The 57,671-nt window shown below is 59.1% G+C and carries 40 protein-coding genes and 2 pseudogenes (1 of these 42 running past the window's edge); 20 read left to right on the forward strand and 22 right to left on the reverse strand.

The window, feature by feature from the left end; all coding sequences use genetic code 11:
• Together KGB14_RS04665 and KGB14_RS04670 are read left to right on the forward strand one after the other, a co-directional pair.
• A pseudogene (locus KGB14_RS04665) lies at nt 1-1,204 on the forward strand (hypothetical protein); the annotation flags it as partial.
• A 560-nt stretch (nt 1,205-1,764) separates the two neighbouring features.
• Nucleotides 1,765-2,124 carry a DUF6124 family protein gene (locus KGB14_RS04670; RefSeq protein ID WP_223484317.1) on the forward strand — a complete coding sequence of 120 codons (360 nt, stop codon included), beginning with the start codon at nt 1,765-1,767 and terminating at the stop codon, nt 2,122-2,124.
• 377 nt (nt 2,125-2,501) lie between these two features.
• On the opposite strand, the gene KGB14_RS04675 is transcribed toward KGB14_RS04670, so the two are convergent.
• A complete protein-coding gene (locus tag KGB14_RS04675) occupies nt 2,502-9,647 on the reverse strand; it encodes a retention module-containing protein (protein WP_223484318.1) in 7,146 nt (2,381 codons plus the stop codon).
• Between the two features lie 589 nt (nt 9,648-10,236).
• Here KGB14_RS04675 and KGB14_RS04680 point away from each other — a divergent pair.
• The 3 genes from KGB14_RS04680 (at nt 10,237) to KGB14_RS04690 (ending at nt 15,295) form a co-directional block, all read left to right on the forward strand.
• Nucleotides 10,237-11,595 carry a TolC family outer membrane protein gene (locus tag KGB14_RS04680; protein WP_223484319.1) on the forward strand — a complete coding sequence of 453 codons (1,359 nt, stop codon included), beginning with the start codon at nt 10,237-10,239 and terminating at the stop codon, nt 11,593-11,595.
• A gap of 151 nt (nt 11,596-11,746) precedes the next feature.
• Nucleotides 11,747-13,906 carry a type I secretion system permease/ATPase gene (locus KGB14_RS04685; RefSeq protein WP_223484320.1) on the forward strand — a complete coding sequence of 720 codons (2,160 nt, stop codon included), beginning with the start codon at nt 11,747-11,749 and terminating at the stop codon, nt 13,904-13,906.
• A 9-nt stretch (nt 13,907-13,915) separates the two neighbouring features.
• Nucleotides 13,916-15,295, forward strand: coding sequence for an HlyD family type I secretion periplasmic adaptor subunit (locus KGB14_RS04690; protein WP_223484321.1), 1,380 nt, complete (start codon nt 13,916-13,918; stop codon nt 15,293-15,295).
• Between the two features lie 148 nt (nt 15,296-15,443).
• On the opposite strand, the gene KGB14_RS04695 is transcribed toward KGB14_RS04690, so the two are convergent.
• Together KGB14_RS04695 and KGB14_RS04700 are read right to left on the reverse strand one after the other, a co-directional pair.
• Nucleotides 15,444-16,040, reverse strand: coding sequence for a tRNA-uridine aminocarboxypropyltransferase (locus KGB14_RS04695; RefSeq protein ID WP_223484322.1), 597 nt, complete (start codon nt 16,038-16,040; stop codon nt 15,444-15,446).
• 14 nt (nt 16,041-16,054) lie between these two features.
• Nucleotides 16,055-16,951: a LysR family transcriptional regulator gene (locus KGB14_RS04700; protein ID WP_223484323.1), complete on the reverse strand. Its 897-nt coding sequence runs from the start codon at nt 16,949-16,951 to the stop codon at nt 16,055-16,057.
• Nucleotides 16,952-17,305: 354 nt separating this feature from the next.
• On the opposite strand from KGB14_RS04700, the gene speB reads away from it, so the two are divergent.
• The 5 genes from speB to KGB14_RS04725 all read left to right on the forward strand — a co-directional run bounded on the left by speB (nt 17,306) and on the right by KGB14_RS04725 (nt 22,303).
• The gene (gene speB / locus KGB14_RS04705) at nt 17,306-18,256 is read left to right on the forward strand and encodes an agmatinase (protein WP_030131905.1); all 951 of its coding nucleotides are present in this window, start codon (nt 17,306-17,308) and stop codon (nt 18,254-18,256) included.
• A 9-nt stretch (nt 18,257-18,265) separates the two neighbouring features.
• Nucleotides 18,266-18,688, forward strand: a complete 423-nt coding sequence (locus KGB14_RS04710) for a YybH family protein (RefSeq protein WP_223484324.1) — start codon at nt 18,266-18,268, stop codon at nt 18,686-18,688.
• A gap of 54 nt (nt 18,689-18,742) precedes the next feature.
• Nucleotides 18,743-20,254, forward strand: a complete 1,512-nt coding sequence (locus tag KGB14_RS04715) for a purine-cytosine permease family protein (protein ID WP_223484325.1) — start codon at nt 18,743-18,745, stop codon at nt 20,252-20,254.
• 164 nt (nt 20,255-20,418) lie between these two features.
• Nucleotides 20,419-21,798: a sodium:solute symporter gene (locus KGB14_RS04720; protein ID WP_223484326.1), complete on the forward strand. Its 1,380-nt coding sequence runs from the start codon at nt 20,419-20,421 to the stop codon at nt 21,796-21,798.
• A 253-nt stretch (nt 21,799-22,051) separates the two neighbouring features.
• On the forward strand, nt 22,052-22,303 hold the full coding sequence (locus KGB14_RS04725) for an acyl carrier protein (protein ID WP_223484327.1): 252 nt from the start codon (nt 22,052-22,054) through the stop codon (nt 22,301-22,303).
• Between the two features lie 207 nt (nt 22,304-22,510).
• Here the strand turns inward: KGB14_RS04725 and KGB14_RS28455 are convergent, their stop codons facing one another.
• Nucleotides 22,511-22,642 (reverse strand): PA1414 family protein, encoded by a 132-nt coding sequence (locus tag KGB14_RS28455; RefSeq protein WP_256580670.1) that lies wholly within the window; start codon nt 22,640-22,642, stop codon nt 22,511-22,513.
• Nucleotides 22,643-22,781: 139 nt separating this feature from the next.
• Complete coding sequence (gene ptrR, locus KGB14_RS04730) at nt 22,782-23,675, reverse strand: putrescine utilization regulator PtrR (protein ID WP_223484328.1); 894 nt, start codon at nt 23,673-23,675, stop codon at nt 22,782-22,784.
• A gap of 104 nt (nt 23,676-23,779) precedes the next feature.
• On the opposite strand from ptrR, the gene KGB14_RS04735 reads away from it, so the two are divergent.
• Nucleotides 23,780-24,970 carry an MFS transporter gene (locus KGB14_RS04735; RefSeq protein WP_223484329.1) on the forward strand — a complete coding sequence of 397 codons (1,191 nt, stop codon included), beginning with the start codon at nt 23,780-23,782 and terminating at the stop codon, nt 24,968-24,970.
• On the opposite strand, the gene KGB14_RS04740 is transcribed toward KGB14_RS04735, so the two are convergent.
• From KGB14_RS04740 to KGB14_RS04750, 3 genes are all read right to left on the reverse strand, one after another.
• Entirely contained in the window at nt 24,906-25,838 is a 933-nt protein-coding gene (locus KGB14_RS04740; RefSeq protein WP_223484330.1) for a DMT family transporter, read from the reverse strand. The genes KGB14_RS04735 and KGB14_RS04740 overlap by 65 nt on opposite strands.
• 163 nt (nt 25,839-26,001) lie before the next feature.
• The gene (locus KGB14_RS04745) at nt 26,002-27,447 is read right to left on the reverse strand and encodes an NCS1 family nucleobase:cation symporter-1 (protein WP_223484331.1); all 1,446 of its coding nucleotides are present in this window, start codon (nt 27,445-27,447) and stop codon (nt 26,002-26,004) included.
• A gap of 430 nt (nt 27,448-27,877) precedes the next feature.
• Nucleotides 27,878-28,714 carry a S1 RNA-binding domain-containing protein gene (locus KGB14_RS04750; protein ID WP_223484332.1) on the reverse strand — a complete coding sequence of 279 codons (837 nt, stop codon included), beginning with the start codon at nt 28,712-28,714 and terminating at the stop codon, nt 27,878-27,880.
• A gap of 350 nt (nt 28,715-29,064) precedes the next feature.
• Between KGB14_RS04750 and KGB14_RS04755 the strand changes: the two genes are divergently transcribed.
• From KGB14_RS04755 to KGB14_RS04765, 3 genes are all read left to right on the forward strand, one after another.
• A complete protein-coding gene (locus tag KGB14_RS04755; RefSeq protein ID WP_017337097.1) occupies nt 29,065-29,253 on the forward strand; it encodes a hypothetical protein in 189 nt (62 codons plus the stop codon).
• Nucleotides 29,254-29,462: 209 nt separating this feature from the next.
• On the forward strand, nt 29,463-30,179 hold the full coding sequence (locus KGB14_RS04760) for a TorF family putative porin (RefSeq protein WP_223484333.1): 717 nt from the start codon (nt 29,463-29,465) through the stop codon (nt 30,177-30,179).
• A gap of 76 nt (nt 30,180-30,255) precedes the next feature.
• Nucleotides 30,256-31,125: a DUF6279 family lipoprotein gene (locus KGB14_RS04765; protein WP_223484334.1), complete on the forward strand. Its 870-nt coding sequence runs from the start codon at nt 30,256-30,258 to the stop codon at nt 31,123-31,125.
• A gap of 96 nt (nt 31,126-31,221) precedes the next feature.
• Here the strand turns inward: KGB14_RS04765 and KGB14_RS04770 are convergent, their stop codons facing one another.
• Nucleotides 31,222-31,614, reverse strand: a complete 393-nt coding sequence (locus KGB14_RS04770) for a transcriptional regulator (protein WP_223484335.1) — start codon at nt 31,612-31,614, stop codon at nt 31,222-31,224.
• A 201-nt stretch (nt 31,615-31,815) separates the two neighbouring features.
• On the opposite strand from KGB14_RS04770, the gene KGB14_RS04775 reads away from it, so the two are divergent.
• Nucleotides 31,816-32,550 (forward strand): DUF899 domain-containing protein, encoded by a 735-nt coding sequence (locus KGB14_RS04775; protein WP_223484336.1) that lies wholly within the window; start codon nt 31,816-31,818, stop codon nt 32,548-32,550.
• 261 nt (nt 32,551-32,811) lie between these two features.
• Here KGB14_RS04775 and KGB14_RS04780 read toward each other — a convergent pair whose 3' ends face one another.
• The 6 genes from KGB14_RS04780 to KGB14_RS04805 all read right to left on the reverse strand — a co-directional run bounded on the left by KGB14_RS04780 (nt 32,812) and on the right by KGB14_RS04805 (nt 45,979).
• Nucleotides 32,812-33,051, reverse strand: a complete 240-nt coding sequence (locus tag KGB14_RS04780; RefSeq protein WP_223484337.1) for a hypothetical protein — start codon at nt 33,049-33,051, stop codon at nt 32,812-32,814.
• A 16-nt stretch (nt 33,052-33,067) separates the two neighbouring features.
• Complete coding sequence (locus KGB14_RS04785; RefSeq protein ID WP_223484338.1) at nt 33,068-33,448, reverse strand: TNT domain-containing protein; 381 nt, start codon at nt 33,446-33,448, stop codon at nt 33,068-33,070.
• A 131-nt stretch (nt 33,449-33,579) separates the two neighbouring features.
• A complete protein-coding gene (locus KGB14_RS04790; RefSeq protein ID WP_223484339.1) occupies nt 33,580-34,053 on the reverse strand; it encodes a hypothetical protein in 474 nt (157 codons plus the stop codon).
• Nucleotides 34,053-42,776, reverse strand: coding sequence for a DUF637 domain-containing protein (locus tag KGB14_RS04795; RefSeq protein WP_223484340.1), 8,724 nt, complete (start codon nt 42,774-42,776; stop codon nt 34,053-34,055). The genes KGB14_RS04790 and KGB14_RS04795 overlap by 1 nt, the downstream gene beginning before the upstream one ends.
• A 25-nt stretch (nt 42,777-42,801) precedes the next feature.
• On the reverse strand, nt 42,802-44,508 hold the full coding sequence (locus KGB14_RS04800) for a ShlB/FhaC/HecB family hemolysin secretion/activation protein (RefSeq protein WP_223484341.1): 1,707 nt from the start codon (nt 44,506-44,508) through the stop codon (nt 42,802-42,804).
• Between the two features lie 295 nt (nt 44,509-44,803).
• Nucleotides 44,804-45,979 carry a tetratricopeptide repeat protein gene (locus KGB14_RS04805; RefSeq protein ID WP_223484342.1) on the reverse strand — a complete coding sequence of 392 codons (1,176 nt, stop codon included), beginning with the start codon at nt 45,977-45,979 and terminating at the stop codon, nt 44,804-44,806.
• 583 nt (nt 45,980-46,562) lie between these two features.
• Between KGB14_RS04805 and KGB14_RS04810 the strand changes: the two genes are divergently transcribed.
• The 5 genes and pseudogenes from KGB14_RS04810 (at nt 46,563) to KGB14_RS04830 (ending at nt 50,130) form a co-directional block, all read left to right on the forward strand.
• The gene (locus KGB14_RS04810) at nt 46,563-46,838 is read left to right on the forward strand and encodes a hypothetical protein (protein WP_223484343.1); all 276 of its coding nucleotides are present in this window, start codon (nt 46,563-46,565) and stop codon (nt 46,836-46,838) included.
• 288 nt (nt 46,839-47,126) lie between these two features.
• Nucleotides 47,127-47,225, forward strand: a pseudogene (locus tag KGB14_RS04815) (LysE family translocator); the annotation flags it as partial.
• A gap of 557 nt (nt 47,226-47,782) precedes the next feature.
• Nucleotides 47,783-49,006 carry a type II and III secretion system protein family protein gene (locus KGB14_RS04820; protein WP_223484344.1) on the forward strand — a complete coding sequence of 408 codons (1,224 nt, stop codon included), beginning with the start codon at nt 47,783-47,785 and terminating at the stop codon, nt 49,004-49,006.
• A gap of 125 nt (nt 49,007-49,131) precedes the next feature.
• Nucleotides 49,132-49,842 carry a tetratricopeptide repeat protein gene (locus tag KGB14_RS04825; RefSeq protein ID WP_223484345.1) on the forward strand — a complete coding sequence of 237 codons (711 nt, stop codon included), beginning with the start codon at nt 49,132-49,134 and terminating at the stop codon, nt 49,840-49,842.
• An 18-nt stretch (nt 49,843-49,860) separates the two neighbouring features.
• Nucleotides 49,861-50,130 (forward strand): DUF3613 domain-containing protein, encoded by a 270-nt coding sequence (locus tag KGB14_RS04830; protein ID WP_223484346.1) that lies wholly within the window; start codon nt 49,861-49,863, stop codon nt 50,128-50,130.
• Between the two features lie 954 nt (nt 50,131-51,084).
• Here KGB14_RS04830 and KGB14_RS04835 read toward each other — a convergent pair.
• The 7 genes in view from KGB14_RS04835 to KGB14_RS04865 are tightly spaced (at most 30 nt apart) and all read right to left on the reverse strand, a layout consistent with a single transcriptional unit that may run on beyond the window.
• A complete protein-coding gene (locus KGB14_RS04835; protein WP_223484347.1) occupies nt 51,085-52,047 on the reverse strand; it encodes a type II secretion system F family protein in 963 nt (320 codons plus the stop codon).
• 30 nt (nt 52,048-52,077) lie between these two features.
• A complete protein-coding gene (locus KGB14_RS04840) occupies nt 52,078-53,064 on the reverse strand; it encodes a type II secretion system F family protein (protein ID WP_223484348.1) in 987 nt (328 codons plus the stop codon).
• Nucleotides 53,061-54,494, reverse strand: a complete 1,434-nt coding sequence (locus KGB14_RS04845) for a CpaF family protein (RefSeq protein WP_223484349.1) — start codon at nt 54,492-54,494, stop codon at nt 53,061-53,063. Before KGB14_RS04845 ends, KGB14_RS04840 begins: the two co-directional genes overlap by 4 nt.
• A 3-nt stretch (nt 54,495-54,497) precedes the next feature.
• The gene (locus tag KGB14_RS04850; protein ID WP_223484350.1) at nt 54,498-55,718 is read right to left on the reverse strand and encodes an AAA family ATPase; all 1,221 of its coding nucleotides are present in this window, start codon (nt 55,716-55,718) and stop codon (nt 54,498-54,500) included.
• Nucleotides 55,712-56,206 (reverse strand): TadE/TadG family type IV pilus assembly protein, encoded by a 495-nt coding sequence (locus tag KGB14_RS04855; protein WP_223484351.1) that lies wholly within the window; start codon nt 56,204-56,206, stop codon nt 55,712-55,714. The genes KGB14_RS04850 and KGB14_RS04855 overlap by 7 nt, the downstream gene beginning before the upstream one ends.
• On the reverse strand, nt 56,206-56,700 hold the full coding sequence (locus KGB14_RS04860; RefSeq protein ID WP_223484352.1) for a TadE/TadG family type IV pilus assembly protein: 495 nt from the start codon (nt 56,698-56,700) through the stop codon (nt 56,206-56,208). The genes KGB14_RS04855 and KGB14_RS04860 overlap by 1 nt, the downstream gene beginning before the upstream one ends.
• An 8-nt stretch (nt 56,701-56,708) precedes the next feature.
• Nucleotides 56,709-57,671, reverse strand: the 3' portion of a protein-coding gene (locus KGB14_RS04865) for a TadE/TadG family type IV pilus assembly protein (RefSeq protein ID WP_223484438.1). The gene runs 375 nt beyond the window's last position; the window shows 963 of its 1,338 coding nt (coding positions 376-1,338); its start codon lies beyond the right edge, outside the window; it ends in the stop codon at nt 56,709-56,711.

A 57,671-nucleotide genomic window follows, 5' to 3' on the forward strand; every position in this document is an offset into this window, starting at 1 on the left:
GGTATCGAAGGCGCGAACCTTGACCGTGACAGCGGCCACCGCACCGACCCTCACGTCGGTAAAAGGCTCGCCGAGCAACGTTGAAATCCCTGATGGCGGCATGACCGTCGAGACCAGCGTGAAACTGACCGGCGCTGCCGCCAAGGGCCAGAAAGTCGAGGTGCTTGACGGTGCCGTGTCCAAAGGCCAGTCCACCGCTGACCCGGCGACGGGGATCTGGGAACTTCAGGTGTCGGGGCTGTCGGTGGCGGCTCACAGTTTCACCGCCAAAGCCTTGTATGGCAGTGGGGAGGTATCGAAGGCGCGAACCTTGACCGTGACAGCGGCCACCGCACCGACCCTCACGTCGGTAAAAGGCTCGCCGAGCAACGTTGAAATCCCTGATGGCGGCATGACCGTCGAGACCAGCGTGAAACTGACCGGCGCTGCCGCCAAGGGCCAGAAAGTCGAGGTGCTTGACGGTGCCGTGTCCAAAGGCCAGCCCACCGCTGACCCGGCGACGGGGATCTGGGAACTTCAGGTGTCGGGGCTGTCGGTGGCGGCTCACAGCTTCACCGCCAAAGCCTTGTATGGCAGCGGGGAGGTATCGAAGGCGCAAACCTTGACCGTGGTCACTGAACTGATCGTGGACACTTCACCGCTCACCTTGTCCGGACGTAATTTCACAATAAACCACGCAGCGGTTAATTGGACCAGAACCGGTAATGATCCAGCTGGAACAGCTGCGACACGCGAGGCGTCTGGCGGGGCACTACCCTACACTTACACGTCATCCAACCCTGCGGTGGTTTCTGTAGACGACAAAGGGCGGATCCGCAGCGAGGATAATGGGACAGCTATTATCACCGTCCAAGATAGTGCCAACCAACAGAAAACAATCACCGTTACAGCGTCGAATGTCAGAACGATTCTATATAATATGAACCCGCTGAATAATGCTCTAGCAAAAGCATGGGTTCAATCAGTTAATGGAACCTTTCTTACAAGTAAGTCTGAGGACCCCGACTTCTATGCTCGTCTTGCCGTAAAGTATGACCATAAACAACCGGTAGGCAGGATGTACCATTGGCATGCAGGGAGAATTGACCCGGGGACGATTAGTTCCCTCCTTTATCTAACTGAGAACAACCAGTTCTCACATATCCCAAGGTTCAGCTCGAGTAGCTCATCAGATTTTACTTCTCACGCGCTATGCTTAAAATAATCAGGTGATAATGTTCTATCTAAATTCTCTTGGGGCCAAAAAATCAAGATAGTTTGTTTTGCCTAAAACCCCCTCCAGTGTTGGAGGGGGTTTTAGGCTTTTTCTTTAAGCTGACTCCGAAGATTCGGTAGCTGGCCAATCAAACGCAGAACGGGGGACCTATTTATTTACCCGTCCGAGCTTTCATCCGCGGTACCTGAGTGAGAAATAAACGGCGATGTTTAAAATACATCTCCAGACACTCACTCAGGCTACACATCCTTGCGTCGTTGCCTACGACTGCGCCAGAATCCGCCGGCTTGTGCGCCTGAGGGCCGGGCTCTATTGTTTTCCGGTCGCTGCAAAACAGCGATCGGGTTTGGTAGCCCGCCGTCCACATGTCGCATAGCGTCACCTTATGCAGGTGCTTTTTTGGCATTGTTTTTATGGTGGCCATGCGCAGGGCGCCCTCGGGCGCGCCGGTTTTTCCATGTGGGCCGGTCTACCAACCTTCGTATGGCCGCCACCTTCGTTTGGTAGCGAGGGTGATGGCTCCTTTAATCACATATGGAGTTCCATCTATGTTCAAAATCACACCCAACCCACCCGAAGCCGACGACGTTTCCCCCTACGAAACCCCCGACTCCAAAAAACTCAACGAAGCCGCCGACCGCGCCCTCGATTACTACCTTAAACCGGTCATTCCCAAAGACACCCCGCGCAAACCCAGCACCATTTACCATGTCGGCACCGAGGTCGATAACGAAACCTTGCTGGTCAGCGCCTGTGAGTCATTGGCGTCAGCGAGTGTGATGTTGAGCGATTTCGCGGGGCTGTTGAACGGCCCGCAGCGCCACACCCTGCTCGGCATTCAACAGTCCGTCATGTTGGGTGAACTGGCGGTGAACCGGATGCTGGATAATTTTGATCCGCAAGGCTAGCGCGGATCTACGGCGAGGCGCTTGCCTGTGGCGAGGGGGCTTGCCCCCGTTCGGCTGCGCAGCAGTCGCAATCCAGGTAGATGCGGTCTAACTGACAGACTGCAGTGAATGGTTTTGGGGCCGCTTCGCAACCCAGCGGGAGCAAGCTCCCTCGCCACATGAGGTGTGTCAGATGTGCCGGGCACAGGGTTGGTGGATCAAAAGATCGCAGCCTGCGGCAGCTCCTACGGGATCGCGTTTATCCGTTAGTTGCGATGTACTCGGTCGGTGTAGGAGCTGCCGCAGGCTGCGATCTTTTGACTTTCAAAATCCCGAACAACAAAAACCCGCTCTCCCCTTTAACCGGGAGAGCGGGTTTTGTCATTTCAACCTTCAGCTCACACCGTATCCACCTTCAACGAATGGTCATTCAACATGCCATTGATGATGGTCGCCGTGTCATGGCCACCCGCAACCAACCCACCCGCCCCCGGCGTTACGCCGTAGTGGCTGGCCAGGTTCACGCCGGCCAGGTCGATGGTCTGGTTCGGCGTGGCGCCGGCCATGGCGCTGACGTCGATGCTGGTGATCACCGACGCGCCACTGTCGCTGACGGTGAAGTGCAGGTAGTCATCCAGCGACGCCGCGGTGCCGTTTTCCCCTTGCAGCAGTTGCGACAGGTCGAGTTTGTCGGTGCCTGGGGTGAAGTCGGTGACGAGGTCGTGGCCGCTGTTGCCTTTGAGCCACTGGAAGGTGTCGGCGCCGCTGCCGCCGGTGAGGGTGTTGTTGCCCAGGCCGCCGATGAGGAAGTCATCGCCGCCCCCGCCGTTGAGTGCATCGTTACCCAAACCGCCGTTGAGGATGTTGCTGTTGTTGTCCCCCGTCAGGCTGTCGTTGAAGTTTGAGCCGGTGAGGTTTTCGATGCCGGTCAGGGTGTCGGTGCCGGCACCGAGGGTGTTTTGCGCGGTGAGCAGGCTCAAGTCGACAGTGACCCCGGCGGTGGCATGGGCGTAGCTCGCCGTGTCGTTGCCGGTGCCGCCGTCGAGCAGGTCGTTGCCCGCGCCGCTGAGCAGCAAGTCATTGCCGGCGCCGCCGTGCATTTCGTTGTTGCCGGAGTCGGCGGTGAGCACGTCGTTGCCGTCGCCGGCATTGATGACGTTGTTGCCGGTGCCGGCCACCAGTACATCATCGCCCGAGGTGCCGGTCAGCGTATGGCCGTCCTGGTAGGTGATGTTCACAGCCGCACTGTCGCTGCCGCCGTGGTTGTCGCTGGCGGTGTAGGTGCCGTGGAAATCCGGCGTGGTGTCGTGTGCTCCGGCGTAGTTGACGGTCATGGTCAGCTGGTAGTTTTCCGCCCCTTTCCCGCTGTTGCCCGGACCACCGTCGTCGATGTTGGTGATGTGGATCTGGTACGTGCCGTCCGCCGTGGCGGTGATGGTCTGGCCGTCAGCGATGGCAATGAAAGCGCCGCCGTTGACCGAGTACTCCAGAGTGACGTGGCCGGCCGCCAGGTTGTGATCCAGGTTGAGGGTTTCACCCTGTTTGAGGTTGACGGTGATGCTGTCCTCATCGTTGGTGTTGTTGGCGCTGACCGACCCCAGCGCCCCGCTGACCACCAGCACCGCCGTCATGGCTGCGGCGTTGGCGACGAATGCGCTGCGGGCGATGGTCACTGCCTGGACGTTGTTGCCGGTGAAGCTGAAGCTCGAGTTGGTGCCGGTGAAGTCCGCGCCCTTGGCCCCCCATCCGGTATTGAAAGTGGTCGGCGATGCCGTGAGCCCATCGCCATTGACGTCGGTGTCATTGGCCAGCAGCAGTTCGCCCGGCACCACAATACTGCCCGACAGCACGTTGGTGATGATGTGGTCATCGACCGCTACCGGTGGCGTGTTTGGAATCACGTTGACCACCAGCGTGGAGCTGGCCAGATCGCCGTCGTTGTCGCTGGCGGTAAAGCCGATGTTTTCGCTGATCGCCACGGCCGTGGTTGTCTGCGAGGTGTAGGTGTACTCGCCGGTGTCAAGGTTCACCACCAGGGTGCCGCTGTTGTCGGTGGCGATGCTCAGGGTGTTGTTGGCGGTGTTGAAGGTGCCGTGGTTGGCGCCGCCGCTGAAGTTCAGCGAACCCTGATTGCTGTTGGCTTTTGGATCATAGGTATAGGTGGTGCCATCGACGGTGATGGTTTTGATGAAGCCACCATCGGCGCCGAACGTACCGCCCTCGCCCTTGCCCAGCAGCGAGCCGGTGACCGGCGCGCCTTGCACGGTGCCCGAGAGTACCGAGTTGAGTTGATTGAGGTCGGTCACCGCCACGGCATTGGTGTCGGTGTGCGTGCTGCCGTCATAGGCCACTGGATCGAGGCTGTCATTACTGACGCCGCTGCCCAGGCCGATGGCGTAGTTTTTGATGCCATTGGCGTCGAGGAAGGCTTTGAGCGCGGTCTCGTCCGCGGTGCCGATGTCGCCTTCGTTGGGTTTGCCATCGGAGAAGAAGTAGCCGACGTTCTGCGCTCCGGTGAGTTTGCCCGAGGTGTCGAACGCGGTTTGCATGGTCGCCACGGCCACGTCGTAGTTGGTCCCGCCACCCGCCGTCAACGTCGCGATGATCGACTTGGCCGTCGCCACATCGACCCAGATCGACGTCTGGTCCGTGGCGCTGCTGCTGAAGGTGACGATCTGCACCTTCACGTCGCCCAGATTGTCGTACTTGTCGAGCAGTGCGCTGATCGCCTGCTTGGCCAGTTCCAGCCGCGACAGGCCCGATACGCCGGAGGGGTCGTCCATGCTCCCGGACACGTCGATCACCAGCAGCAGGTTGGAGTCGATCTGCACCGCGGGCACCGAACGCTCCGAGGCGACGACGTTAGACGGCACGTCATCGACGATGCTGACCACAAGGGTGCCGGTGGTGCTGTTGCCCACGACATCGGTGGCGGTGTAGGTGAAGCTTTCGTTCAGGGTGTTCGCGCCGTCGTTGGCGTTCGGCGAAGTTTTCGGCGCCGAGGTCAGCGTGTAGGTGTAGCTGCCGTCCGGGTTGAGCAGGATCTGCCCGTAGGTGCCGGTGGCGCTGCCGACCAGGGTGTAGGTGATTGCGCCAGTGGCACCGGTGACCGAGCCGACCAGCGTACCGGAGCCGGTTTCGCCCGTGTTGCCAGGCTCACTGCCGGTGACGGTGCCCGCTACCAGGTCCTGGCCGTTCTGGGTCAAGTCCAGGGCTTTTTCGTAGACGGTCACGTCGGTATCGGTGACCGTTACGAGGCAATTGTTGGACACGTCGATGGTGATCGTGGTGGTGCTTTCATCACCATCGGCATCACGCACGGTATAGGTGAATACATCCGTGGCGCCCGGTTCGCCGACCGAGTTCGGGTTGCTGTGGTACACGGCATTACCGTTGGCATCCAGTGTGAGATAGCCGTAGGTGCCGTTGATTTGGCTGTTCAAACCGCCGATGGCCGAGGTCGAGGTGTCGCTGCCGGCGCGCACACCGACCACCGCGCCACCCACGGCCGGGCCGTCAGCGCCGAGCACATCGTTGGCCAGCACATTACCGCTGACTGTCCCGCCTTCTACCACCGAGATTGAATCGCAATGAGCGGTCGGCACGTCATCGACGATGTTGATCACGATGGTGCTGGTGACGCTGTTGCCCACCGCATCGGTGGCGGTGTAGGTGAAACTTTCGCTCAGCGTGTTCGGCCCGTCGTTGGCATGGGGCGTGGTCGCGGGTGCGGACGTCAGGGTGTAGGTGTAGCTGCCATCCGGGTTGAGCAGGATTTGTCCATAAGTCCCGGTAGCGCTGCCGACCAGGGTGTAAGTGATCGCGCCAGTGGCACCGGTGACCGATCCGACCAACGTCCCGGAGGCGGTTTCGCCGGTGTTGCCAGGCTCGCTGCCGGTAACCGTGCCCGCTGCCAGGTCCTGGCCGTCCTTGGTCAAATCCAGGGCTTTTTCCTGAACCGTCACGTCGGTATCGGGCGCCACGACGAGGGAGCAGTTGGCCACGTCGATGGTAATGGTCGTGGTGCTTTCATCGCCGTCGGCATCGCGCACGGTGTAGGTGAATACATCCGTGGCACCCGGCGCGCTGACCGAGTTCGGATTGCTGTGGTACACAGCGTTGCCGTTGGCATCCAGCGTGAGATAACCATAGGTGCCATTGATCTGAGTGTTCAAACCACCGACGGCCGAGGTCGAGGTGTCGCTGCCGGCGCGCACGCCAACCACTGCCCCCCCCACGGCCGGGCCGTCGGCGCCGAGCACATCGTTGTCCAACACATTCCCGCTGACCGTCCCGCCCTCCGCCACCGAAACGGCATCGGCGTGGGCGGTTGGCACGTCATCGACGATGTTGATCACGATGGTACTGGTGGTGCTGTTGCCCAGGGAATCGGTGGCCTGATAGGTGAAACTTTCGCTCAGGGTGTTTGGCCCGTCGTTGGCATGGGGCGTGGTTGTGGGTGCGGAGGTCAGGGTGTAGGTGTAACTGCCGTCCGGGTTGAGCAGGATTTGTCCATAAGTCCCGGTAGTGCTGCCGACCAGGGTGTAAGTGATCGCGCCGGTGGCACCGGTGACCGATCCGACCAACGTGCCGGAGGCGGTTTCGCCGGTGTTGCCAGGCTCACTGCCGGTCACCGTGCCCGCTGCCAGGTCCTGGCCGTCCTTGGTCAAATCCAGGGCTTTCTCCTGAACCGTCACGTCGGTATCGGTGGTCGCTACGAGGGTGCAGTCGGCCACGTTGATGGTGATGGTGGTGGTGCTTTCGTCGCCGTCGGCATCGCGCACGGTGTAGGTGAACACATCCGTGGCGCCCGGTGCGCTGACCGAGTTCGGGTTGCTGTGGTACACGGCGTTGCCGTTGGCATCCAGAGTCAGGTAGCCATAGGTGCCGTTGATTTGCGTATTCAGGCCGCCGATGGCTGAAGTCGACGTGTCACTGCCGGCACGCACGCCGACCACCGCGCCGCTGAGTGCCGGACCGTCGGCGCCGCCGATGTCGTTGTCCAGCACGTTGCCCGAGGCCGTTGCGCCTTCGGTCACCGTGGCGTGATCAGGGTTGGCGGTGGGCAAGTCATCGACGATGTTGACGTTGATCTGACCCGATGCCGTGCTGCCGTCGACGTCGGTGGCGACGACGTTGAGGTTCTCGGTGATGCTGTTGGTGCCGTCGGCGTTCGGGTGGGTTTCGTTATCCACCAGGGTGTAGCTGTAGCTGACCACGCCCGTCGCGCTGTCGAAACCGGTGATGGTCAGTGTGCTGCCCAGTGCGGTGACGATCGATTGCGGGAAGCCTGCGGCCACACCACCGGTGACCACCGCGATGCCGGCCACGGTCAGGGTTTGCAAACCGTCGAGGGCAGTGACGGTGAAGGTGCCGCTCTGGGTCAAGGCCGGTGCGTCGGGGCTGGTGCCGTCGCTGAGGTTTTTCTCGTAGACGGTGAGTTCACCGCCGTTGACGTTCAGGCCGTCGAGGGTCACCGGGTCATCGTTGTTATGGATGTTCAGCACCAGCGTCGCGGTGCTGGTATCGCCATCGGAATCGGTGAGGGTGTAGACAAAGTATTCGGTCCCGTTGCCACCACCGTGCAGGGCTTTGAAATCCGCATCGTTGGTGTTCAGGGTATAGGTGTACGTGCCGTTGGCGTTGAGTACCAGGGTGCCGTAAGTCCCGTTGAACGTGCCGCCGATGATAGGCCCGCTGTCGGGGCCGACAGGAATGCGGTCGGCGCCCTGGATGTCGTTGGGCAGCACGCTGCCGGTCAACGTCAGCAGGGTTTCCGAGGCGGTATTGGCATTGCTGTCGTCTATGGCTTGTGGCACGTCGTCGACGATGTTCGCATCGAGAATGCCGTGGGCGGTGGTGCCATTGTCGTCCACCATGAGAACCGCAAATTGCCCGGCGAGGCTGTTGGCGCCGCTGCCATCCGGGTGCACGTCGTTAGTGTTGAGGGTGTAGCTATAACTGATCACGCCGGTCTCACGGTCAAACCCGGTGATGGTCAGCGTACTGCCGAGCGGCGTGACGATCGATTGCGGGAAGCCTGCGGCCAGACCGCCAAGCACCACGTTGATTGCACCTACGCTGAGGGTTTGCACGCCGTCTGGCGCAGTGATGGTGAACGTGCCGCTTCGGGTCAGCGCCGATGCATCGGGGTCACTGCCGTCAGCGAGGTTTTTCTCGTAAACGGTCAACTCACCGCCTTCGCCATTCAGCCCACCGAAGGTCACCGAGTCGTCGTTGTTGTGAATTTGCAGCACCAGGTTCGCGGTGCTGGTATCGCCATCGGCATCCGTCAGGGTGTAGATGAACGTTTCTGTAGCACTGCCGCCGCCATGCAAGGCTCTGAAATCGGCGTCGCTGGTGTTCAGGGTGTAGGTGTACGTGCCGTTGGGGTTGAGCACCAACGTGCCGTAAGTCCCGTTGAACGTGCCGCCGATGATCGGCCCGCTGTCGGGGCCAGCGGCAATGCGGTCAGCACCCTGGATGTCATTGGGCAGCACGCTGCCAGTCAGGGTCAGCAGGGTTTCCGAGGCGGTGTTGGCATTGGTGTCGTCGATGGCTCTGGGCACATCGTCGGTGATGTTGACGTCCAGCGAACCGGTGGCGGTATCGCCGTTGCTGTCACTCGCGACCACGGTGAACTGTTCGCTGAGGTTGTTGGCACCGTCGCCGGCGGAGTGGGTTTCATTGCCGACCAGAGTGTAGCTGTAACTCACCACGCCGGTGGCCGGGTTGTAGCCGGTGATCGTCAGGGTGTTACCCAGTTGAGTGGTGATCGACTGCGGAAAACCGGCGGGCACCCCGCTGCTGATCACAGTGATCCCGCCGATGCTCAGGCTGGTCAACCCGTCGGGCGCAGACACCGTAAAGGTGCTGTTCTGGGTCAGCGCTCCCGGGTTGCTGGCCGAACCGTCCGCCAGGTTGGCTTCATTGAGGGTCAGTTCGCCTCCCGCCACCGACAGGCCAGTGAGGGTGACCGGGTTATTCGGCGTGTCCGCAACAATCGGGCCCGCGATGCCGTTATCGCCATTGCCCGGATCAGCATCCCGGCGCTCCAGAGGGAATTCGGGAATACCGTTGAAGCCCGCGGTGGGGAAACCAATCGTGGGATCGACCCGCCCCGCCACTTCCTCCAGAAGGACAAAACTGTGACCGCCACCCAGTGCGCCGGGCGCGCCCGTTGCGCCCGGCCCGGCGGCGGTGGCTTCGCCGGTCTGGGTCGGGTCGGCACCCGCAGCAATGGCTTTTTGCAGTCGCTCGACATCGGTCAATTGCGCCTGGCTTGGCGTCACCGCATCGGCGGTCTCCACATGGGGGACCTGATGCGCCAGTAACTGAGCCGTCATTTGCAGGCTACTTTCACGCCCCAGGGTCAGCTCCTGGCCATTTTGCAGGTGCACCGCCACCGCGCCTTCGGCCCCGGTGACCAGTTGCTCGCCGGCAAACAGCCGATCACCCTCGACCAGCGTGCGTCGGGTGCCGTCACCCGCCACTGCGTACACCTGACCGATGACCTTACTGACGATACCGATGAGCGTTGCCATGTGCATTTCCTCCGCTGCCAACTGCCGTCGGCATCCTGTTTGCGCGAAGAACGTACTCATGGCTCAGGCAGATTGCCGGGCAAACCGTCTGCAGAAGAGCATTTACCTGAAGTAAGCGCTGCCTCCCGACATTCTTGCCTGGCATGTCGCCCGCAGGGTCGTTGCTGGATCTGAATTAAAACCCTCTGCTATCAATGGCATCGGGATCCACGTCCAGAAAAACCGATCTGCGAGCGGTGCGTAACGGTTCTGAATCACTCAAGTGACAAAAAAATGTCGCCTCTAAACCGTCTCGCTTCCCTCCCCTCCAGCACTTCTTCGCCCTGTGTCAAAAAGTGAATGGAACTTTCCTACAACCGGTAAAAACTCTTGGAGCCTCACAAAACAAAGGCTTTCAGATTGAACAATGTGCTGGATTTTTTAGAGCGCATAAGTTTTTTTCGGCATAAGCCTTATGAGAAATCCTTCTTAGCTTCGCCTCAGGATGTTCTTAGCTCTGTTGTAACAAGCGTGAGACGGATTCACTTAAAAATAACGTCAAATATTTGGCGATTCACAAAGTACCATCAGGAATCAGGGAGAGGCATCCATGCGCGTTTTAACCCCCCTCTGCAGCGCGATTTTGCTGGCCATGGCCTGCGCTTCTCAGGCACAGGCGATGTCATTGACCGAGGCGATCCAGAGCACCATTGCGACCCACCCGGAATTGGCGTCGCGAGTTGATGCCCGGCTCTCGGCCGACGAGCAGATTAAAGTCGCCAAAGGGGGCTTTTATCCATCAGTGGATTTGAACGCCGGCTACGGGCGCGGCTACAGCGATAACACCACTACTCGGGCGCAGGGCAATCACCACACCGAAATCCTCACCTACACCCAATCGGAACTGCGTTTGCGGCAGATGCTGTTCGACGGTTTCAACACCTCCAACGAGGTGCAGCGCACCAAAGGCGTGGCCAACTCGCGAGCCTATTACGCTCAAGGCACCGCCCAGGATCTGGCCCTGCGCACCATCGAGGTGTACCTCGAAGTGCTCAAGCGCCGTGAACTGGTGACCCTGGCCAAGAACAACCTGCAAGCCCACATGCGGGTCAATGATCAGATCAGCCTGCGTACCCAGCGCGGGGTTGGCAGCAACGCCGACTCCGATCAGTCCAACGCTCGCCGGGCACTGGCACAAAACAACCTCGACACCGCCGAAGTCGATCTGGCCGATGCCGAGGCGAATTTCTACAGTGTCGTGGGGCGCATGCCCGATGAACTCGAAACGCCGCCGTCGACTCGCGGCGAGTTGCCCGCCACCCTGCCGGAAGCCCAGCAGAGCATGGTGGAAAACAACCCGTACCTGAAATCCGCCCAGGCTGACGTGCAATCGGCCGAGAGCCAGTACGAAGTCGCCAAGTCGCCGTTCTACCCGCGCTTCGACGCTGAAGCGGCAGTGGGCGCGAATAACAATATTCAGGGCGACGAAGGCCACGACAACGAATGGCGAGTGGGTGTGGTGATGAACTACAACCTGTTCCGCGGCGGCAGCGACAAGGCCCGGCTGGCCTCCGATGCGCACCAGATCAACCAGGCGATGGACATCCGCAACAACGCCCTGCGTCAGCTCAACGAAAATATCCACCTGGCCTGGAATGCCATGGTCAACGCCAAGAAGCAAACCCCGACCGCCCGTGAATACGCCGAAACCACCACCCGCGTTCGGGCCGCGTATCAGGACCAGTTCGGCCTCGGTCAACGGACCCTGCTCGACTTGCTCGACAGTGAAAACGAGCTCTACAACGCCAATCGCCGCTACACCGAAGTGCGCTACACCGAGGAGTTCTCGATGTACCGCGTGCTGGCGAACATGGGCCAGTTGCTGAGCAAACAAAGGGTGGTGCTGCCCGCCGATGCGATCGCCTCCACCGAAGTGAAAAACGAAGCTCGCTTGCCTGAACTGAAATGAAGTAACCCCGTGTAGGAGCTGTCGAAGGCTGCGATCTTTTGATCTTGATCTTTAAAAGCAAAATCAAAAGATCGCAGCCTTCGGCAGGTCCTACACAGGGAGATGTGTAGATATTCATGCCAATTGCCGTAGCTCAACAGGAGCGCTCATCGTGACCAGCATGGAAACCGGCAACACTGGCGTGGATCCGCGTCTAAACTTTGATGACCCGCTTCTGGACGGTCTGTTGATCCTCTGCAAACTTCATGGCGCGGCGGTCAGTCGCGCCAGCCTGAGTGCCGGGCTGCCAATGGCACACCAACGCTTGAGCCTGGACCTGCTGCCGCGCGCAGCGGCCCGGGCCAGCTTGCAGGCGCGTGTGTTGCGCCGTGAGCTGGGGCAAATCTCCGCGCTCAACCTGCCTGTGATGCTGCTCCTCAACCATGGCCGCTGCGCGGTCTTGCGTCGCTTCGGCGATGACGGTCAGGCGCTGATTCTGCCGAGCGAAGCCGATGGCGGAGAACAATGGGTCAGCACAGACGAGCTGGCCGCCAATTACAGCGGCCAGGCCTTGTTCGCCCGGCCGCGGCATGAACTCGAAGACTTGCGTGCACCGCTGGTGCCACGAGTCGAAGCGTGGTTTCGCGACACATTGAAGTTGTCGAAGTGGCTGTACAGCGATGCGATTCTGGCGAGTTTTCTGATCAACCTGCTGGGGTTGATGGTGCCGCTGTTCGTGATGCAGACCTACGACCGGGTGGTGCCAAACCAGGCCACTTCAACCTTGTGGGTGCTGTCGATCGGCTTGCTGATCGGCACCGGGTTCGAACTGGTGCTGCGGGTGGTTCGCGCACACTTGCTGGACACCGCCGGGAAAAAAACCGACGTGATTCTTTCGGCGACCTTGTTCGAACGCATCACCGGCATGGCAATGAAGGCGCGGCCCGCGACCATCGGCGGTTTCGCCCAGAGCATTCATGATTTTCAGGGCCTGCGGGAGTTTCTCACCGCCGTCACGCTGACCAGCCTGATCGACATGCCCTTCGCGGTGTTGATGCTGGTAGTGATCGGCCTGCTCGGCGGCTGGCTGGTGGTGATTCCACTGTTGGCCTTCCCCATCACGATCGTCTTTGCCATGGTGATTCAGGCACGTCTGCGCGACACCGTGCAGAAAAGTCTGAGCCTCGGCGCCGAACGCCAGGCCCTGCTGATCGAAACCCTCGGCGGCCTGGAAACCCTCAAGGCGTGCAGCGCCGAAAGCGAACGCCAGCACAAATGGGAAAGCACCCACGGCGCCCTCACCCGTCTCGATAGCCATGCGCGTAACCTTTCGGCATTGGCCACCAATGGCACGCTGTTCATTCAGCAGTTCTCCGGCATGGCGACCATCGTCGCCGGGGTCTATAGCATCATCGCCGGCAACCTCAGCGTTGGTGCGCTGGTGGCCACCTACATGCTTGGCAGCCGTGTGCTCGCACCGCTGGGGCAGATCGCCGGGCTGATCACCCGTTACCAGCAAGCGCAACTGACTATGAAAAGCACCGATGCGCTGATGTCGTTGCCGCAAGAACGCGACGCCAAACAGCGGCCGCTGGAGCGCACGCAATTGCAAGGCGCACTGGATGTCAGCGGCGTGACGTTTCACTACAACGGCCAGAATGCTCCGGCCCTGGCCAACGTCAGCTTCAGCATGAAACCTGGCGAACGGGTCGGCATCATCGGCCGCAGCGGTTCGGGCAAAAGCACATTGGCGCGGCTGGTGATGGGGTTCTATGCGCCGGAAGAAGGCCAGTTGCTGCTCGATGGCCTGGACCTGCGGCAACTGGATGTCGCCGACCTGCGTCAACAGATCGGCTACGTCGCCCACGACCTGCCGTTGCTGGCCGGCAGCCTGCGCGACAACCTGACCCTCGGCGCACGCTACATCAGCGATGCCCGGATGCTTGAAGTCGCCGAACTGACGGGCGTCACCGAGCTGGCTCGCCAACATCCCCAAGGCTTCGACCGGCCGGTGGGCGAACGCGGTCAGTTGTTGTCGGGCGGGCAACGGCAAGCGGTGTTGCTGGCGCGAGCCTTGTTGCTCGACCCGCCGATCATGCTGCTCGACGAACCCACCAGCGCCATGGACAACAGCAGCGAAGACGTTCTGCGACAAAAACTCCACGGCTGGATTCAGGGCAAAACCCTGCTGTTGGTCACTCACCGCACCTCGATGCTCAGCCTGGTGGATCGCCTGGTGGTGCTGGACAACGGCCGGATCGTCGCCGACGGCCCGAAAGAAGCGGTCATCGATGCATTGCGCAAGGGCCGTGTCGGCTCTGCGACGGTTTAGGAGTTGCCCATGACTGGTTCATCGTCCGACGCGCCGCTCTCTAATTCGAAGCAACGGGGCTACTTCGGCAGCTTCAGCAAAAGCGCTGAAAGCGAGTTCATGCCGGAAACCGCCGGCGCCTCGTTGCAGGATTCGCCGCGCTGGTCGCGGATCACCGTGTGGCTGGCGGCGACGCTGCTGATCAGCGCGCTGCTCTGGGCCAAATTCGCCGTGTTGCAGGAAGTGACCATGGGCGAAGGCAAGGCGATTCCGTCGAGCAAGGTGCAGGTGATCCAGAACCTGGAGGGCGGCATTGTCACGGAGATTTTCGTGCGCGAAGGGCAAATGGTGAACAAGGGCGACACCTTGCTGCGCCTGGATGACACGCGTTTTCTGTCGAATAAAGGTGAAAGCGAAGCGGACCGGTATGCGCTGATCGCCCAGGTCGAACGGCTGTCTGCCGAAGCGGAAGGCCGGCCATTCAAGCTGTCCACGGAAGTGATTGCCAAAGCGCCGCAAGTGGCCGAGGACGAACGCTCGCTGTACGAACAACGTCAGCGCCGACTGGCCAGCGAACAGCGCACGCTGACCGAACAACTTCGGCAGAAGACCCAGGAGCTGGCGGAATTCCGCTCTAAACAAGGGCAGTTCAGTTCCAGCCTGGCGCTGCTGCAACAAGAGATGAACATGTCTGCGCCACTGGTGGGCACCGGGGCGGTTTCGCCGGTGGAAATCCTGCGGCTCAAACGCAGCGCGGTGGAAATCCGTGGCTCGCTGAACGCCACGACCCTGGCGATTCCCCGTGCCGAATCGGCGATCAATGAGATCAAAAGCAAGATCGACGAGTCTGAACAATCCTTCCGTTCGGACGCGGCGAAAGAGCTGAATGAGAAACGCACCGACCTGTCGAAAATCACCGCTACGAGCATTGCCATCGACGACCGGGTGACGCGCACCACCGTGGTGTCGCCGGTTCACGGCATTATCAAAACGCTGAAGGTCAACACCATCGGCGGTGTGGTTCAGCCGGGCAGCGACATGGTGGAAATCGTTCCGCTGGAAGACAACCTGCTGATCGAAGCCAAGGTCCGCCCTCAAGACGTGGCGTTCCTGCACCCGGGCCAGAAAGCCATGGTCAAGTTCAGCGCTTACGACTACACGATTTATGGAGGGTTGAGTGCGAAGCTGGAGCTGATCGGCGCCGACACCATCACTGATGACAAGGGCAACAGTTTTTATCTGATTCAAGTAAGGACCGACAAGAATCACCTGGGTGGGGATGTGAAACCGCTGCTGATCATTCCGGGGATGGTGGCGACGGTGGACATTATTACCGGGGAGAAAAGCGTGCTCGATTATTTGCTTAAACCGGTGTTGAAAGCGCGGACTGAGGCGATGCGGGAGCGGTAGTCTGCGGCGGGAATTTTCTGTGATTGATCTACCGCTATCGCGAGCAGGCTCGCTCCCACAGGGATCTGCAGTGGTCACAAATTTTGTGTGCACTGGAGATCAACTGTGGGAGCGAGCCTGCTCGCGAAGAGGCCCTCAAAAACAACGACTATTTCGGCCCGTGATTGCGCAGAAAAGTCTCCTCCCCCATCGCCGCAATCTGCCCCTCGATCAACGCCTCGAATGGCTTCAACAACGGCTCAAAACTGACCGGTGACTCAAGCGCCTGCAACGCCTGCACAATCGCCTCCACCGTCGACAACGCCCCCGGCCCTGGAGCCTTGCGCAATCGATAACGCGACACCGCGCCCTCGGCCAGGGTCACTCTGGGCAACGCCGCCAACAATGGATTGAGGTGCAGCATTTTGCGCACCTTGCGCCAGGTGCCATCCGGGACCACCAGCAGCAGCGGCTCATCATTAGCGGTGTAGGCCTGCATCGGTTGCGCCTCCTCGCCGGGAAACAGCAACCGTGCCTGATAGCCCGGCTGATTCAACAGCGTCGGCAAATCCTCGAACACCTCGCCCACCATCAACTCGGCGTTATTCAACCCCAGCGCCGCCAACCGCGCAGTGTTCAGCGCGTGGTTCACTTCGCTTGGATGCTGAAGCAGCAACACTCGAGTGCGACTGTCGAGGCTTGGTATCAACGGGCACAGGCAATGGGTTTGCGGGCGTAGACAGCGTGGGCATTGGATTCTGGACATTGCTGCTTTTTCCTTTAAGCGGCCTGATTGAGCTGCGCTTTAAGCAAGTCACGAAAGGTCTGGATCAGCGGTTCGCGGCTGCGGCCACGGCGCACGATCATCGAAAACGGCGCCTGATAACCAAACGTCGCCGGCAGTAGCACGCGTAAATCACCCTTGTCGGCCCAGGCCTGGGCGTAGTGTTCCGGCAGGTAACCGATGTAGGCGCCAGACAACACAAGAATCAACTGGGCTTCCATACTTTCCACGGTTGCCGCGCTGTGTTTGAAACCGTGGCGGGCCAGTTCGGCCTGGCTCCAATAACCGCGACCGACCATGCGCTGCTGGGTGATGACCTGCTCGGGGATGCGCCGCTCGCTAAACAGCGGATGACGACTGCTGCAATACAACCAGTGCTGCTCGCGGTAGAGCGGCATGTAGACCAGACCGCTCATGCGCGTGGAAAAGGCACCGATGGCCAGGTCGAGGCGGTTGTCCTGCACACCGAGTTGCAGTTCGTAGGGGCTCATGACCGACAGATGCAAATGCACCGCTGGATGTTCCTGACTGTAGGCGCCGATGGCTTCGGCAAAGGGTAAGGCCTTGTCGCTGACGGTGGAGTCGATCACACCCAAGTTCAGGGTGCCGCGCAACTCGCCTTTGAGGGCGGCGGCGTATTGTTCGAAACCTTCAAGCTCCGCCAATAGGCGCAGGGTTTCCTGATGGAACAACTCGCCCTTGCTGGTCAGGCTGAAACCACCGCGACCGCGATGGCACAGCACCAGGCCGAGTGCCGCTTCGAGCTGGCTCATGTAGGTGCTGATGGCCGAGGTCGAGAGGTTGAGCTCTTGCTGGGCGTTGGCAAACCCCTGATGGCGGACCACGCTGACGAAGATGCGCAATAGTTTCAGGTCGGGTAAAGCGTTGGCCATGGGGGCTCCAAATACCTGTCGAATTTCCAGCGGAATCCGCGTTGCCTGGATTGCGGTTGCTGTGCAACCGATCGCGGGCAAGCCTCGCTCCTACAGGAAACGGTCTAGTACAGAACAGCGCTGCCCTTGTAGGAGCGAGGCTTGCCCGCGAAGAGGCCCATCCAGACAGCACATCTCTCAAGGCAAGAAGTCTATCTCCCCCATCACCATTAGTTTAGAAGAATCTGAACTAAGTATTTGCCCGTAGCGATTCTTCCCGGTCACTGCATTTCGCAGAATCGGCCCACAGCGGTGCCCGTCTCTCCCCGAGCGTGCCACCGACATAAATAAAACAACGACGATGAGGCCTTACCCGTGGACAAGATTCTTCACCAACCACTGGGCGGCAACGAAATGCCGCGCTTCGGCGGCATCGCCACCATGCTGCGACTCCCCCATTTGCCATCCGCTGCTGGCCTGGACGCTGCCTTTATCGGCATCCCGCTGGACATCGGCACTTCCCTGCGCCCCGGCACCCGTTTCGGGCCGCGTGAAATTCGCGCTGAATCGGTGATGATCCGCCCGTACAACATGGCCACCGGCGCCGCGCCGTTCGATTCGCTGTCGGTTGCCGACATCGGTGACGTGGCGATCAACACGTTCAACCTGCTGGACGCCGTGCGGATCATCGAAGAGGCTTACGACAATATCCTCGAACACGATGTAATCCCCCTGACCCTCGGCGGCGATCACACCATCACCCTGCCGATCCTGCGTGCCATCCATAAAAAACACGGCAAAGTCGGCCTGGTGCACATCGACGCTCACGCCGATGTGAACGATCACATGTTCGGCGAGAAGATCGCCCACGGCACCACCTTCCGTCGCGCTGTGGAAGAAGGCCTTCTGGATTGCGACCGCGTGGTGCAAATTGGCCTGCGCGCTCAGGGCTACACCGCTGATGACTTCAACTGGAGCCGCAATCAAGGCTTCCGTGTGGTTCAGGCTGAAGAATGCTGGCACAAATCCCTGGCACCGCTGATGGCCGAAGTTCGCGAGAAAGTCGGCGGCGGTCCGGTGTACCTGAGTTTCGATATCGACGGTATCGACCCGGCCTGGGCACCTGGCACCGGCACCCCGGAAATCGGCGGTCTGACGACCATTCAGGCCATCGAAATCGTGCGCGGCTGCCAAGGCCTCGACCTGGTCGGCTGCGATCTGGTAGAAGTCTCGCCAGCGTACGACACCACCGGCAACACCTCGCTGTTGGGCGCCAACCTGCTGTACGAAATGCTCTGCGTACTGCCGGGCGTGGTCCATCGCTGAGGATCGGTCATGAACGAACGTGATCAGGTACTCAACGCCGCCGCCGAGCTGGTATCGGCCTTTGCCCGTAACGATCGCGAAGCCTACTTCGGCGCATTCAGCGCCGACGCCAGCTTCGTGTTCTACACCCTCGAGCAGCCCTTGCTGTCGCGCGATGCCTACCAGGCGTTGTGGGACATCTGGCGCGCCGAAGACGGCTTCGAGGTGCTGTCGTGCACCTCGAGCAACGCCTTCGTCAGCCTGCAGGGTGACGTGGCGATTTTCATCCATGACGTGGCCACTGAGCTGCTCATGCAAGGGGAGCAACACTTCAGCCAGGAGCGCGAGACGATTGTTTTCAAGAAACAGCCGTCTGGCCAAGAACAACAAGGCCTATGGCTGGCCTGCCACGAACATTTGTCCGCCATGCCGGAAGGGCTGCCACCCCCTTAGCCAAACAGGTGACGCTCACGCACGATGAGCGCGCCTTTATGATCGGAGCAGATCATGAATAACAACAACAAAGAAAAAAGCCTTAGCAGCATCGAAACAAACGGGGTCGAACAGATCCCGGACAATGAACGCGACGCCCGGCCCAGCGACCTGTTTCGCCTGATATTCGGCGGCGCCAATACCTTTGCCACCGCCGTGCTCGGCAGTTTCCCGGTACTGTTCGGCCTGTCCTTCCAGGCGGGCGTCTGGGCGATTGTGCTGGGCGTGGTGCTTGGTGCGCTGATTCTGGCACCCATGGGCCTGTTCGGGCCGATCAACGGCACCAACAACGCCGTGTCCTCCGGTGCACACTTCGGCGTGCACGGGCGGATCGTCGGCTCATTCCTGTCACTGTTGACCGCAATTGCGTTCTTTTCGCTCTCCGTCTGGAGTTCGGGCGATGCGCTGGTGGGCGGCGCCAAACGCCTGATCAACTTGCCGGAAACCGATCTGACCCTGGGCCTGGCCTACGGTCTGTTCGCGCTGCTGGTACTGACGGTGTGCATCTACGGCTTCCGCTTCATGCTGTGGGTCAACCGCATCGCGGTATGGGCGGCCAGCCTGTTGTTCCTGCTGGGCATCTTCGCCTTCGCCCCTGCATTCGACAGCCAATACGCCGGCACCGTGACCATGGGGCAGGCCGGTTTCTGGGCAGCGTTTATCGGCTCGGCGCTAGTGGCCATGAGCAACCCGATTTCCTTCGGAGCGTTCCTCGGCGACTGGTCGCGCTACATCCCGCGTGACACCTCCAAGCTCCGGATCATGGCCGCCGTAGTGATCTCGCAGATCGCCACCTTCATCCCGTTCCTGTTCGGGCTCGCCACCGCCACCATCGTGGCGATCAAGGCACCGGACTACATCGCGGCCAACAACTATGTCGGCGGTCTGCTGGCCGTTTCGCCGAGCTGGTTCTTCCTGCCGGTGTGCCTGATTGCGGTGATCGGCGGCATGTCCACCGGCACCACCTCGCTGTATGGCACCGGGCTGGACATGTCCAGCGTGTTCCCGCGGGTGCTGTCGCGGGTCAAGGCAACGCTGCTGATCGGCGTGATGTCGATTGCCTTCATCTTCATCGGGCGCTTCGCCGCGAACCTGGTGCAGAGCGTGTCGACCTTCGCCGTGCTGATCATCACCTGCACCACCCCGTGGATGGTGATCATGATCATCGGCCTGTTGCTGCGTCGCGGCTTCTACTGCCCGGATGACCTGCAAGTGTTCACCCGTGGCGAGAAAGGTGGCCGCTACTGGTTCACCCACGGCTGGAACTGGCGCGGCCTGGGTGCCTGGATCCCGAGTGCTCTGGTGGGTTTGTGCTTCGTGAACCTGCCGGGGCAGTTTGTCGGGCCGCTCGGGAATCTGGCGGGCGGGATCGACATCAGTCTGCCTGTCACTCTGGGCCTGGCGTCGCTGGTGTACCTGACGCTGCTGAGCCTGTTCCCGGAGCCGGCCACGGTGTTCGGCCCGAATGATTCACGCAGCAAGGGCTCAAGCACCATGGCAAAACCTGAACTACGTCAGCCCGCCTGACACAGATCCACCTGTGGGAGCGAGCCTGCTCGCGATGACTGCGGTACATCCGACATTGATGTGACTGACAAATCGCAATCGCGAGCAGGCTCGCTCCCACAGAGACCTGACCCGCAGAACCATCTTTGTTTCACCATAAAAAAAACAATCGGAGACACGCCATCATGGCTTTGGATTTATTCGTCGTACTCATCTACGCCGCCGCGATGCTGATACTCGGCTACTACGGCATGCGCAAGGCCAAGACCAACGAAGACTTTTTGGTCGCTGGCCGTAACCTCGGCCCGAGCCTGTACATGGGCACCATGGCCGCTACCGTTCTGGGCGGCGCATCTACCGTCGGCACCGTGCGCCTGGGTTACGTCCATGGCATCTCCGGCTTCTGGCTCTGCGCGGCCCTCGGTTGCGGGATCGTGGCGCTGAACCTGTTCCTCGCCAAACCGCTGCTGAAGCTGAAAATCTACACCGTTACCCAGGTGCTGGAAAAACGCTACAACCCCATGGCCCGCTCCGCGAGCGCGGTGATCATGCTGGCGTATGCGCTGATGATCGGCGTGGTCTCGATCCTGGCCATTGGCACCGTGCTGCAAGTGCTGTTCGGCCTGCCGTTCTGGCTGTCGATATTGCTCGGCGGTGGCGTGGTGGTGATCTATTCGGCGATCGGCGGCATGTGGTCCCTGACCCTGACCGACATCGTCCAGTTCATCATCAAGACCGTGGGCCTGATGTTCATCCTGTTGCCAATCTGCCTGTACCGCGTCGGTGGTTGGGATGAGTTGGTGCTGAAACTGCCGGCAACCGCCTTCAGCTTCACCACGATTGGCTGGGACACCATCATCACCTACTTCATGATCTACTTCTTCGGGATCCTGATCGGCCAAGACATCTGGCAGCGTGTGTTCACCGTCAAAAGCGCCAAAGTGGCTCAGGTCGCCGGTACATTCGCAGGCTTCTACTGCATCCTTTACGGACTGGCCTGCGCCCTGATCGGCATGGCCGCTCATGTGCTGATCCCGGACCTGGACAACGTCAACAACGCCTTCGCCGCCATCGTCAAACTGTCCCTGCCGGACGGTATCCGTGGCCTGGTGATTGCGGCGGCCCTGGCGGCCATGATGTCCACCGCCAGCGCCGGCCTGCTCGCCGCTGCCACCACCCTGACCGAAGACCTGCTGCCAAAACTGCGCGGCGGTAAACAGTCGAGCCTGGGCATCAACCGCCTGTTCACCCTGCTGACCGGCATCGCCGTGCTGGGTATCGCGCTGGTGGTAAACGACGTGATCAGTGCTTTGACTCTGGCCTACAACCTGTTGGTGGGCGGCATGCTGATCCCGCTGATCGGTGCAATCTTCTGGAAACGCGCAACCACCGCAGGCGCTATCGCCAGCATGGGCATGGGCTTTGCCACCGCTCTGGTGTTCATGTTCAAGGATGGTCTGGATTCCAACACCCCGATCTACTACAGCCTCGGCGTGGGTCTGGTGAGCTTCGTGCTGGTCAGCCTGATGTCCCGTCGCCCGGCCGTGGTGGCGAGCGCGGCCTGACGTTTCTAAAGCGACTTGATGCTTTCTTCGGCGGGTGTGGCGTCGGTTGCCACACCCGTTTTTTTTCGCCTGAAGGAATCTGCCCATGAAGATCGTCAGCCGCGATCAGTGGTTCGAGGTCAAACAGCTCAGCATTTCGGGAGTTTATCCGGAGAGCATTTGCGCACGATGATAGACGAGTGGCAGCGTCGGCACGCCTGAAGCCTGCTGTACTCAGCACCAGGAACATCATTAACGCCCTAGAAGAATGACCATGACAAGAGCAGCCGTTCGTGCCGCCGTGCATCACTTCATTTGCCGCCTGCTGGAAATTCAGGATGACTTCAACGACACCATGAACCTGGTGCAGTTGGGACTGGATAAAGAAGATATCGAAGAACTGATCTTCCATCTTGAAGATCAGTTGGGATTGACGGCATTTACCGCCCAGGAAGACCGCATGTTCAAGACTGCGACTACAGTCGACGACTTGAACCGGTTTTTGATTGAGATCGGGCGGTATTGAGAGGGGTTGAAACGCATCTCCAAGGCAAGAATGCAGGCTTTTGTGGCGAGGGAGCTTGCTCCCGCTCGACTGCGCAGCAGTCGCGAAGCCAGGATTCGCATGCTGCCTGATACGCCTCGGTGGTCATCAATGGGGGGCTGCTGTGCAGCCCAGCAGGAGCAAGCCCCCTCGCCATAACAAGCCCGCTTGCCAAATAGACCCAAGCGTTTACCGGCGGCGCTGCTGCTGGCGGCGGCGTTGTTCATCATCAGTGCGAATAGGCACGGGTTGCAGAGGCGGTTCGATCAAACCGAGTGCGACCCCCAGGTCATGCAGCCAGTTTTGGATTTTCTCTTTCATGGTGCCCCCTTCAGGGTAGTGCCGAGCGGCCGAAGTTCTGTAGCCCCTTCGCACTGATAATAGTCCGAAGTCCTACGCAATGCTCGCCCAAGTTCGCAATGATCTGTTACTGAATTGATCCAAATCCCTGACCGCCCGTTCAAACAATTGCCTGGGCCTGAATCGCTGCCGACGGATACACCGCCTGCTGCTGCTCGATCCACGCATTCAGGTTGGCTCCGACCATGCCTTTGCGCCACATCAGCCAGGTGGTCGCGCTGGCAAACGGCTCGGCCAACGGGTGCACCGCCACACTTTCGCGCCCCGGCAGGCTGGCGAGCATCGACTCCGACATCAGCGCCACGCCGGAGCCGGCAATCACGCAGGCGAGCATCCCCGGATACGACTCGATCTCCATGGCCCGGCCCATGGCCGCGTGATCATGGGCGAACCAGGCTTCCAGGCGCATCCGGTAAGAACAGCCCTGGCGAAACGTAAACACCGAACGCCCTTCGACATCCAGCGCGCTGTGCACCGGCGGATGATCGGCCTCGCTGATCAACACCAGCCGTTCGTCGCACAATGGCACGCCGTCGAGCCCGGCCAGCTCCAGCGGGCCATCCACCAGCGCCGCATCAAGGCGCCCGGTGAGCAGACCTTCGAGCAATTCGCCGCTGGGCCCCGACTGCACTTGCAGGTTCACTGCCGGATAGCGGCGGTGATAAAGCGCCAACAGCTCTGGCAAGTGAATCGCGGCGGTGCTGTACATGGTGCCGAGGACGAAATCCCCGGCCGGTTGCCCGCCCTGCACCGCCGCGTGGGCTTCGTCGTGCAAGGCGAATAGCTTGGCGGTGTAGTCCAGCAGGACTTTTCCTGCAGGTGACAACTGCAAACGCTGACGCTCGCGCACGAACAGTTCGACACCGAGTTGCTCTTCGAGCTGTTTGAGCCGGGTCGACAGGTTGGACGGCACGCGATGCAGGCGTTCAGCGGCACGGGTAATGGAGCCCTCCTGCGCCACCGCCTGGAAGATCCGCAATTGGCTGAATTCCACGCCACTCTCCAAATCAGAACAAGTTTCTCACTATTATTCATTTTTAAAGAAAGTCAATCAGTCCTAGCCTGACGGTCATTGATCCTCGAAACGGAACTCAGACTATGTCCCCTCTGATTCGCTTAACCGCCAGTTTCATCGCCCTGATGATGGCCATGGGCATCGGGCGTTTCGCCCTGACTCCGCAACTGCCGCACTTACTCAGCGAAGGCCAGATCGACCTGACTGCCGCTGGTCTGATTGCCGCCGCCAACTACCTCGGCTACTTCGTCGGCGCGGTGGACGCGATGTTCGCCCGTCGTCCCGATCAGGTTCGTCGACGCCTGCTCGGTGGTTTGTGGCTCTGTGTGCTGCTGACCCTGGCCTCGTTCTGGGCCAACGGGTTCTGGTCGCATCTGGCGCTGCGTTTCGGCACGGGCGTGGCCAGCGCCTGGGTGTTGGTGATGATTACCGCGCTGAGCCAACCGCTGGCAGCAGCGGCTGGTCGCCCACGGCTCGGTGCCCTGGTCTTTGCCGGACCGGGTCTGGGGATTTTTCTGACGGGCTTGCTGGCCTTGGGCTCGAACCTGCTGGGTCAGACGTCTGCAACGTTGTGGCTGGTGTATGCCGGTGTCGGACTGGTCATGCTGCTGGGGATTCTGCCGTTCCTGCCGCAGCCGGCCGGTCCTTCTACGGCAACACCGCCTGCCACCACGTCGGGTGCCCAAGGTGTCGGACGTTTACCGGTGATCTATGGGTTGTACGGTTTGGGCTACATCATCCCGGCCACTTTCCTCTCGCAGATGGCCAGCGCGCAGTTTCATGGACAATGGCAAGCCGATCTGTTCTGGCCATGCTTCGGCCTGGCGGCCGCGACCGGGGTCGTATTGGTGAGCCTGCGTCGGCACAACCCGAATAGCACTCGTCATTGGCTGATGGCAACGTTGTGGTTGCAGGCGGCCGGGGTCTTCGCCTGCCTGTTGGGCAGCGGTGCCGGCCTGGCGCTGGGGGTGATCCTGTGTGGCGGGCCGTTTCTGGCCTGCATGCAATTGGTGATGCAGCGCTCCCGGGAACTCGCGCCCCACGCCACCCAGCGCAACGCCGGGCTGCTGACCGCGTGCTTCGCTGTGGGTCAGCTCAGCGGGCCGTTGCTGGCGGCATTGAGCAGTCATTTCAGTGGTGGCTTGCAACCTGCGCTGCTGATCGCCGGCAGCGGTTTGATCATCGCTGGAGGCCTGTTGCTGCGCCCGGTCAGGGTTGCCCAAGTGCTTTGCGCAAACGACGGCGGACCCACTGCTCTGCGCTCACAAAAGTGATCCCGAGCAGCACCAGCACCGCGCCGATCACGAAATTTAGGCTCAGTTTTTCGCCCAGCAGCACCACGCCGAACGTGACGCCGAACAGCGGCGTCATGAACGAAAACACCGCCAGGTTCGCCGCCAGATAACGACGTAGCAGCCAGAACCAGGTCAAATAACTGAAGAACGACACCACCAAGCCCTGGAAGAGCACGCTGGCCACGGCAACAGTGGTCAGGCTGACATGGGTAACCTGCCCGCTGAGGATCGCGATCAACAGCAGGCCGACGAAGCCGACGATCAGTTGATAAAACAGCGTCAGGGTCACCGGTGCTTCCGACAGACGCGAGGCGCGCACCACCACAGTGGTCGCGCCCCACGACGCCCCGGCCAGCACGCCCAAGGCATCGCCCATCAGCATGCGGTGGTCGAGGTTGCCCCAGGACACGCCACCGGCAAACGCAATGGCAATGCCGATGAAGGCGAGAAAAATCCCCAGCCACTGCACCGGTCTTAAACGCTCACTCGGTAGCAGCCAATGCACGCCCAACGCGGTAAAAATCGGCGCGGTGTAGAGGAACACTGACATGTGCGCCGCCGTGGTCAGTTGCAGGCCTTCGGAAATGAAGAAGAACTCCAGGCCAAACAACGCGCCGGCCAGCAAACCGCCGCGCCAGGTATGACCGACCTGATCCCAGCCGCCCTTCCAGCAGATCAACAATCCTACGAGCAACGCGGAAATACCCGACCGCCCCGCTGCTTGCATGACCGGCGCGATGTCGGGCGCGGCCCATTTGATCATCACCTGCTGCACACCCCAGATCAGGCACAGCCCGACCATCACTTGCAAGGCAAATCCATCGGCGCTACGCCGGGTGGCGCTCACCGGAACACCTCGACAACACAATCCATGGCAGTGACTCGACAGTAAAAGCAAAGCCCCGGCCTTCTGGCTGAGCAGAGTGCCGGGGCGAAAAATTATGCCGTCGATTATTAACCAGATGGACAGAAAAAGGTGTCTGCAAAAGACCTTTAAATCGCCGCGTGCGTCATCCCGCGATGATCAACGCCGCCGATTGCTGTGCCTGCTCGCGCCTGGCCAGCGCGAAGTACAAGACGCCGCCAAGGAAGCAGCCGGTGAACCAGGAAAAATTGGCCATCGGCTGCAAGACCGGGGTGAATGTGATCGCAACGCCCATGAGGGTGGCAGGAATCAACGCCTTGACCGCCGTCCAATTAACCCCACCGCTGTAGTAATAACGCCCGCTCGGGCTTTCGCTAAACAGCGCATCGACGTCGATCTGCTGCTTTTTGATCAGGTAGTAATCCACCAGCAGAATCCCGAACAGCGGACCGATGAACGCTGCCAGCACGTCGAGGGTGTAGTGAATCACTTCGGGGTTGTTGAACAGGTTCCACGGGGTGATGAAGATCGAAGCCACGGCGGCAATCATGCCGCCGGCACGCCAACTGATCTTGCTCGGAGCGACGTTGGCGAAGTCGAACGCCGGGGACACGAAGTTGGCGACGATGTTGATACCGATGGTCGCGGTAACGAAGGCAAAAGCGCCGAGCAGTACCGCCACGCTGTTGTCGATACGCGCCACGGTGGCGATCGGGTCGTGAAGCATTTCACCGAACACCGGCAAGGTGCCGGAGACGATCACCACGGTCACCAGCGAGAACGCCAGAAAATTCACCGGCAGGCCCCAGAAGTTTCCACGGCGCACGTCGTTCATGCTGCGGCAGTAGCGACTGAAATCGCCGAAGTTCAGGGTCGGACCGGAAAAGTACGACACCACCAACGCCGTTGCCACGATCACCTGTCCGAAGGCTTCCCAGCCAGACAGGGACTTTTCCGCCAGGGTGAAGCTGATATTGCTCCAGCCGGCCTGCCAGACAATCCAGCCGGCGAGCAAGAACATCACGCCGTAAACCACCGGCCCCGCCCAGTCGATGAAACGGCGAATCGACTCCATGCCGGTCCAGAATACCAGCGCCTGGACGAACCACAGGCTGAGGAAACCGAACCAGCCAAGGTAGGACAAACCGGCAAAGTGCGGTTCGGCGTAGGCCGCCATTGAAGGAAAAAAGCGCAGCACGACGATGATCAGGGCACTGGACGCCAGGTACGTCTGAATCCCGTACCAGGCCACTGCAATCAGGCCGCGGATGACTGCAGGAATATTTGCCCCGAACACTCCAAATGCCAGTCGGCAGATCACCGGATATGGCACCGCTGCTTGCTGACTGGGCCTGGCGACCAGGTTGGCAATCAACTGCACAATGCAAATCCCGCCCAGCAAGGCAATCAACACCTGCCAACTGGCCAACCCAAGCGCAAACAGGCTGGCGGCGAACACATAGCCGCCGACGCTGTGCACATCGCTCATCCAGAAGGCGAAGATGTTGTACCAATTCCATTTCTGCGGCAGCGGCCCCAGGTCCTGGTTATACAGGCGTGGGCTGTAGCCGTTGGGCAATTGCTCGGTCATCACAGGGCTCCTCGAAAGTACAGGCACGGCCCCCGAGACTGATGCGGCGACCACACTGCGTACGGGAGCTGGCATGGTTTGTATACGAGTTGCTACGCAGAATGCGTGCCATATGAGCGAAAGGTGTGACAGAGCAGGCTTTCAACTCTGTTCAGAGCAATGCCTTTAAGAAATAGAGGGGATGGTAATGCCCATGATCAGGGCGTCAGCGCCTGCAAACGGTGCAGGACGTTATGTATACAAAGAGATGGGTGACTGCTGCGCAGTCAATCGCGAGCAGGCTCACTTGTTTAGACTTGAAGGGGTGGGGCCTGGGGTTTTTCGCCCGACGCCTGTCGTAGGAGCTGCCGCAGGCTGCGATCTTTTGATCTTGATCTTTTAGAGTCAAAAGATCGCAGCCTGCGGCAGCTCCTACAGGGGCGGCGTGAGGTCAGCTGAGTTCGATGCGATCAGCGTGAATAACGATCTGGCCATTCTTGTACAACGCACCGATGGCCTTTTTGAAGTTGCCCTTACTGACGCCAAACATACTGCTGATCAGCGTCGGGTCGCTCTTGTCGCTGACTGGCAAGGTGCCGTTGTTGTCGCGCAACTTGGCGAGGATCTTCGAGTTCAGACTGGTGGCGGCTTCTTCGCCCACCGGTTGCAGGCTCAGGCTGATCTTGCCGTCGGTGCGGACTTCTTTGATAAAGCCCTTCTCTTCTTTACCGGCGCGCATGAACTTGAAGATTTCGTTCTTGTGGATCAGGCCCCAGTGCTTGTTGTTGATGATTGCCTTGAAGCCCATGTCAGTCGCTTCGGCCACCAGCAAATCAACTTCCTGACCCGGGGTGTAATTGGCCGGGGTCTTGTCCAGGTAACGGTCCAGACGCGCCGTCGCGGTGATGCGCCGTGTGTGCTTGTCGAGGTAGACGTGCACCACGACATACTCGCCCGCCGTCATCTGACGCTTTTCTTCGGAATACGGCAGCAGCAGATCCTTCGGCAAACCCCAATCCAGGAACACACCGATGCTGTTGACTTCAACGACTTTCAAACTGGCGAATTCACCGACCTGAACTTTCGGTTTTTCGGTCGTGGCGATAAGTTTGTCATCGCTGTCCAGATAAATAAAAACGTTGAGCCAGTCTTCATCTTCGCTGGGAATATCTTTGGGGATGTAACGATTCGGCAGGAGGATTTCGCCATCCGCGCCACCGTCCAGATATAAACCGAAGTTAGTGTGTTTAACCACTTGCAAACTGTTGTAGCGCCCGACTAAAGCCATGTCCAATACCCTCATTGCGTGGGCGGCATTCTACCCGGTTTTGCGGGCGACGTTCAGCAGCCAGCCCGGTGGTGCGAGAAAATCCGCGCGAGGCCTTAATTTTCCGGTATTTACCGTGCGCGTTCGGCCGCTCGTCAGGCCGTTCGAATGGTCCACAGCTTGATTGACCCATTTGAAAAACGCTATTTACTCACCGAGGTTCTTAGTTAAAACAGCAGCTTAGGAGACTATTCAAAATAATAACTTGCGATTGTTCGTGTTCCTGCCAGGTGCATTTCGGGAGGATATTTACCAAGCAATTGTCAAGTATTTCCTGTACGATGCCTGGCCAAGTTAATTTCTACAGGTTAATGGCCGCCATGCGTGTAAAAGCATCCAACAGCAAAGCAAAGCCAGCTCCAGCCGTTGAAACCAGCGAATCGATCAACAACCAGATCGCTGCGTTCCTCAAGTCCGGTGGCGAGATCCAGCAAATTGCCAAAGGCGTCAGCGGCCAGACGTTCGGCCCGTCCAAGCAGATCACGCTGGGCAAGAAGTAATTCCCCCGCGTTAACTGGTCCCTAAGCGCTTTGGGCTTCGAAGCGCTTGGACTGGAACCCTCCCGCAATACCCCATCAAACAAATCAATATTTCAAAAATCGACGAACGGCCCTCGATGCCGAACATTCGCCGGTATGCTTGCACGTGTCTGGATCAAGCGTTTCAGCAGGTTTTCAAGGCCTGCTCCTCGCTGTTCATGGAGTGACGCATGTTCAAGCCCTCTCTTTTCCTGCTCGGCAGCCTGCTGTGGTGTTCGGTCGCCCAAGCGCAAGTCTTCCAGCGCGAACTGGGCGACTTCGATCTCAAACTCGCCACCACCCCCAGCCGCAGCATGGCCCAAGGACTGGTCAAACCCTCGACGACCGGCTCGTTTCACGGTGGCCTCGACCTTAGCCACGACAGCGGTTTCTATGTGGGTCAATGGTCCCCCAGCATGGGACTGAGCCCTTCAAGCAACCTTGAAGTGGATTCCTACATGGGCTTTAAACAGCCCTTCGATCAATCCCTCGGTTACGAAGTGGGCATGATCCATTACAGCTACCCGAAAGTGGACACCCTCGACAGCCAGGAACTTTTCGGCGGCCTGACACTGCTGGACAGCCGCTTTGGCGCTGCCTTCAGCAACGACCCGGACAAACAGAACAGCACCCTGTTCGCCGACCTCAGTGGCAATCAGCCGTTCGGCATCGGGATCAGCCTGAAATACACCACCCATCATCTCAACACACCGGTCTCCGTCGACGGTGGGTATGTAGGCAGCTTTACCGACTGGTCAGTGAAGTTGTCCCGGCCGTTCATGGGCATCGATCTGGACTTGATCTACAGTGACTCAAACCTTAGTGGCAGCCATTGTTCCGCCTATTCCGGCCACAATAGCGAGTGCGATAGCCTGGTCACGCTCAAGGCTGCACACAGCTTCTATTAATCGGCTGAACTGCTTGGTTCGTCCCGCGATCACATAAAAAGAACCCGACAAAAAACCAGGTTCGCAAGGACTCGCCATGTCGCACTGGTTGAAACAAGTCACCCTCATCATCGCCCTCAGTCTCACCGTCGCCGCGTGCACCCGCGTGGGCCTGGCTTACCGCAACCTCGACGTGATCATTCCCTGGACGCTCAGCGACTACCTGGACATGAACCACGTACAAAAAGACTGGTTCAACGAGCGCCTCAAGGAACACTTGAGCTGGCACTGCACGACGCAATTGCCCGGTTACCTCGGCTGGCTGGACCGTTTGCAGACCATGGTCGAGACCAACCAAGTCACCGACGCCGCGCTGCAAACCCGCATCCAGGAAGCCAAACAGGCCATCGCCGAATCCGCCCGGGAAATCACCCCGTCGGCCATCGAGCTGTTACAGGGCCTGGATGACAAGCAAGTCGCAGAAATGAACGATGCCTTCGCCAAGGACCAGCGCAAACGCCAGGAAACCTACCTCAAACCGACTCTGGAGCAACAGATCAATGAGCGGAGCATGCGCATGGAGAAACGACTGAATGCCTGGCTCGGACCGCTCAGCCCGACCCAACAGCAACGGGTGATGGCCTGGTCGAATGCCCTGGGTGACCAGTACCAGCAATGGATCGCCAACCGCGCCCATTGGCAGCAGCAATTCAGCGCGGCAGTCGCGCAACGGCACAGTCCAGAATTCCCACAGCAAATCGAGACGCTTCTGGTGAATCGCGAGAGTTTATGGACGCCCGCTTACCGTGAGGCTTACGCCAACACCGAAGCCCAGGCTCGGGCGTTGCTGGTGGACTTGATGGCCGAAAGCACGCCGTTTCAGCGTCAGCGGTTACTGAGGAAGATTGAAGGGGTGCGCAAGGATTTTTCTGATTTGAAATGTCTGAGAGCGGCGCGGCAGGGTTAGAAGATCAAAAGATCGCAGCCTTCGGCAGCTCCTACAAGGTTACGCGGTCCATGTAGGAGCTGCCGAAGGCTGCGATCTTTTGCTGTCGCCACAAAATCAGGCAATCTGCGCCTTCGACGCCACTTCATCAAACGTCAACTCTCCCAGCGCATCCTCCTGTTCATCCAGCACCTGCCGCGGATGCTCATTACCCGGAATGCTGCTATCAATCAGGCTCAACAAACTCGAGCCCCGGGCCGTCAAAATGTAATTCTCGCCATTGCCACCCTGATCCTCCGACCGAGGCTCGATATAGCCCCGCATCAACAGTAACTTTTCGTACTCTCCAGCCACCGTTTTCAGATGATCCAGGTTCTCAAACGGCTCACCCGAGGCAGCTTTCTCCGCCGCATACTGCTCGGCATAGGGCCGTGGAGTGAAACTGTGACCAGCGCCGTTCTGCACCTCATGCAGCAAGTGTTCAATCAAATCCCAGTTATAAGTCGTCATCCTGATCAACCTCCAGTGCCAGCGAGAGAAATGGCCTTCATAGGTTGTGACCGACAGGGAGGGCAGCCGTTCAGCCGAGGTATTTCGCCCTACCGACCGGCGGTCTGTCGATTTGAGCACAGGCCAAACGACTAGGCTGTGTAAGAAGGTTTAACCCGCAGCGCGAATCGACTTTCGCCAAAGCATGCAGGAGAAATCACCATGAACATTCAGAATCATCCGGTCGTGTCCCGAGAAGAATGGCTCGCCGCCCGCAAACAACACTTGGCACACGAAAAAGCCTTCACCAGGGAAAGAGACAAACTCAGCGCCGAACGCCGCGCCCTGCCCTGGGTGAAAATCGACAAACCCTACCGCTTCCAGGGCCCCAACGGCGAACTGAGCCTGGCCGACCTGTTCGGCGGCCGCAGTCAATTGATCGTCTATCACTTCATGTTCGCCGCTGGCTGGGATGAAGGCTGCCCCGGCTGCTCATTCCTGTCCGACCACATTGACGGTGCCAACCAACACCTGGCCCACCACGACGTCGCCGTGGTCGCGGTTTCCCACGCACCATTCGCCGAATTCCAGCCCTTCAAACAGCGCATGGGCTGGAAATTCGACTGGGTCTCGTCCGAAGGCTGCGATTTCAACTACGACTTCGGCGTCTGCGCCCGGGCCGAAGACGTCGCCGCCGGAAAAGCCACCTACAACTACGAAAAAACTGATGGCACCGAGGAAGAACTCCCAGGGCTCAGCGTGTTTTATCGCAACGAAGCGGGGGAGATTTTCCATACCTATTCGACTTATGCACGTGGCCTGGATTTGCTGGTCGGTGCCTACAACTATCTGGACCTCACGCCTAAGGGGCGTAATGAAGAGGAGATCATGGATTGGGTGAGGCATCACGATCGGTATGAGGACAAGGCTGCGGCCAGTTGCTGTCATGGGGGATAAGGCCCGTTCTCACTAGGTCCGGATTAGCCACAGTCCCCACGAACACCACAATCCCTGTGGGGGCGGGCTTGCCCGCGATGACTGACTAACATTCCACATGGATATCGACTGATACACCACTTTCGCGAGCGGACTCCCACAGGCGGCAAGTGGTGCTGTTCAAACCTTATTCAGGACGGGACATAAGAAAAATCGGGGATTCCTCAGGGTCTGTCCCCGTTTATCATGGGCGTCCCCTTTCCTTACCTTTAAGTCGCTTTATTATTCCTTATTAAAAATCTCATACACCCATTTGGCCAACACTTCCGGCGACGTCGTTTCTTTCCTTAGACATTCTTCACCGCGATCTTTCGCAACAATGGCCAGCTTCCCAGCTTCAGAAATCTCAATATAGGGAGCACCAAACTCATCCACTTCAGTTCCTAAAGGAAATTTCTCATATGGATTTCCCTGCTCACGCGCATATTTGAAAAAACAATCGGCTAACTGCTCAAGATCCATTGTTGCTACCCTCAGGTTATTTTATCGGTCTGATGAAACCTTCCTTCACCAACTCATCAATGCTCATAGGTAATTGATACTGAGTCCCCATGCCAGGCTTTCCAAACCAAGGAGCCGCACTTCCAGAGTTTACCTCTGGGATAGGCTTTAAGACCTCATACTGCCTATAGGGTGATTTCAGACTTGAGTCAGGCAAGGCGCGCTGATCAAACGGCACGTCTATCGGGGCCACAAATTTACCCTGATCAGTAAAGTTACCTTTCTCATCAAAACGGCCACCATACCTGTCAAACGTATGACCCGGCTGAAGCGCAGTAATCGTCGGCGGCCCATTGAACCCTCCGTCAAAACCATTATTTGCTTTTGTTGGCCAATCGGGACTTCCGTCAGGCTTCACCCACCGAGGATCAACACCCAACTTATCAGCAGTGGCAACCTGCGCAGGTGTCGGGTTGGCTACTGGCTCCCGTACCCCGCCTTTTACACCACCAGTGCCGTTCCCGGAAGCATTCGTCCCATCTTTTGCACCTAATCAATCACTTGATAAAAAGTAACAGTAGGCCCGTAATCCTGATCCGAATTCGAAACATCAACAGAAAACTTGATTCCTGGAAATTTGTCCTTCAAGACCAACCGCCATGACAATGCAACAATTTCAGCTAGTTGTTCAAAAACAACATCATCAACCTCATCAGCGCAGCCTGAAAAAATATCGTACAAGTGAGTGTGATTCATTATTTTTTCGACTGCGCACACATCACCATCAAATTTTTCTAGCCATACAACAAAAACATTATGGTCGTATTTAGCATTTAAAATAACCGCACCTTGACTAATAAAAAAATCAGGAAACAACAGCCTGCAAAATAGCAGGCAATCTTCAGGATTGCACATGGCGCTCAGATAAGAAAATATATCAATAGTATCTTTTTTAGCCCAGCTTGATGCCCATAACTCGTATCTGCTCAAGCCACTAAATTGTCTAATTGTATTAAGCTTCATTACGGAATCTCATCTGGAGTGGTAGGCCGTGGAGCCAATTTAGTAGAAGGCGACTGAACCCTGATTGTCCCGTCCGGCAACGTATTTCTACCATATTCTATTACATGTGGTGTCGACACATCAGCATGAGCTGCACCTGTAACATCAACTCGCTTAACAATCATCCCAGCTGAATCATAGACAGCATAGCTGGTGATATTTCCTTGATTATCGGCCCGATACACGGCTCCATTCGCAGGACCACCATCTAGCTTGAAGCGGCCGCTAATCTGAGTAGCGTTTTCAAGCGGACCTCCAACAAGATCATTTGCGTTGCGAGGAACAGAATTGATGTTAGTCGAGCCTTTTGGACCAGTTTTGGTGCCCCCACCCTTCCCAATTAGCCCCCCGCCCATCGCGGCAAGTAGGTCACTGAACCATCCTGCATCTTCAGGCGAGACGCCTTGATTGAGTAGGTTCAGTTGCGACTGTGCTTTGGTCAGCGCAGTGATGGCAGTGGTATTTTGTAGCTGATAACGATGCAGGTCCTCCTTGAACATCGAAGGAATGCTGTCATCAAGGGACATCCGAGCAAGACGCTCCTGCAAGCTGTTCCGATCATGCAAGAGATCACCGAAAAGCTGAAGACACTGATCCGGACTGCTGTTGCACAACCCTGCTAGCGCATCATCATCAGCGACGCTTTGAAGGCGAAATTTCTCCTTAACTTCTTCACAGTTACCTTTGGCTGGGCACCCACGGGCTTCGTCCTCTAAGCCATCAAGGTCCTGATGTCCCATGAGGTTGTACAGCGTCGCATTGTTGGCAACCCACGCCCCAGTTTGCAAAGTGTCCGCATCAACATCCCCTGTCGTTGACGCCGCTAACACCCCCACGATCTGCGAAGCCATCAACAGCAGATCAGGGTTACCACCGACCAATTTATTCAGGTCGACGATGAGCGCCTCATTCGCACCAGCAGCCAATGCTCCGGTTGCAAAATCACCACCTGTTATCTCTGAGAGCAGCCCACCCACCACGGCGTGAATGGCGACTTTAACTGCAGAACCATCGTCAAACACGTTTTTGGTGTAATCACCCACTGCATTGAAGCTGGCTGCCGCCAAAGTGTTGAACAAGGCAGTTTTCAACACATCACTAACGTTGACGTCTTCCCCCAACGCCTTGCCCAGCAGTGCGGACGTTCCGCCTTGCAATACCTGATTACCGGCAAACCGACCAATCCCTTCCAGGCTGCTGAGGTCAACGGTTACCTTGCCTGTAATCGGGTTGGTCGTTGTTTTCACAATGCCATCAAAGACACCAGCCGTTAAACCAGCCGTCACACCCGAAATCACATAGCCTTTAAGCGCATCCGAGGACGTCACGTCCTGGAACACCGCCCCAAGATCCCCTCCATTGTTAATAAAACTGGTCGTCGCATTCGTCGCAGCACCAGTAGCAACCGCGGCAAGGCCTGCGGCTCCGATAGTCCCCATGCTGGCAAAAGCGCTCAGCGCGGCGGGGCCGACAATAGCGGCCATGACAATCGCAATGATGAGCTGAGAAGCCGGCCCAAGCCCCGAGGTTTCATACTTGAACGACTCGTGGATTTCCTTAACCAGCTTCCAATCAACATCGCCCCGTGCTTCGGCTTGCTTCAGCCAAGCCAGTTGCGGATCGGCCTGGACCATCGCATCAATGGTCTGACTGACGCTTTGCTGATTCACCTCTTTGAGGTCGATTTGCAGACCTTCGACGGCCTTGATCGTGATGTTGCCTTTGGCAATCATCTGGGTCTGGCGCAGTGTCTCGTCGGTATTGCCCTTGCCTTTCGATGAGGTCCAGAAAGCGTCGCCATCACTTTTGGTATGGCTCTCGTCATGCAGGTCTTTCACCCCTTCGAAAACAATCGCCCCACCACTGTCCAGCGTGATGTCCTTGCCACTCTCCAGCTTCGCCACCTGATACCGCTGATCCCCACCACTGGACAGCGTCAGGTCCCCACCGGATTTGATCTGCGTACCGATGTGGGTGATCTGTGTTACCTCATCGTGCTGGGTCTTTTTACTGCCCCAACTGCCGCTTTTTTTCATGTCGTACAGCGAGTAGTCGCGGTCTTGTGCGGCCAGCAGTTGCAGGTCGCCGTCGGCGTGCAGGTAGGCTTCTTTGCCGGCGCTGATGTCGCTGGCGACCAGGGTCATGTCCTTGCCGGACTTGAGGGTCAGTTTGCCGCCGGCCTCCAGGGTGGTGCCGATCTGGCTGACGTGGTCTTCCTGGCGGGTTTCTTTTTTGTCCTTGAAGTAGCTGTGTTGTTCGTCGGCGGCGGAGGCGAACAGCAGGTCGCCTTTGGCGTCCATCGTCACGTCGCCCTTGGCGTCGAGCTTGCTCGCCACCACGGTCACGTCGCGGCCGGAATTGACTGTCAGGTCACCGCCCGCGCTGACGCTGGCGCCGTGCTGGGTGAGGGTTGAGTCGAGGAAGTCGGTACGGCTGTCGGAGTGGCGCTCTTCCACGGCAGTGATGCTGACGTCGCGCTTGGCATCGATGGCCATGTCGCCACCGCTTTTCAACACACCACCGGTGTTGAGGACATCGCGCCCGGCGTTGATCACCAGGTTGTTGGCGGCCTCAATGCGGGCGGCGCTGTCCACAAAGTCGCGCGCGTGGCTGTAGTCGCCGACGCTGCTGTCGTGGGAGGTCACCGTGCGCTCGTTGACGACGTCACCGTTCGTGGCCTTGAGCGTTACGTCTCGCCCGGCAATGATGCCCCCCGCCTTGTTGGTCAGGTTATTGGTGGCGAGCAAGTTCAACCGCTCCCCCGCCTCCACCAATCCGCTGCTGACCAGATCTTTTTTGGCCGTCGCCTCCAGGTTCTGGCTGGCGCGCAGGGTGCCGGCGTTGTTCAGGTCTTTGCCGGCGATGAGGGTCACGTCGCTGCCCTGGATCAACGCGCCGTTGGCGGCGAGGCGGTTGTTGGCGTTGGCCAGGTACAGCACCGGCATCAGGACTTTTTCGCCATTCACTTCGCGCTCTTCGAGCCAGACGATGTCGTGGGTCAGCGCCGCGACCTGTTGTGCGGTGAGGGTTACGCCGAGGCTGAGGTTCAACGCGTCCTTGCTGGCGATGGCGTTGTTCATCAGGTACTTGTAAACCGCTTCGTCCGAGGTCTGGCCATCGATGAAGCGTTGGCCGGTGCGGGCGACCACGGCTTGCTGGACCAGCTTCTGTTCGAAGAGGCCGTCGCCCAGGCGCTTGGCGCTTTGATCAGGGTCGTAACCCAAGCCTTGGAGCAGGTAGTCCGAACTCATGAATTGCTTGAGGTCGGTGAGTACCGGGTTGGTTTCGATCAGGTATTTGTGCGGTTGGGATTTGCCAGCGCTGTTCGGCAGGCCTTGCACGCGGTTGATGGTGACCGGCGTAGACGATGCACCGGCGGTGACTTTGCCGCCGGTAAGCGTCCAGCTTTGTGGGCCGGTGCCGGTCGGGTTGGTGCTGCCTTCCTGACTCAGACGGAACAGGCCGTTCTGGCCGGTGGGCAGGCTGAAGCCCGGCAGATCCACCGGGTTGACTTGCTGCTGGGCAAGATCCGGCGGCAGTTGCGCGTTGATAGTCACTGGCGTGGAGTAGCCGTTGCCGGCACCCGTGTCAGTGTTGGTCTTTCCGCCAGCGACGTAGCTGTAATACGGACGCACCACGCTGTTGTCGATGGTCTGCGTCGCGTTGAGGGAAATGTTGCCGCCGGCCTGGATCACCGCATCATAGGAACTGCCGGAACCCGCTACCGTGGTGGTGCTTTCGGTCAGCATGCCACCGCCCAGCAGGCTGATGAAATAGCTCAGATCCGACTCGACAGTGGCCGAGGGTGTCGGACTGTTTCTATCGTTGAAGGCCGCGGCCGCCGGAACCGTGGCAAAGATTTGGTCGACGTAGTTCCAGAAAGTGCGCTTGGTGATGATGTCCTGCTCTTGCAGGCCGGTGTTATTGATCGTGTCGGCAGTGACGGTGATGTTGCCTGTGGACGCGATGGTGCTGCTGGTGTTGTTCAACGCCTGAGCGTTGATCGTCATGTTGCCGCCGCTGGTCAGACTCGCGGCCGCGCTGCTGTCGGTGACCTTCAGGCGGTCGGTCTCGGCAATCTCCCAATGGCCGTTACGACGCGATCCGCTACGGAAGTCGCACCCCGCAATCGGGATCAGATTGCAATCCAGCTCGGTGATAACCACCGAGCTTTTCTCATGCGCGGTGTACTCCAGAATGTCCCGTACGTTGTTCACGGTCAGGGCATTGATGGTCAGGTCCTGCGCGCTGTAGATATCGCCGGAACGGTTGTCCAGCAAGTCGGCCTTGCCGCTGTCGCGGTCCCGGCCGATATGCACGTTGCTCAGGCCATAGACCTGGCCATAGGCGTTGGTGAAGCTGGACAGCAGCAGCCGCATATCGCCGCCACTGGAAATCAGGCCGCGGCTGTTGAGCAGTGCGCCGGTGGTGAGGGTCAGGTCTTTACCGGAACCGATCGTGCCGTAGTTGTTAAGGTTGGCGGCGGTGATGATCAGGTCGCCGCTGGAAGTCAAACGGCCCTGGTTGTTCAACTCGCCATTGATGTTAACCGTGGTGTTGCCACCACCGGCTATGCTGCTGGCCGCGTCGAGGGTCAGTTGATTGGCTTTGAGCGTCAAATCACCGAGGCTGCTGGTGCGACCATTGCCGCTGTAGTTGCCCCACAGGGTCAGATTGAGCTTGCCATCGCTGGCGATCAAGCCATCGTTATTCCAATTGCCGCCGTTGCCGGTCAATTGGCTGACCGCCAACAATTGGCCGCTGGCCGTCTGGTTGAGGCTGTTGATGTTGACGGTCAGGCGATCCGCCTGGATCACGCTGCTGTTGGCCCAACTGTCGGCGGCCAGAGTCAGACCGCCACGGGTGACGAAGCTGCCGCCGGCGCTGCCGAGTTGGCCGGTGGCGATGTCAAAAAGGCCAGTGCCGACGTGCAGCACGTTGCCGCCGACGTTGAGCAAACCACCGGCACCGAGGGTCAGGTCGTTGTTGGCGGATTCCACGGTGCCGTTGCGGTTGTCGAACAGGCCCCCGATGGCGAACGCGGTTTTGCCATTGCCACCCAGTGCGCGCAGTTGGCCGGTCTGGTTGTCGAGGCTGGCGGCGCTGATGCTCAGCGTGCTTTCACTTTCGATGATGCCCAGGCGGTTGTTCAATGCGCCGCGCAGGCTCAGGTCGATCTGTTGCCCGCCGATCTGCCCGTCGTTGTCGCCGCTGTTGTCGAAGTTATTGCCGGTGACGCTGACCCGGCCCTTGGCGTAGAGGCCGCCATTGCGGTTATCGAAGCTGCCGTCGGTTCCGGTGTCGACGATGGCGTCACCGGTTTGCGCGGTGATCCGCCCGCCATAGTTGTCGATCCCGGCCAGTGCCTTGAGGTTCAGACTCTGGGCCTGAATGATCCCGCCCTGGCGGTTGTTGTTCAGGTCATAGCCGTTGCGCAATACGCCGGTGATGTGGCCGCTAAAGGCGCCTTGCAGGCTGGAGAGCACACCGCCGCGACTGTCGAGGCTGGCGGCGGTGATGTCGAGGTTGCCGTCCTTGGCGACGATGCGCCCGCTCTGGTTATCGATGGCGCCGCCGGTTTTTACTGTCAGATCGCCCTGGCTTTGCAGAATGCCCTTGGCGTTGTCGAGGCTGGCAGCGTTGAGCGTCAGGCCGGCGTCGCTGCTGAAGATCTGACCGCCCGCGCTGTTCTGCACGGAGCCACTGGCCGTGATCGTCAACGAATCGTTGGCCGCGACAGTGCCATTGCGGTTATCGAGACCACCGGTCAACAGGCTCAGTAAACCCTGGCTGGCCAGTTGGCCGCTCTGGTTGTTGATCTGCACTGCGCGTTGAACGACCAGCGGGCCGTTGCTTGCCAGTTTGCCGCCGGTATTGGTCAGGGTGCCGAGCAGATCGAGGGTGATCGCACCCTTGCCGGCCAAGGTGCCAGCGCTGTTATTCAGATCAGTGCCGGTGAAACGGATGTCTTGTTGGGCATTGATGGTTGCATTGATGTTGCTGAGGGTTTGGGCCTGAATATCCAGAGCAGCGCCACTGTCGATTAAACCGCCCTGGGCGTTATTCAGCGTTCCGGCAATGACGAAGGTTTGCGCGCCGGCACTGGAAAGAATGCCGTTGTCGCTATTGTCGAGGCTGGCAGCGGTGACCTTCAATGTACCGTTGCTGGCCAGGGCGCCGGCGCTGCTGTTACGCACAGCGCCGGTGAGGTCCACCAGCACGTCACCGTCTCGGCTCGACAAGGTGCCCTGATTGCGGTTGTCGAGGCTGCCACCCAGAAGGCTCAGGCTTTGCCAGCCGGAAATCAGACCATTGAAGTTAGTGGTGGCATCGGCGGTGAGGTCCAGTTGCTGACGGCTGATAAGTTTGCCGTCGCTGTTGTCCAGGTTGCGGCCCGTCAGGGTGTAGCTTTGGCTGCTGGAGAGTTCACCGCCACGGTTGTTCAAGTCCCGCAGGTTGCGGATGCTCAGTTGACCGGTAGTGGTGATCAGGCCATTGGCGTTGTTCAGGTCACCCATGGCGCCGCTGAAGTCGATGGCAATGGCGCTGCCGAGCAATGAGCCGCCGCTCTGGTTGTTCAAACTCGCCGTGTTGATGTTCAGGTTTTGGGTAGCGTTGATCAGTCCTTGGTCCTGATTGTCGAGCTGGCCGTTAACCCTGAGTTCAAGGCCGGCGCGACTGGTCAGGGTGCCACCGTTGTTGTTCAGGCTACCGGCTTGTACATCGACGCTTGCCGCCGCGATCAGGCCTTTGATGTTGGTCAGCGCCTGCTGCACGCGCAGGGTCACCGCTTGATTGCCGAGCAGTTTGCCGTTGCTGTTGTCGAGGCTGTCGGCCGCCAGCGTGAACGCCTGGGTGCTGGAAATTTCGCCGTTACGGTTGTCCACCTGCGCGAGGTTTTTCAGCACCAGCACTGGGGCATTGATCAAACCGTTCTGATTGTTCAGCTCGCCGTGATTCAGGTCCAGGGTCAGCGACGTATCGCTGGTGACCTGCCCACCATCATGTTGATCGAGACTGGCGATACTGGCGGTCAGCGCTTTGTTGCTGGCGATCCGGCCCTTGTTGCTGTTATCGACCTTGCCGGTGTTGAGGCTCAGGCTGTCGAGACTGGTCAGTTTGCCGCCCTGGTTGTTCACCGCCCCCGTGGCAGTGATGGTCAAGGCCTGACCGGCGTTCACCAACCCCGCCACGTTATCCAGAGTAGCCATGCGTAGCGTCGCGGTGGCCAGGCTCGAGAGTTCGCCGCTGCGGTTGTCCAGGTGGCCAAGGGTTGCGCTGAGATGACCGGTACTGGTGATCAGACCGTTGCTGTTGAAGACCTGATTGGCCGTGAGATTGAGGTTGCTACTGCTCAACACCCGACCGTTGTTCTGGTTGTCCAGAGTTGCGGCGGTAATGCTGATGGCTTGCCCGCTTAAGGTGCCGCCCTGGTTACTCAGGGTCTGCGCGGTATTGACCGTCAGGTTACGACTGGCCACCACGCTCTTGCCGGTGTTGTTGAAGTTTTGCGCGTTCAGGTTCACATCACCTGTGGCATTACGGCTGGTATCAGCATTGACCCCGGCTTCGATGACGCCGTTGTTGGTCAGCACACCACCGGCAGTCAGCGCGATGCTGTCCCTTGCCGCAAGGGTTTGCTGGTTGGTCAGGTTGCCTTGGGTTTGCACGTTGACGACGGTGCCGGCGTAGACCGGGCCGCGAGCATCGAGGCTCGCGGCTTTGACATTCACTGCCCCCGCAGCAGAAGTCTGCGCGAGGCTGAGATGCCCATTGGCGTCGAGCTGGATATCACCGCCACTGGCCGCCAGGTTGCCATCGAGTTTCACCCCGACCCCAGCCTCGGTACCCACCAGTTTGATCGCCCCGGCGTACATCCCGCCGAGGGCCGAGGAGTCGATGGCGAGTTGCGGTTTGGCGCTGCCGTCATCGGCACGAGCGGTCGCGTTGAGGCTGTCGGCGTTGACGTCGTTGCGCCCGGCGATGATGGTCAGGTTTTTCGCCTGGATCTCGGCGTTGATCTTCGCGCTGCGGGTGATGATTTCGAAGCGGTCGACGTTGTTGGCGTTCAGCCCGGCACCGTCGATGGTGACGCTGCCCTGATCGACCTGGAAGCGATCGAGACGACCGTTGTCCAGCACCGGTTTGCCGGTGGTCAGGGTCACGCGCGGGGTGTTGATGAAGCCGCAACCGTTGCAGCTGATACCGTAAGGGTTGGCGACGATGACCCGCGCCGACTGCCCCGCCACTTCGGTGTAACCGCGCAACTGACTGGGGCTGCCGCCGACCACTTCGTTGAGGATGGTTTGCGCGGCGATCCGGTTGGTCAGGTTGGGGTTACCGACGATGATGCCGCCCAACTGCGTCGCGCCGGTCTGGTTGGCGACGTTGTTGAGGATCACGCCCTGGGCGCCGACGTTGTAATCGTAAAACTGGTTATGCGACAGGCCGCTGCCGTTGGGCGTGGCGATTTGGACAATCGGCACCCCGTTGCCCGCCTGGCCGAGGCTGGTGCCGGGCGAGGCCACCACAATCCCGTCCGCCTGCGCCCACATCGGTTGCCAGAACATGACGTTCGCCAGCAGGAACGCCAACCCGCGTTTGGGCATGCCCCAGAAGTGTTCTCGGGTTTTCAGGTCCGCAGAAGGCTGGCGCGCGAGGAAAGCGTGATGGCGAACGTCCATGATTTGAATCTCGCTAAAGCAGAATTTAGAGGAAGAAATCCATGCGGAAATAGATCGGCGCTTCGCGCTCGGTCAGCACGTCAGGGCGTTCCAGGGAATGGGCAAAGGTCACGCTGGCGGCCACATGCTGACCCCGGGCAAACAACTCCACGGAGTCGCTGGACATGCGTCCGTGCTGATCGCCGTTGTAGCGATCACCACGGATCACGCCCTGGTCATAGCCGAGGCTGGTGCCGTATTCGGCGAACGCCGGGCGCAGCCATTCCAGGGTCACCGGGCGACTCCAGCGCAGGTCGTTGCGCCAGTAGCCGCCGCTGTCGCCGGACAAGGATTGATCCTTGTAGCCGCGGATCGACGATTGCCCGCCAAGGCTGGTGCGCTGCGGGCTGAACAGCACGTCTTCACTGCGCTGGCCGGTCATCAGGCTGCTGAAACTGAAGGACTCGCCCCACAGCTTGAACGGTTGCAGGTAGCTCGCCGTGGCGGTGTATTTGCGGTAACGGGCGTCCGGCTCGCCGGGGCCCGGGTGACCGTTGCCCTGAGCGTCGAATGCGCCGATGCCTTGCTGCATGCCCAGGTCGAGGTTGACGAACGCACTGCCGATCCGCCTACCGTGGTTGATGCCGAACTGCGCTTCGCTGATGCGGTTGCTGCTCAGCTTGAGCTTGCTGTCTTCGATGAAGTTGTTGGTGCGCAGGTACGAGAGGCCGGTGCTGAGGGAGGTCTTGCTCAGGGCGTCGCGATGGATCACCCGCTCGGCATGCAGTTGATGGTTTTCGCTGTCGCCGGTCTGCTTGAAATTGAAACCGTTGGCCTGCGCTTGCGAGCGGTATTCGCTCTGGCTGTAGGTGTAACTGAAATTCCACCAGCCCCACGGCACGCTGTAATTGAGCATTGCGTTGTTGGAGGTGTGCTGGTGATCGGTCATCGCATCGTGACCGCCACGCAACATCAACTGATCGGCCAGGCCCAGCGGGCTGTCCCAATCAAACGTCGTGCCCCACTGCTGCTCGCCGGTGCTGCGCTGGCCGTCATTACTGCGGGACAACCCGGCGCGCCAGGGCTTCTGCGGGGTGTTCTTGACCAACACTTCACTGCCACCAACGTTCTTGCCCGGGGACAATTCCATCTGCGCCTGATTCGACGGCAAGCGGTTCAGCTGGTCCACCATCTGCTCGATTTCTCGCAGATTCACCAGGTCACCGCTCTTGCCGGGGAAAGCCATCCCCAATTCGCGCTCCGACAGCTTGCTGCCCTCCGCGCCCTTCAACCCTTCGAGCTTGCCCTCGACCACCAGCACCTTCAGATGCCCAGCGGACAAATCCTGCTGCGGCAAGTAGGCGCGGCTGGTGACCAGGCCTTTGTCGATGTACAGATCGGTGATGACTTTCAGCAGCTCGTTGAGCTGCGTAACGCCCAGGCACTGACCGATGTAAGGCTTGAGCAGGCGATTTTTCTCGCCGTCCGAAAGACTGTCGGCGCCTTTGAGTTCGATGTCCTTGATGGGGAAACAACGCACGTCGGCCGGGGCCGTCGGTTGCGTGGGTTTGGCTTCCTTGCCGGGTAACTCCTTGAGCTCTTCGAGACGCCGACGCTGCTCTTCGAGCAAGCGATCCTGACGTTCGCGGATCAGATCGGTTTCACCGGGGGTGGGGGCGGCGTGAGCAAGATTCAGCGGAGAAAGGCACAGCAAAGCCAGGCACAACCTCGCCACGAGGGCGGGTGGGTACATGTTCGATCCCTCGAATGGAGAGTGATAGCACAATAATGGCGCGATATTAGATGGCCACTATTCTGACGTCAATAAATGGATCCATTTTGGTGTGGGGGTCGATGGACGGCAGGGAGCGTTGCGCTCGCCTTTTGATTAGGCGGTTAGCGAGTCGAGAAAAGACCGGGAAGAAAAGAATACGGGTTGATACAGAGAGATGGAGCCCGGCCTGGAGGGTGTAGCCGGATTCACCTCCCCATGAATGCACAACGCGCCGAAGTTCGGCGCGTTGTGGGGTCAGATCAACACTAGGCGATCAACGGTTTTGTACGCGCTCGATGGCCGTGTCATACACCGGGTTGGCCTTCTGCGTCTTGGCTAACTGGTAATGACGCAGGGCGTCAGGGAACTGACCGGCCGCTTCATAGATACGGGCAATGTTGTAGTAGGAACCGGCACGCACGCTGGCGGCCGAATTGCCGCTGGCCAAGGCAATGGCCTTGCGGTTGGCCCAGATCGATTCGGCTGTGTTACCGGCCTTCTGATACGCCAGGCCCAGATTGCCGTAGGCCTGACCGTAGCTGTTATTCAAATCGATCGCTTGACGGAAGAAGTCGATTGCCAGCGGCAGATTACCGGTTTTGTAGGCCGCTTCGCCTTTGGTGTTCAGGCCTTTCGCATCGGCCTGTGCAGAAGCGCTGACCGCCACCGCCGTCAGAGCAACGCTGTCATCCAGCAACGGCGACACTTCGTTCAACACGTTTGCCGCATCGACCCTGGCACCCGTAATGCTGTTGATGTCCTGGAAGTCGCCACCGCCGGTCATGCGGAACACGGTCCACAGGTTGCCGCTGCGGTTCTGCGGCACGTAGTAGGTGCGCACCAGTGACTGGCCCATGTACACGAACACCTTGGCCTGGCTGTTGGAGAGATCGCGCGAACCCAGCTCGCCGCGATTGCTGTAGTCATGCACGGCGTAGACGTAACTTTCGCCGTAGTGTTTCTTTTCCAGGGTGATGGTTTCCGGGCCATAGCTGGTGGTGTCGTCGACATCCAGATTGGCATCGTCACCGTGCTGTTTTTGGAAATAGATGTTGTTACCGGGGAAGATCATGTGGGAGTCGAGGTCCGACGGGGTCGCACCCCAGGTCAGCACCACGCGCAGACCGTCGAGGTTCTGCATTACCGGGCTGATGGCATAGGTCATGCCCTTGCACGGGCACTTGACCACCAGATTGGAGTAGCCGGGCTTCTTGATGATCAGCAGGTTGCCGGCATCATCGGCAAACTCGGTGGTCAGGTTGACCTGGCCCTGAGCATTGGTGCGACCCACCACGTTTTGTGCGCCATTGCGTTGCAACAGCAGCTCGGCGTCGGCGATCTTCTGGTCCTTGATCACCGCACTCAGCACTTCGATCGGCAGTTGCTCGGCCTGCACCGAAAACGCCGCCGCCCACAACGACAACACCGAAGCCACGCGAAAAAACCGCATACTTAATTCCTTTAAGTGAAAGTAACGGACATAGCAAAATGCCCTACAGATTTTGGGCGCGAACCATACACAGTTTTTGCGTCCGGCGCCCGACAATCGCATAGGAAATTTGTTCACTAAGGGAATCACTGAAAAAACAGGGAAGTGCGTAGGAACAAGGCTAAACAATACGCAAAATCCCTAGTAAAAATGGGGGGGAAACCACGTTTCCTATCTAAGAAATAGAATTTTTTTTCGGTCTGCCCGGGCTGTCGTGCCCCACTGAGCTAATTCCTCCCACTAAGAGAGACTCAGCACCGTTTTTTTTGCCCAGGTAAAAATGAATCCGATGGCCAGCGCCTGCGAGATACCCATTTCCATGAACGGATCACTTGAAGTAAGCGCATAGATAAGGGAAGTCGCTGTTGGTATCTCCTGTCTTTTCGAACTCAAGCTGTTTTTTCACGCCTGGTTTCTCGATGAAGGGACTCGCTACCTGGCTCGGTCATGCAAACCTGTCCCGCGGCTCGCAGAAGCTGAACTTTTCACACCCTTCGCCCCTCAACCGGATAACCCGCCTTAACCGGAAACTGAGGCTCAACCTATGAAAACCCTGCTAAAAATCACCTGCGCCGCCACCCTCGCCTGTGCCCTCCCCGTTTGGGCCTGCCCCCCTGAGGAAGCCACCGCCAAGCGCGAACAACTGGCCAAGGAAGTGGCCAGGATCACTGAGCAGAATCCGGCCAAGGCCAAGGAGATCAACGATGAGTTGCAGAAGATGGATCTGGACACGGCAAGCGCGGATTTGCCGGACAAGTGCCAGTTGATCGATCAGCGCTTGAAGGAGTTGAGATCGGCACAGAAGAAAGCCGAGAGCTGAACGGCAAGATCAAAGGATCGCAGGCTGCGCCAGCGCATACAGTATTTGTGAACTAACCGCCGCTTCGACTGACTTCTGCACGCTCATCCCGTCGCCTCTCGATGCTCGGTAGCACACTGGCGAACGTGCAGGTTTCTCAGGGTCATTCGTGCGATGCGCCATAACTGTCGCACGCATAAAAAAACCGGAATCCTTGTCAGATTTCGGTTTTTTTCTGCTGCGTGAACAGCATCGAGCTCAAAAAGCGGCGTTTTTGTTAGCTATGGCGCGGTAAACGAGACTCGAATTCGGGTACGACTGCTGTTCATGCCAATGGGGCACGGGTTCGAACGAACCGAGGGAGTGATCCTGATTTTGTTCACCAGACGACTGATTCTGTCCATGTGAATCGCGCCGCAAAAGTCGGCTGGTCGCCCAGCACGACGTATGACTTTATTGCCAGTAACCGGTCTATTGCCCCCCTTTGAACTGAAGTTTTTCTTTTAATGCATGGCGCTTTGTCTTAGTTGAACTACTTTCAAAGCAAGAAGAAGTCGCACCGGTTTGATTTTTCACATTGGGTTCAGCGATCAGATAGCGGACTGGCAAAAGGAGTTACCTCATTATGGTCCTGGCAAGCGCTTTCCGGCTCCATGCTTTGATTGCCGGTTGCTTTTTAGGGGGGTCAGGTCGGCAAACAGTGCCGTCCGTAGCCGCTATTACTGTCGAACCGGGGCATATCGCTCAGGTCGGCAGCCCAAGTCGCCGGGTCACTGAAAACCGTTTTAACGAAGCTTGTTCACAGGTCAATCCGATCAGTGTCTAGCGCGTGGTTGTGCTTGGTAATAAGACAAATTCCGGGCCCTTAGTTGGTCTGGCGAGGTGGAGGGCCAGCCCGGGCCCCTGGTAGTGATCCGAGGCAACCCATTAGCCTAAAGATGGCCTATTCAGCGAGGATGCACTTAATGAGCTATCGTACCGTGCCCGCTTTCAAGCGAATTATCCATGGCCTGTTCTGGATGGGTCTTGGTGTGGATGCGGCTCAGGCCGCGGCGGCCAATTGTTCGCAGTTGGATGCCCTACCGACAACGTACGAGGTCGGTCAGGGACTTCAGAGCGAACTTCGCGTCCCCGTCGCGGTGACGCAACTGGCAGTGGGCGACCCGAAAGTCGCCGACGTACAAGCCACCGGCAGCAACGCCTTCCTACTCACGGGTATCGCGCCGGGCACCACCAGCCTGATGGTCTGGACCGCCTGTTCGAAAGAGCCGCGCAAAGGCATGGTGTTCGTCAAGGGCAAGGCCACGACAGCGCTGACCAGCGTGTCGACGATGCCTTCCGAAGACCCGTTGCTGCCGAGCCAGGTGCAGACCGACATCCGCTTCGTTGAAGTCAGCCGGACCAAGCTCAAGGAAGCCTCCGCTTCGATTTTCGGCACCCGCGGCAACTTCCTGTTCGGCTCGCCGAGAACCTTGCCCACCATCGGTGGCATTGTCACGCCGTCGGTGCCGGTCAACAACGACATGTTCAACCTCTCCTTTGCTACCGGCAATACCCTGGTGGCGATCAACGCGCTGGAAGGCAGCGGTTTCGCCTACACCCTGGCGCGGCCAAGCCTGGTAGCGCTCAGCGGGCAGAGTGCGAGCTTCCTGGCCGGTGGTGAAGTACCGATTCCGGTGCCCAGTTCCGGCAGCGATAACGTGTCCATCGAGTACAAGGAATTCGGTATCCGCCTGACCCTGACGCCGACCATCGTCGGCAAAAACCGTATCGCGCTGAAGGTGGCGCCGGAAGTCAGCGAGCTGGACTTCACCAACGCCGTGATCATCGCCGGCACCAGAGTTCCGGCGCTGACCATACGCCGTACCGACACCAGCATCTCCCTGGCCGACGGCGAAAGCTTCGTCATCAGCGGCCTGATCAGCACCCGCAACAGTTCCCAGGTGAACAAATTTCCGGGGCTGGGCGATATCCCGATTCTGGGCGCGTTCTTCCGCGACAACACCATCAACCGTGAAGAGCGCGAACTGCTGATGATCGTCACCCCGCATCTGGTCCAGCCTCTGGCTGCCAATGCACAACTGCCGTCATTGCCTGGCGAGCAGCTGCGCAATTACGACCCGAACTTCTACCGCATGTTCTTCCTCGAAAATGGTGATTTCGACAGTCGCACCGGGCTCTCGCAATGAGCCGGAGCCAGAACCTGAACCGGGCTTGCCTCGCCCTCACTCGTAACGGTGACCTTGAGCGCTTGCCGGGCCGGCTGTATTGCCACTGGCCAGGCGTTCAACGTGTTGTAGCCAGGGGAAACTCGATGAAAGCAGTCATTGCAATAGCGGCGACAATAATGCTCGCAGGTTGTGCCACCAATGGCATCTCTTCGCGACCGGCTATCTGTGCCAAGCCCGCGTCGGAGCAAGAGTTGGCCCTGAACCTGGCCGACAACATGGCCAACGAGGGCCGTTTGTATGCCAGCCTGGCGAATCTGGAAGGTTTGCCCGACGACCTGGTCCAGGTTCGCCTGCGCAAGGCTCGGGTACTTCGCTTGATGGGGCGTAAAGACGCGGAGCCGTTGTATCAAAGCTTGCTCGGCACCTGTCTGGCCGCTGACGGTGAACATGGCCTGGGCCAGTTGGCCGCGGCCAAAAATGATTACGCCACCGCGACCACTCACCTTGAGCGCGCAGTGAAGATGGCCCCCACCGACGATAAGATGCGCAATGACCTGGGGGTCGTCTACCTCAATCAGCGACGGATCCCTGAAGCACGCTTCGAGTTCATGACCGCCATGGAGCTCAAGCAGACGGATTCACTGGCGGCACTCAATATGGTGACGCTGCTGATCTATCAGGATAACTGGAAGGCGGCTGCCGAACTCGTGACCCGCGCCAGCTTGAGTCCTGAGCAAGTCGCAGAGGCTCAAAGCCGCGCGGAAAAACTCAAGGCCTCCGCTAAAAAAGCGGTGGCTTCGCAGGGGAATCGCAGAAATGAGGTAGCCGATGCCTCCTCCACTGCGACCAAGTAAAACGTACGAGGAGTCGAGATGAATACCAAGAGGCTGTTGATAGTGTGCATGGCTTGCCTGTCCACCAGTGCCTGGGCTATTGAACCTGGCCCCTCCTCGCAGGAGCAAAAAGGCACCGAACAGTGGATGCAGCTACAGATTCGCGGCGTAGTTGCCTCACCTAAACTGCAAACCGCTTCGGCCACCGAACGAGACCTGGCCATGCAGCGCTGGCTCAATAGCTTCAGTTACCCGATTCCGATATTTTTTGAGCAAAAGTCATCGGGCGAAATCCCCAGCACCAACTGATGCTCGTCAATGGATGATCAGCCTTCTGGCGGAGTCCAGAGTAGCCTGGCTGCAAAGCCGGGCTAGACGTCGTATGCAGGAAAAACATCAGTACCTACACATTATCCAGGCCTTGCCGGGTTACCCCTGTAGGAGCTGCCGAAGGCTGCGATCTTTTGCTCTTCAGCGATCCCTCGGCCATCAAAATCAAAAGATCGCAGGCTTCGCCAGCGCCTACACCTGCCGGGTCGGTGTTCCTTAAAAGGGCGCCTGGCAACCAGGCTTGCGCCTTGATCAGCCTGTCACCCAGCGTATCGCGACAATCAACCACCAGGTCGTGATCAACAGCTAGACGCAAATCTCCGTAGGAGCTGCCGCAGGCTGCGATCTTTTGCTTTTCAGCGATCCCTCGGCCATCAAAATCAAAAGATCGCAGGCTTCGCCAGCTCCTACACTTACCGGGTCGGTGTTCCTTAAAGGGGCGCCTGGCAACCAGGCTTGCGCCTTGATCAGCCTGTCACCCAGCGTATTGCGACAATCAACGCCAGGTCGTGATCAACCGCTATACGCAAATCTCCGTAGGAGCTGCCGCAGGCTGCGATCTTTTGCTTTTCAGCGATCCCTCGGCCATCAAAATCAAAAGATCGCAGGCTTCGCCAGCGCCTACACCTGCCGGGTCGGTGTTCCTTAAAAGGGCGCCTGGCAACCAGGCTTGCGCCTTGATCAGACTGTCACCCAGCGTATCGCGACAATCAACCACCAGGTCGTGATCAACAGCTAGACGCAAATCGCTGTAGGAGCTGCCGCAGGCTGCGATCTTTTGATTCAGAGGCCTGGGCAACGAATTGCCTGCCAGAAAATCAAAAGATCGCAGCCTGCGGCAGCTCCTGCGGAGGATTTGTAAAACTATGGAAGGAAAGTGCAGATCGGCCAGGGTGGCAAGGCCATCGTCTCGACAGCCTCCACCCTTTTATTTCACCCGAATGCTCTCAACACCCCGATCAGAGCAGGGCCGATGGCGACCAGGAAGAAGCTCGGCCACAGGCAGAAAATCAGCGGGAATATCAGCTTGGTACCGATTTTCGCTCCCATTTCTTCGGCGGCCTGGGTACGACGGTCACGGAATTCATCAGAATAGATGCGCAGGGTGTCGGCCACACTGGTACCAAAGCGAATGCTCTGCGCCAACAGGCTGACCAACCCTTGTACATCATCCAGACCGGTGCGCATGGCCAGTTGCTTGAGCGCCTCGGTACTGGTGATGCCCGCACGGATTTGCGCATTGACCAGGGCCAGCTCTTCCGCCAACTCAACCTGACTGACCGACATCTCCTCAGCCACCCGTTCGATGGTCGTGGGCAGGGCCAGGCCTGATTCCACGCACACCACCATCAGATCCAGCGCATCTGGAAAGGCGACACGCAGCCGGTTTTGACGCGCCTGCTTACGCTTGCTGACATACAGCGCCGGCAGCAGCCAGCCGATACCGGCCATCATGATCACCAACAGCAGACCGCTCATCAGCGAAACCTTGGGGATCAACGGCAACAGCAGCAACGCAACGCCGACCAGCACCAGCGGTAACATCAAGCGCACCGCCCAGTACATCTGCAGCGCCGAAGAAGAACGGTAACCCGCATGCGTCAACAGGGTCCGGGTTGCGGACGTCTTTGCCGATTCGGCCGAGGCAAAACGCTGGCCGACCCGCTCCAGCAGCAGCTGCAGGTTACCCGGAGCCTCCTGCCCTGCCGTATTGCCTGAATAACCACGCTTGATCAGCGCCAGACGACGCTGCACCGGGTCCTGAAGACCCAACATCAGCAACATCACAGCAGCGACCGCAAGCACCGTACTAAAACCGACCACGCTGATAAACAATATGCGCGCCAGCTCTTCGTTCCCCGTAACCCGACTGAACAACCCGAGTAAAAAGTCCATGACCCTGTACCTCCCGGTAGCGACTACCGCTTAAACCTGAATCCGGATGATTTTTTTTATCCAGAAAATCCCGATCAACATGGCACCGAAAGCCCCGATGATCAGCTTATGGCCCGTGGGATCATTGATCAGCACAGGGAGGTAACTGGGGCTTGTAACGATGATCGCGATCGCCAGCACGAAGGGAATCGCCACCAGCACCCAGGCCGACATACGCCCTTCGGCCGACAAGGTTTTGATCTTGCGCTGAAAGCGGAAGCGCCCACGGATCAGCCGACTCAAACGCTCCAGCACTTCCGTCAGATTGCCGCCGGTCTCGCGGTGGATGAGGATCGAGGTCACCAGCATCATCACCGTCATGCTTGGCATGCGCTCCAGCAGGCCGAGCATGGCCCGGCGTACATCGTTGCCATAGTTGATATCGGAGAAGGTCAGGCCGAACTCATGCGCGACCGGCCCCTTGTGCTCCTCGGAGACCAGGCGCAGGGTTTCGTTGAACGGGTGCCCGGCGCGCAGGGCCCGGCACATCGCATCCAGCGCATCCGGCAGACCTTCCTCAAACGCAATGAAACGTTTACCCCGGTCACGAGAGATTTTCAGCAGCGGTAACCAAAACACCCCGAAGGCCACCAGCGGCGCCATCCACCAGACCGACGAAATCATCCAGATCGAGATGCCCGCACAGGCGCCCAGGAACAGCCCGAGCACGATCACCCGATAAGCGCGATATTCATGGCCTGCCTGCTCGATCATCTGTGTCAGATTCGCCATGAAGGGCAACTGCTCGAGCATGGCCTCCAGTGGCGACAAACGCGTCAGGTATTTCTGCCGCAACACCGTCTGCATGTTAGGCAGGTTGTTGGCCTTCTCCATCACATGCAAGCGGCCACGGATGCGCTTGCGCATCTTGCCGGCCTCGCCGAACACCGGCACCACCACGCCCTGGGACAGAAGGAACACGGCAATAAACACCATGCCGAGGAACATCAGAATGAACTCACCAGGAATATGGTTCATGACTGCCGTCCCTCCATCCATTCAGGTCTGAACATCGTCAGCGGTAATTCGATGCCGCGCTTGGCCAGTACATCGCGGAAGGCCGGGATCATGCCGCTGGGACGATAATCGCCGAGCACCTCGCCGTTTTCGCCCATGCCTTGACGCGCAAAGGAGAAAATTTCGGTCATGGTGATGATCTCGCCTTCCATGCCGTTGATCTCCTGCACACTGACCAAGCGGCGCTTGCCGTCCTCCTGACGTTCCAGCTGGATCACCACATCGATGGCCGAAGCGATCTGCTGCCGCATGGCCTTGATCGGGAAGGTCGCCCCGGTCATCGACACCATGTTCTCGATTCGCCCCAACGCATCGCGCGCGGTGTTGGCGTGGATGGTGGTCAACGAGCCATCGTGGCCGGTGTTCATGGCGGTCAGCATGTCCAGCGCCTCGGCGCCGCGCACTTCGCCGATCACAATGCGGTCCGGACGCATCCGCAGGCTGTTGCGCACCAACTCCCGCTGGCTCACCTCGCCTCGCCCCTCGATATTGCAAGGGCGGGTTTCCAGACGCACCACGTGGGGCTGCTGCAGTTGCAGTTCGGCCGAGTCTTCGATAGTGACGATCCGCTCGTTTTGCGGAATGAAACTGGACAACACATTGAGCATGGTGGTCTTGCCGCTGCCGGTACCGCCGGAAATCAGCACGTTCAGGCGCCCGCGAACGATCGCCTTGAGCAGCAGGGCAATGGCCGGGGTCAACGTCCCCACCGAGATCAGGCTGTCGGTATTGAGCAGGTCCACCGCAAAACGGCGAATCGACATGCTCGGGCCATCGATAGCCAGTGGCGGGATAATCGCGTTGACCCGCGAACCGTCCTTGAGCCGGGCGTCCACCAATGGCGAGGACTCGTCGATACGCCGACCCAGGCTGGACACGATGCGGTCGATGATGTTCAGCAAATGCCGATCATCACGAAAGCGTACATCGGTCCTTTGCAATTTGCCGAAGCGCTCGACATAGACCGAGGCAAAGCCATTGACCAGGATGTCGGATACGCTGTGATCGGCCAGCAACGGTTCCAGAGGGCCCAGGCCGAGCACCTCATCGGTGATCTGCTTGATGATCAGCTGGCGGCTGGCAGTACTCACCGGCGCCGAATGCTCATCGAGCAGGCGCAGGCAAATATCGCGAATCTGCCGCGTGGCCTCGGCCTGTTCAAGGGAGTCCAGCAAGGACAGGTCCATGACCTTGAGCAACTGCTGGTAGATCTTTTCCCGCCACTCGGCCTCCACCGGGGTGACCTGGCTTTTGGTTTCGTAAAGAACGTCCGGCGCTGCACGTTCCCACGCCATTATTTCCTCTGGCGGGTCCAGCAGGTCGTCGGTCGCCGACGATGAGGCGGGTTTACCGGACTGTTTGCGCAAGCGGTTACGAAAGTCGCTGATCATGGGTCATCCCCCGAAAAAACGGTTGAAGGCGCGTTTGAGTAAGCCTTTGTTCCCGGCTAACTGTTGACCGACCAGGTCCTCGGTCATGTCGCGCAGTGCGGCAGTAATCGCTGCCCTCGGCGCATGCAGCCCCAACGGCACACCAGTGTTCTGACTCTGGCTGACCAGGTTGAAGTCGTTGGGTAATTTCGACAGATTCGTGCAGCGCAGCGCTTCGCCGATATCTTTGAGGCTGATCGCTGCCGACTTGTCAAAGCGGTTGACCACTATCTGCATTTGATCCCCGCGCACACCCAGGTCATCGCGAAGAATTCGCACCAGGGAGCTGGCATCCCGTAGATGGCTGACGCTCTGCTGCACCACCACGTACACCCGGTCCACCTGTTCCAGCACGGAGCCGGTGAGGTGGTCGATCTGCCGCGGCAGGTCGATGACTACCCAGTCGTAGCTGGCGCGGGCCAACTTCAACAGGGCATCAAGCTGCTCGGGCTGGGCATCCTGCGGCAGGCACAACTCACCGGCCCGACCACCCAGCACATGCAAGGTCGGGCTGAAGTGACTGCAAAAACCGCGTAACGCGACGCTGTCCATGCCATCGATCTGCTGCAACACCTCCAGATGGCTGTGCGTCTGCGCCACATCCAGATAATGCGTCACGCTGCCAAATTGCAGGTCCATATCCAACAACAAAGTACTGCCGCCCCTGGCGCTGAGCTGCTGAGCCAGGTTGCAGGCCACCAGGGTTCCGCCGGAACCGCCTTTGGCACTCATTACGGCAACCAGCTTCCCTTCTACCCCACTGCCGGTCCGGACTTCCATGACCAGACGATTCAAGGCGGCGACCAGTTCTGTCTCGGCGATGGGCTCTGGCAGCACGTCCCGGGCGCCAGCCTGCATCGCCAGACGCATGGCCTCCTGCTCGCTCAGCAAACCGCACACCAACATTGGCGGACGCTCATGAGCTGGATGCTGCAACAGCGCCGACAACTCCTCGCGCCACAGGTGACTGACGCGCAACAGCAACAGATCGGGCATCCGGTCCAGGCCGTAAAGCGGGTCGACATGCCCATTGCTCACCAGGCGAGTGCTCACCTCCAGGCTGGGCATGCGTTGGCAGACGCTCTGCAGATCGCGCAAAGAGGTGGCATCACGGCTGCTGATCAGCAACCGGAGCCCGGCTTTGCCGGTCGAGCTGGAGAGCGGAGTTTCCTTGGTATTCAGCATGGTGTGATCTCCCCGGAATCGGAATGACGCCCGAGGCTTTCACGTGGCAACGTTGCCTTGAATGCAGGCAAGGTAATGGGCACGCCGAACCCGGGAATAAACAGATTGAAAACAAAGCCTTGCAGACTCAACTGGACGTAGCGGATGGCACGAAAACCGTTGACCCCACTCGTGTCGGCGGGGTTGGCCACCACAGCACCGTTTACGTCCAGATAGGTCAGCGTCAGGTTGCTGGTGGTCAGATCGGTGATCAGCTGGCTCGTCCCTGAATCACCTGCGGCATTGAAAATCGCTCGCTGCAAGACCACCGGATCGCTGATATTGCACACCGCCGCCAGACGCGCACCACGCCGCGCGGCCTCATCCAGCGCATTGACCGTGAAGTACAGACGGCCCATTTCCACCACGCCGAACAACAGAATGAACACCAGCATGCCAACGAAGGCGAACTCCACGATATAGGTGCCGTGCATGCGTTTCTTGTTCATCACAATGCCCTCATGACGGTAGTGGCGACCAGCGGAATGCTCAGCGCAATCTGACTGCCAAAAAACCCTGGAATCGCTCCGCCACAATTGCCACTGCCAATCACCGGGCAGAAGTTATAGGTAATGCTGACCTGCACATGGTCGGGGTGGGAGGGATCGGCGCCCAGCGCGGAGACGGTCACCATACTGGTCGTCAACCCTGACACCACTGCGGCCCCGGTATTTGCAGGCACACCATAGACCGCCACGTTTTTCGTCTGGGTCTGCAGCGTACTGCTCAGAGCGACCATGCCCAGCGTCGAGTTCCAGGCCTGACTGGCGACAAAACGGTCTGCATCGCGGCTGGCTTGCAGCAGTACGTTGTACTGGTAAAGCATGCGGCCGAACTCGCCGAGGCTCAGCAACAACAGGAGCAACAGCGGCAACACCAGGGTGAACTCCACCAGCGCCACGCCTTGCTGGGCCTGCGATCGTTTAAACGTGTGGTGTCTCATGACGCCTCCTACGAGTCAGTGCTCGGAGTGCCGATGCCGAGATAGGTTTTGTAGAGCTGAATGATCTGCGGGCCGGAATCGGTTGAGGGCGAGGGGCCGGTCACGTTGTCGCCTTCGCACTCTTTCACAAACTGCCCGAAGATCTGCGCTTGCGTGCCGCCACTACTCATTGGCTGCACCACGAAATAGCAGCCAAAACCCAGGACGGGAATCGTGGTTGAACCACCCTGTTTACCCGTGCAGTTGCCAACCACGACTTTCAGCATCCGGCGCTCGAATACCCCATTGCTCTGACAGCCACTGCCGGTCCCCGCCACACAGGCGGCAACGCTCGCCTTCCAGTCGTTATAGTCCAGTATCGCGTTGCTGCCCGCGGTGAGATTGCCAGCACTCGAGGTGACGGGTTGCCCCTTGTACAGCGTCTGCGCCGGAGTGACCGAGTCGTTGTAGGTGATCGCCGGATTGCTCGACGACGTCACCAGGTCTGGCGGATAGTCCGAGGCACTGACCGGGCCGTTGTAGATGCCGAAGCGTGTATTCAAGCCTTGAGACGCAGGGCCGACCGTGTTGCCGGGTGAGGTCTGGACAGTGTCTCCCACATTGCGGCACTCTGAGCCGCCTCCAGCCAGGTCATCCCTGACCGAACTGCCGCCCGAACCGAAATCGAGCAATTGAAAGTTGCCTGGGCCAATGGCGGACGTATTGCCAGCAGCCGACTTCAACACCTGCAAATCACCAAATTGGAAGCCCCAGAACATGCCAGCGGCCGGGTCGTATTTAGTCTCGTCGCCACAGATCATCAACGGTGCGAGATCACACGGGTTGGTGGGGCTGGGTCCAGCGGTGGCGATCGCCGCCACGGCCTTGTTCCCCACGGCGCCAAATGACTGAACGAAGCTCCAGAAAAATCCTGTCAGGCTATAGTTCGGTACCGACACCCGCACGTATTTGGCATCCGTCGGCCCGGGATA

Origin of the sequence: Pseudomonas sp. A-RE-19 (assembly GCF_019956555.1) — a bacterium.
Classification (GTDB): domain Bacteria; phylum Pseudomonadota; class Gammaproteobacteria; order Pseudomonadales; family Pseudomonadaceae; genus Aquipseudomonas.

Bases quoted from the DNA above. Each gene is read 5' to 3' on its own strand.
- KGB14_RS04670 (WP_223484317.1), top strand. From the start codon at position 1,765: ATGTTCAAAATCACACCCAACCCACCCGAAGCCGACGACGTTTCCCCC.
- KGB14_RS04675 (WP_223484318.1), bottom strand. From the start codon at position 9,647: ATGGCAACGCTCATCGGTATCGTCAGTAAGGTCATCGGTCAGGTGTAC.
- KGB14_RS04680 (WP_223484319.1), top strand. From the start codon at position 10,237: ATGCGCGTTTTAACCCCCCTCTGCAGCGCGATTTTGCTGGCCATGGCC.
- KGB14_RS04690 (WP_223484321.1), top strand. From the start codon at position 13,916: ATGACTGGTTCATCGTCCGACGCGCCGCTCTCTAATTCGAAGCAACGG.
- KGB14_RS04695 (WP_223484322.1), bottom strand. From the start codon at position 16,040: ATGTCCAGAATCCAATGCCCACGCTGTCTACGCCCGCAAACCCATTGC.
- KGB14_RS04700 (WP_223484323.1), bottom strand. From the start codon at position 16,951: ATGGCCAACGCTTTACCCGACCTGAAACTATTGCGCATCTTCGTCAGC.
- KGB14_RS04710 (WP_223484324.1), top strand. From the start codon at position 18,266: ATGAACGAACGTGATCAGGTACTCAACGCCGCCGCCGAGCTGGTATCG.
- KGB14_RS04715 (WP_223484325.1), top strand. From the start codon at position 18,743: ATGAATAACAACAACAAAGAAAAAAGCCTTAGCAGCATCGAAACAAAC.
- KGB14_RS04720 (WP_223484326.1), top strand. From the start codon at position 20,419: ATGGCTTTGGATTTATTCGTCGTACTCATCTACGCCGCCGCGATGCTG.
- KGB14_RS04725 (WP_223484327.1), top strand. From the start codon at position 22,052: ATGACAAGAGCAGCCGTTCGTGCCGCCGTGCATCACTTCATTTGCCGC.
- KGB14_RS28455 (WP_256580670.1), bottom strand. From the start codon at position 22,642: ATGAAAGAGAAAATCCAAAACTGGCTGCATGACCTGGGGGTCGCACTC.
- KGB14_RS04735 (WP_223484329.1), top strand. From the start codon at position 23,780: ATGTCCCCTCTGATTCGCTTAACCGCCAGTTTCATCGCCCTGATGATG.
- KGB14_RS04745 (WP_223484331.1), bottom strand. From the start codon at position 27,447: ATGACCGAGCAATTGCCCAACGGCTACAGCCCACGCCTGTATAACCAG.
- KGB14_RS04750 (WP_223484332.1), bottom strand. From the start codon at position 28,714: ATGGCTTTAGTCGGGCGCTACAACAGTTTGCAAGTGGTTAAACACACT.
- KGB14_RS04755 (WP_017337097.1), top strand. From the start codon at position 29,065: ATGGCCGCCATGCGTGTAAAAGCATCCAACAGCAAAGCAAAGCCAGCT.
- KGB14_RS04760 (WP_223484333.1), top strand. From the start codon at position 29,463: ATGTTCAAGCCCTCTCTTTTCCTGCTCGGCAGCCTGCTGTGGTGTTCG.
- KGB14_RS04765 (WP_223484334.1), top strand. From the start codon at position 30,256: ATGTCGCACTGGTTGAAACAAGTCACCCTCATCATCGCCCTCAGTCTC.
- KGB14_RS04770 (WP_223484335.1), bottom strand. From the start codon at position 31,614: ATGACGACTTATAACTGGGATTTGATTGAACACTTGCTGCATGAGGTG.
- KGB14_RS04775 (WP_223484336.1), top strand. From the start codon at position 31,816: ATGAACATTCAGAATCATCCGGTCGTGTCCCGAGAAGAATGGCTCGCC.
- KGB14_RS04780 (WP_223484337.1), bottom strand. From the start codon at position 33,051: ATGGATCTTGAGCAGTTAGCCGATTGTTTTTTCAAATATGCGCGTGAG.
- KGB14_RS04790 (WP_223484339.1), bottom strand. From the start codon at position 34,053: ATGAAGCTTAATACAATTAGACAATTTAGTGGCTTGAGCAGATACGAG.
- KGB14_RS04795 (WP_223484340.1), bottom strand. From the start codon at position 42,776: ATGGACGTTCGCCATCACGCTTTCCTCGCGCGCCAGCCTTCTGCGGAC.
- KGB14_RS04800 (WP_223484341.1), bottom strand. From the start codon at position 44,508: ATGTACCCACCCGCCCTCGTGGCGAGGTTGTGCCTGGCTTTGCTGTGC.
- KGB14_RS04805 (WP_223484342.1), bottom strand. From the start codon at position 45,979: ATGCGGTTTTTTCGCGTGGCTTCGGTGTTGTCGTTGTGGGCGGCGGCG.
- KGB14_RS04810 (WP_223484343.1), top strand. From the start codon at position 46,563: ATGAAAACCCTGCTAAAAATCACCTGCGCCGCCACCCTCGCCTGTGCC.
- KGB14_RS04820 (WP_223484344.1), top strand. From the start codon at position 47,783: ATGAGCTATCGTACCGTGCCCGCTTTCAAGCGAATTATCCATGGCCTG.
- KGB14_RS04825 (WP_223484345.1), top strand. From the start codon at position 49,132: ATGAAAGCAGTCATTGCAATAGCGGCGACAATAATGCTCGCAGGTTGT.
- KGB14_RS04830 (WP_223484346.1), top strand. From the start codon at position 49,861: ATGAATACCAAGAGGCTGTTGATAGTGTGCATGGCTTGCCTGTCCACC.
- KGB14_RS04835 (WP_223484347.1), bottom strand. From the start codon at position 52,047: ATGGACTTTTTACTCGGGTTGTTCAGTCGGGTTACGGGGAACGAAGAG.
- KGB14_RS04840 (WP_223484348.1), bottom strand. From the start codon at position 53,064: ATGAACCATATTCCTGGTGAGTTCATTCTGATGTTCCTCGGCATGGTG.
- KGB14_RS04845 (WP_223484349.1), bottom strand. From the start codon at position 54,494: ATGATCAGCGACTTTCGTAACCGCTTGCGCAAACAGTCCGGTAAACCC.
- KGB14_RS04850 (WP_223484350.1), bottom strand. From the start codon at position 55,718: ATGCTGAATACCAAGGAAACTCCGCTCTCCAGCTCGACCGGCAAAGCC.
- KGB14_RS04855 (WP_223484351.1), bottom strand. From the start codon at position 56,206: ATGAACAAGAAACGCATGCACGGCACCTATATCGTGGAGTTCGCCTTC.
- KGB14_RS04860 (WP_223484352.1), bottom strand. From the start codon at position 56,700: ATGAGACACCACACGTTTAAACGATCGCAGGCCCAGCAAGGCGTGGCG.